Below are 56,160 nucleotides of genomic sequence, written 5' to 3' on the forward strand. Positions count from 1 at the left end.
TCTTCTTCGCCGTTGCGGATAATGATCACTTCTTCATTGGTTGACTCGTTTTCAATCGTCCGTTTTCCGCCTTCCTTGTCGCCTTCCTTCGTTGTTTGCTTCTGGGTCGATCGTTTTTTCTCAAATAATTTCAACTCTGTCGAATCAAGGTTGACAACTACGGTGACATCCTCCACTCCTTCAATGGCTTCGAGTGCGGCTTTTAATTCTTTTTCATACCTTTCCTCATAGGCGGCAATCACTTTCTCTTTCGTCTCTTTGCTTGACAAAAACGCCGGCTCGGATGGAGCATCTGATTGCTCAGCGGAAGGCGTTGCCGGAACATCTTCCCCACTTTTCGTAAAGTGGCTCACTACCATAAGCGCAACGCCGGCCAACAACAGGGCCACAACATAGGAAAACGGCATTTTTTTTCGGACTCCATCCCCGTCCCCTTCTTTCGGCGGCGAGGAGAAGAGCCGTTTTATTTTTATCGACTTCCCACTTGCCGGCGAGAAAGGTGCGCACCTCTTCGGCCAGCGATGCATCGCCCTCAAGCGAAGCCGGTGGTTTCGTCGTATCGATGATGACCGGCTCCACCGTCCCGGCAGGTTGTTGTTTAGAAAGTACGACTTCGATCCTCTCGATGTCATCCGGCATGCGCCAACTTTCTTTGTCATCAGCGTAAATGTTGACATCAGCCTTCAATCCATACTTTTCCATCAACTCCTCATTTACGTCGTTTTCCAACTGGACAGCCATTTGTTCTAAAATATATGCGCGTTGTGAAGCTTGTATTTCTTTTTTCTTTTGCTCGATTTGATTTTTTATCGTTTCATCGCTCGTTTGGCCGTCGGAAAAACGGGCGATTGCCGAAGCGACTAGCTGTTCCGGATCAATCGAGGTGAGCTGGAGCACGGGCCTGAGCATCACGAGCAACAGCATGAGTCCGATGGCCATTTTGACATATTTTTGCATCGTTCCGGACGGCAGCAAAAAGTCGATGACGATGGCAAACAGCAAAAACAAAATGATGTTCGTAACCCATTCAATGACAAACTGCATACCGTTCCTCCTAGCGGACCATCATCGTAATGTTCCCTGCCATGACCATAACCGTAAGACTGAGGAAAAACATCAGCGATACGATGAGCAGCGCCGCTAACACATAGCCGATGCTTTTGCTGATGATGTTGAGGCATGAAAGCACCGGCCCGCCGCCGAGCGGCTGCAATAAGGCGGCTGATAGTTTGTAGACGATGACAATCGCGAAAATTTTCACCGCTGGAAAGAGAGCGATCATTAATAAAATCGCTACCCCAACTAACCCAACAGCGTTTTTCAGCAGCATGGAAGCAGCGACAACTGTATCGGCGGCATCAGTAAACAGTTTGCCGACGACTGGAATGAAGTTGCCGGTGACAAACTTCGCCGCCCTTAAAGCGACGCCATCCGCCACCGCCGTTGTTGCCCCACGCACTGACATCACCCCAAGAAAAACCGTTAAAATGATGCCGAGCAAACCGAGGGCGACTTTGTTCAACAAATCGGCAAGCTGGGTCGCCTTATACCGGTCGCTGAGCGTGCTGACAATAGCAAGTAGCGCCGCCAGCAACAAAAGGGGCAATGTGACATATTCAACGACCGTCCCTGTTGTGTTCATCAAAAACAAAATGATCGGGTGAAAAAACGCTGCCGATACAACCCCGCCAGAAGAAGCAAGCAGCGCGAGCAGCAGCGGGATGAGAGCGATGATGAAATGGCTCATCGTCTGCACTGCCCCAAGTGCATAGTCAGCAGCGAGGCGAAAGCTATTTAGAGCAATCAACAACAGCACCATATAGATGACCGCTTGGGCAATTTTGCTCACCTCCTGCTGAGCGAACGCGTTTTGCAACGATTGCAGCACCGTGCTGAATACAGCGAGCAAAATGAGCGTGCCGAGCAACTTCCCGTTTACTTGCAATTCGTAAAATAAGTAACGGGTGAGCGCTTTCAGCCATTCAGCAGGCGACCATTGCCGCTCACCGCTTAAAAAATCGGCAAGTGATCCTTTTTCGCTTTCCGGCAAAAAGCCGCCGTATTCGTTGACGATCGTTTCCCAATAGCGGCGAATATCGCTCACATCAAGCCGGGCGAGCTGCTCACTGATAGACGGCTCGTTGCTTTCAGCTTGTACAACTAGCGGACAAAAAAAGAGAAAAAGCAGTCCGGCCATAAGGAACGCTGTCCGTTTCAATTCGTTCCCTCCTTATCGTGCCGTCGGAATGAGGCTAACGACCGCTTCAATAATGGCGGTCAAAATCGGAACAGCAAGCGCCAAAATGACAATTTTGCCGCCGAGCTCAATTTTGGCGGCAATCGCCCCTTGACCAGCGTCCTTGGAAATTTGTGCGGCAAATTCGGCAATGTAGGCAATGCCGATAATCTTCAACATCGTTTCTAAGTACACCATTTGGATATGGGCGCCCTCCGCCATTTCCCGCAGCATCAGCAAAATTTCACTAATTTGGTCAACAAGCAGCAAGAAAATCGTGCAGCCAACAAAAACCGTTAATAAAAAGGCGAGGTTTGATTTTTGTTCCTTTAACAATGCAACTAAAAACGTCGCAATCAACCCGAGGCTGACAATTTGCAAAATATCAATGGCCAATCCCCCCTACCCGTGAAACAAAAAGACGTCTTTAATTTTTTGGAACAAATCGCTCACAATCGAGGCGACCATAAACAAAATATAAATAAAGCCGAGCAGCGTCACCCATTGGGCGTATTCTTTCCGTCCCATCTGATCGAGCACCGTATGCAAAAACGCGATGACGATGCCGACGCCGGCGATTTTTAAAATGATATCGACATCGATGCCCATTCATTCCTGCCTCCTGTCTACATGAGTAAAATAACGAGCAGCAGCCCGGCCAACACACCTAAACTTTTCGCCATTTTGGCATAGCGAGCTTGATTGTCGATCGCTTCCTCTTCCTCCCGCTCTAAATGGGCGAGCGCCAACGCGATTTGCTTTTGCTGCGTCAGCCGGTCATACTGGCCGAGCGTGGCACCAAATTGCTTCATCACTTCCAATTCCCCTTGTTTCAGCGCTGTTTTCCCCCATGAGGCTTGTAAACTTTTCTCCCATGCCTCCACCACGCTCGTCTCTTCGTTGCGCAACGTCTCGGCAAACCGAAAAAACAACTCGCATACTGGGGTAGCCGTTTGCCGAGCGATATGGGCAGACGCTTCAGCGAGCGGCGTATGCCCGTACATCACTTCAGCCTCAAGCGCCCTGAGCGCTGCTTTCAGTTGGCGGAGCTGGCGCGGTCTCTCATACAAAGCATGGGCGGCCGCGAATCCTAGCCATGTCGATGCGGCAATGATGAGCAATGCACCAAACCATTTCATCGGCTTACCACCGTCCGTTGTTCATACAACACCGTCCCACTGGCATCGAGAATGCGCCGGATCGCGCCAGGATGGGGGATGTTCGTCAGTTCAATAAACCGTTCAAATACCTTTTGCTCCATCACCGAACCTAGCGTCGGCCGCTGTTGAACGTCTTTGATGCTGCGACCATGCACGGTCGTCCATACAGAGACGCCGGCGTTCGCTGCCTCGAGCACCGCTTCACTATCTTCCTCACGCCCAATTTCATCGACGATAATGACATCCGGGCTCATCGAGCGGATCATCATCATCATTCCTTCCGCTTTCGGACAGGCATCCAACACATCGAGACGCGGGCCGAAAGAAAATTGCGGAATCCCTTTCACACAGCCGGCGATTTCCGAGCGCTCATCAACGATCGCCACCTTTTGCGCTGGGATGCGCTCTGTTCCGCTGCTGATAAGGCGCGCTACGTCGCGCAGCAACGTCGTTTTTCCAGTTTGCGGTGAACCGATGATCATCGTGTGGCACCAACGTCCATCATACACATACGGAATCAGTGGATCGGCGATGCCGACTTGTTCTTTGGCGATGCGGATATTAAAAGAGGCAACGTCACGAATGGCCTTCACCTTGCCGCCTTCTGTGATGACCTTGCCGGCGAGCCCGACGCGATGCCCCCCTTCGATCGTCATAAACCCGCGCTTTAGCTCTTCTTCGACAGCATAAATTGAATAACGGCTCAATTTGTTCAGTAACTGCACGCCATCCTCTTTCGTTACCTCATATGGCAATAAGCGGGCCGTTCCGTTGGCAATCACCTCAAGCGGCCGGGAGACGCGGATACGGATTTCTTCAATTCCGTCACGCCATGAAGGGAGCTGCTGCACCGCCATAGCGATCGTTTTCGGCAAAATTCCCCATACCGCTTCCATGGCCCTCCTCCTTTTCTCGTGGACTAGTTCATATGTATGGGCGGAATATGCCGTTTATTCCTTACTTGTAAATAGCAAACAAAATGAGTGCCACCCCAAGCGCGACAAGTCCAAGACGGGAAAACGAAAGCTCGTCCGCCAGTGAAAGCAGCCCGATCGTCATCGTCACGATCATCACAGTCGGGCCGACGACGGCGAGTCCAGCGTTGATGGCGAGCGCTTTTTTGACATCGTTGAACGCCAACATCAATAACGCTGCGCAGAGTTCAATGAACGCCGATAACATCCGCATACTGGCCATCGCCAACACGGACGGATCGAACGATCGCAGCCAATGTTTCATAGGCCCCTCCTGTTTCGAAAAATGGGATTGATTAGTACAAACGTATGCGGGAACAAGCCATTTCAGAAGAAGTTTTTGGCGGTGAAAACAGAGATGAACATCAAAGCGGCATGAAAACCAGCCAATCTGCTTTCATGCATAAAAAAACAGCACCAGTCCGGAATTTTCCGGACTGGTGCTGTCCCTTTTTGGCTGCTTATGCCCGCGAAACGTACGTACCGTCAGCCGTGTTAATGATGAGCGTGTCGCCTTCATTGACGAAAAACGGCACTTGAACGACAAGACCGGTTTCGAGCTTGGCCGGCTTCGAACCGCCGGAAGCCGTGTCACCTTTGATGCCCGGCTCTGTTTCAACGACTTTCAACTCGACGGTGTTCGGCAGCTCAACACCGATCGTTTCGCCTTGATACATCATGATAAATACTTCCATGTTTTCTTTTAAGAACTTCAGCTCATACTCAATTTGTTTCGCTGGCAGCTCGATTTGTTCGTATGTTTCCATATCCATAAAGACATGCAAGTCGCCGTTAGCGTATAAATATTGCATTTTGCGCGTATCAATTTGTGCCCGGTTTACTTTTTCGCCAGCGCGGAACGTCCGCTCTTGAATGGCGCCGGTACGCAAGTTGCGCAGCTTCGAACGGACGAACGCCGCCCCTTTGCCCGGCTTAACATGCTGGAACTCAAGGACGCGCCAAATCTCGCCGTCGACCTCAATCGTAAGCCCTGTGCGAAAATCGTTCACTGAAATCATTGACTGAAATTCCTCCTCACGCAATCCGTTATAAAATGATTAGTTCTTTCGGCGAATGAGTGAGCGCTTCGTTCCCGTCGCCAGTAATGACTGTGTCGTCTTCAATGCGCACCCCGCCAAGTCCCGGGATATAAATGCCCGGCTCGACGGTGACGACCATGCCCGGCTCGAGCACCACATCAGAACGGAACGAAAGCGTCGGCCCTTCGTGAATCTCAAGACCAATGCCATGGCCCGTCGAATGGCCGAAATAGTCGCCGTACCCTTTTTCGCGGATATAATCGCGCGTTAACGCATCAGCCTCTTTGCCGGTCATGCCTGCCTTAAGACCGTCCATACCGCGCCGCTGCGCCTCAAGGACGATATCATAAATCGTTTTCAGTTCGTCGTTGATTTCGCCGACGGCAACCGTCCTTGTGATATCGGAACAATATCCTTTGTAGTAAGCCCCGAAATCAAGCGTGACAAGCTCGCCGCGCTCAATCGTTTTCTCTGACGCCACCCCGTGCGGCAACGCCGAACGGTAACCGGACGCGACGATCGTCTCAAAGGAAGAAGAAGACGCTCCTTGCTTGCGCATAAAAAACTCGAGCTCATTCGCTACTTCGATTTCTTTGACACCCGGACGGATGAACGACAAAATATGGGCAAATGCTGCATCGGCGATTTCCGCTGCTTCCTTTAATATCTTAATCTCTGCTTCCGACTTAATCAAGCGCAACTTTTCCACTACATGAGCCGTGGGCACAAGCTCGGCGCTGATCGCTTCCTCATACGCTTTATATGCCGCATACGTTACATGTTCCTGCTCGAAGCCAAGCTTTCCGATACCAAGCCGCTTTACTTGCTTCGCAATTTCCTCAATGATCGGCCCGCTATGTTGAACAATCTCAAAGCCTTCGACTTGTTTGGATGCTTGTTCGACATAGCGGAAATCTGTAATAAAAACCGCCCCTTCACGGCTGACAATCGCGACGCCGGCCGTGCCGGTGAACCCAGTGATGTAACGTCGATTGTAGCCGTTTGTCACTAAAAGCCCATCAATATGCTGCTCCTCAAGAAGCGCCCGAAGTTTTTCCAGCTTTTCCATCCTTCATTCTCCTCTTCCCGTGAATTTGCCCTCTCCCCCACGCGTCAGTAGACCATGAAATGGGGGCTTTTCAGCTACGATCATGCCAAAGGAGGCGCCATTCATCGGCTTGACACGACCGTTCGTCACCAGCTATAACGCGATGCCAAATCGCACGAAAACCTTCTTTATTTTACCATAAGAGGAGAAGTTTCCGCTATACATCGGTTTTACAGAAGGGGCATCATTTTTGTTAAGTTAAATGAAGGAGCTCTTCGTCAACTTCCTTCCTTCGCTGCCTCTTTCCCGGCGCTTTGAGATCCCCGATTCATTTCCTGTGTCTCAAAGGAAATCGAATATCCGACGAACACCCCGTATAAAATGTATAAACAAAGTGTCGTAATGACTGTATTCATGTTCAAATCAGCGACCGGTTGGACGTTTGGAAATAACGGATTGAATAAATAAAAGATCACAACCCACAACGCAGCACCGTATAAAATGCCTGGCCACATACCACGAATTTTTCGCAGCAACGCATAGTAAAGAAGCGCCGCGGCAATGGAAATGACACCGATCAACACGATTGCCACATAGTTGCCCACTTTTCCGTGTTTCCATTCACCGGCGACCCAAGGAGTCAAAATCATGTTTGGGCTGATTTCGCTAAAGTTGAAAAAGTGGGCTAAATAGCCGATTAGACTCCAAAACACCCCGCCGACAAATCCGATAATGATCGTTTTTTGCAGGAGTGTCATGGGCCGCTCTGTTTTCTCCTGCTCGAGCTTTCCTTGTTGTTCCGCCATCATGCTGCACCTCCTTGTCCGTTAGTATGACCTACAGCTTGTCGCACCATGAATCAAGCGAAAAAAATGATTGGCGTTGTGTAAATAATGGATTTTTTGGCAATCATAACAATAACATCAACCTAGAGGTTTCCGAACGTTTCCTGTAGAATAAAATAATAAACATAAAAATAGGTTGGTGTTTGCTTGATGAAACAAATGGATAAACCGTTATACGGCGGCCAAGCGGTCATCGAAGGAGTGATGTTTGCCGGCAAAACGCACTCTGTCACCGCTGTTCGCCGCAATGATGGAACGATTGAATACTTTTCCTTGCCGCGCCGCGCCAATCCGACGCTGGCCGCCTTTAAGAAAATTCCGTTCGTTCGCGGCATCATCGCCATTATCGAAGCGAGTGCGAACGGAGCCAAACATTTACAGTTTGCGAGTGAGCGGTATGAGGTGGCTCCAGGGGAGGAACAGGAGGCGGTTGAGGAAAGCAGCTCCAAACTGACGCTCATTCTCGGCGCTGCGGCCATCGGTGTACTGTCGTTTCTATTCGCCAAAACGATTTTTACACTCATCCCGGCGCTCGCCGCTGCTTCTTTCAAACCGCTTGTCCCCGGGAAGACAGGACAGATTTTGCTTGAAGGGGTTTTTAAACTTGCTCTGCTGCTTGGCTATATTTACTTTATTTCGTTAACGCCGCTTGTGAAGCGCGTCTTCCAATACCACGGCGCGGAACATAAAGTCATCAACGCCTATGAAGCGGGCTGGCCGCTAACCGTTGAGCATGTTCAGCGCGCCTCGCGCCTTCACTATCGGTGCGGCAGCAGCTTTATTTTATTTACGGTCATCGTCGGCTTATTCCTTTATTTGTTCGTGCCGACCGATCCGCTTTGGCTGCGGATTGTTAACCGACTTGCCTTAATTCCTGTTGTACTTGGCGTTTCGTTTGAAGTATTGCAGTTTACAAATAAATTGAGAGATGTTCCGCTGCTGCGTTGGCTCGGCTACCCTGGGCTATGGCTGCAGCGGCTGACGACAAAAGAACCAGACGATGCTCAAGTGGAAGTGGCCATCGCCTCGTTTCAGCAGCTTCTTCAGTTGGAAGCGGAAGCTGAAGCGAAAAAAGCGGCACAGTAATTGACTAAAGGGGGTGGATTCATTGCGGCGCAGGGCCATTCACCCACTCGTCGGTCTCATGATCTTGCTTGGAACGCTTGGTATTGTCTATACCCTTTTTGCCCATCCGACGGTGCTGTTCCGCCAGCTGTTGTTTGTTGCAATGTTTGTAGCCGCAATTTATCTCTTTTATCGTTTCGTGTATCAACGTCGATTCGATAAAGAACGGTTGTCGTATTTAAAAGCGGTGCGGCAGTCGAAAAAGCTCCATCCCCGTTCCGGGCGCAAGCAGCCAAAGCCGGCGAAACTGAAACGGCCGCTGAAAAAGCGGACAGCAACCCCGCATTTAACCGTGATCGATGGAAAAAAAGGCAAAAAAAAGAATCGAGCTTCGTTTTAGCTTGATTCTTTTTTTGTCTACCGCTGTCCGCGAGAGAAGGGTGATGCTCCTTGGCGCGTGATTATCCGATTTTCTTCATCGAGGGTGTCGCAATCACACCGTTCCTTACCTAGTATGCCCATTGCTGCAAAAATTGCCGCGTCCGCTCGCGCCCGTAATCGATAAGATTTCGCCGCACCTCCGGATCGACAGAAAACTCGGTCGAAATGACGTTTTTTACTGGTAAAAAGACGATATTTTTTTCATGGCGGCGGGAAATGTAGCGGGCGTCATGCGCCTCTTTCATCGCTTCAAACAGCGCCTCATACAAATGTAAAGCATTGGAGATTTTTTGTCTTGGTCGCTCGCCTGGCTTAGCGCTCAGCTGGATGCCAAGCACCGGTCGCTTTTTCGTCCGCTTTTCCTCATCAAAGAGAAAAAGCGGAAAGTTGCTCAACACCCCCCCATCGACGATGAGAGCCGTACCGTTTTTCCCTTGGAGGCGAACCGGCTCGAAAAAATAAGGAATGCTAACGCTCATCCGCACCGCTTTGGCGACGGAAAACGAGCTCGGGTCAATGCCATATTCGTTTAAATCGTCCGGCAGCACGACGATGCGACCGTTTGTGACATCAGAGGCGACGATATACAAACTGCCGGCCGGCACATCTTGAAACGTCCGCACCCCGCGGGCGGCAAGCACCGACTCAAGCCACTGTTCAAGCACTTTTCCTTCATAAAGACCGAGATGCCAATAGAGACGCACCCACTTCCAGATGGAAAAGGGAAGCCATGACGCCGATTCATCCAAAAACTGCTTAAGTTCCAACTCCCCAAGCAAGTCTGCGATCTCGCGAGCACTGTAGCCTGCCGCTAGCAGCGCGGCCAACATCGCCCCCGCACTCGTCCCGGCAAGCCGTTTCCAGCGCAGCCCTTTTTCCTCAATGGCCTCATACGCTCCAATCAAGGCAAATCCTTTCACTCCACCCCCAGAAAAAACGATATCGATGTCCACTGCTGCCTCCCCCTTCTCACCGTTTTATACAATATGTAAGAAAAAGGAGAGGCGTTTAGTACGGAAAACAAAAAAAGAGCAAGCAACGGCTTACTCTCCTTGTTCATTGCGCTTTTGGATATTGCGAAGCGCTTCTATGCGGCGTTCGTCCTCTTGAAAATATTGCACTAAATCGCCAATTCGGTCGATGGCGTTCCAGCTCAAATGATGTTCAATCCCTTCCACGTCGTGGTAAATGTTTTCCTCGTTGACACCAATCAAACGAAGAAACTGCTCAAGCAGCTCATGACGATAAACGAGCCGCTGGCCAATTTTCTTCCCTTTCGGCGTCAAAACGAGACCACGGTATTTTTCATACACTAAATATTCATCCTTATCGAGCTTTTGCACCATTTTCGTCACCGAGGAGGGATGGACGGACAACGCCTCCGCGATATCAGAGACGCGGGCATAGCCCTTCTCTTCAATCAAAATATAAATTTGTTCAATATAATCTTCCATGCTCGGTGTCGGCAACGTTTGTCCCCTCCTGCCATGTTCACCTGCCATAGCATAACGAAGCCATTCCATCCATGACGATTCGTATCCCCTGGACTTCCTGACAGGCAAAAAAATAGCAATCAATACCATTATATCATACAGAGGGGATTACGTAAAATATTGCACATAAGCGCCCGGAAAAAACTGTTCAATATAGCGGCGCATTGTGTCTTCGAGCTCCTTCGCTTCCTCGTCACGATACACATACTTGCCGATCCCATATCTCCCCCATTTGTACTTCCGCTTCGTCTCATCAAGGTCAAGTCTCGTTTTCGGATATCGTTGCTCAATCACTCGTTTCGCCGGCTTGGTAAACCGGTGTTGAATAAGCTCAAACGTCAAATCCGACAAGTCCATCCCTTCCAATTGCCGAGCGAGCTCCTGAAACAATTCGAAATACCCTCGTTCCCAACCTTCATGCCGGTAAATCGGCGCGACGACAAAGCCAAGTTTATAGCCGGCGCCGGCCACTTTGCGCGCCGCTGCAAGCCGCCCGTCAAAGGAGGACGTTCCCGGCTCGAAATGGTTGATGACATAGCGGGAGTTGATGCTGAAGCGAAACCGCGTCTTACCGTTATGCCGGGCATCCAATAAATGGTCAACATGCTCATATTTCGTCACAAACCGGAGCCGGCCGTAGTCGGTCGCACCAATAAACTCGATCGCTTTTTTCAGCGAATGGGTCAAATGATCAATCCCGACAATGTCGGACGTGCACGCCGCCTCGAAACGGGTGATCTCGGGCGCGCGCTCGTTAATATATTTTTGTGCCTGCGCGAAAATGTCGTCCAAATTGACATACACGCGAATGTACGGCTTGCTTCCTAATGTCGTTTGCAAATAACAATAATGACAATGGCCCATGCATCCGGTCGCCAATGGAATCGCATACTCCGCGGACGGCTTCGAGGAATCGAATTTCAGCGTCCGCCGTACACCAACAACGAGCGTCGATTTCGCGTTTCGATACCGCGCCAGCTCCGTCTCTCCAGGAATGCCGCGCACTTGGTTGTGTGACGTCGTCTCCCGAATCTCAATTCCCATTTGCGTAAATTTCTCATACAGTTCTTTCCCGAGCGGATACGACAACGCCTCCGGCTCGAAATACACAAGTTTGGGCACAAACGGTTTCATTCATTTCCCTCCATGTTCTCCGTATTTGATGTTAGTATGATTCAAGGATGGAGGGAAATCGCGTGCTTCTTTTGCTTGGCATCATTTTTCATGGAAGGCTCATTACCCCCAATTTGATATGTTCATCTCCCAGCGAAACCAACGACCATGCCCATCGGTTTCAGCCACGATTTTCCGATATTCTCGGCCGTCAATCATGCCATCCAGATGCAATTTCCGATCCCACATGTTGTTATACACATGGAACAAATCCCGCTGACAGCCGATTTCGTGAATCTGTTCCATCAACATATGTTTTGCCTCCTCGGACATTTGGTTTGCGACATGCGTATGGAAAATGCAAACAACAGTATCCGACGGAACTTGTGCCACGATCTCAGCAAGAAGTTTGACCCCGTCCCCCTCGATCAGGCGCACCGGCATTTGTTCAAGTCGACGGGCCGCTTGTGCAAACAGTTGGCGCCGATCATGATGTTCAGGCCAAATGAGCGCCTCCATCCATCGTCGATCATCCTCTTTTTTCAAGTCAATCACATGCAAATCGATACCGATCCGTTCGGCAACCGGCGGGCTTTCCAGTAATAAAAAAGGCGACCTGTCTCCATGAATGTTTGAGGTAATAAGAACATCAGAATATACATTTCCATAGGAACCTTGCTGTCCATAATTGTACCGGTACTGATCCCACACCAGTTGCAAACCGGCGCTTGTGCCAATTTCAATGAGTGACAAAGGCTTTTTCACTTGTTCGTAAATCCAGCAAAAAACAGGATATAAATACGAACAGCGCCGGACTTCATTTGTTTGCACGAGCCGATAAGCCAATATGTCTTTCAGATCTTCCCAGTAACAAAGGCAAAAATCACGGAAATAAGGAAAAGCAGTTGCCGGCGGCCGTGGCTTCTTAACGATACTTCCGTAAAACTCTCGCAACTCATGTTCATACCCTTTCAACAGCAAATCATGTACTGCCCCAAACAACAAGTTGGGAACTGGCTGGCCGCTGCGAGCGTGCGAAGCAAGACAGAGAAGCTTCTCATCTGCAGCGATGTGAAAAGAGAGATGTTCATACAACGGACTAGATCCTCGGCATTCATGGACGGCAAAACGCCGAAACCGTTCGGCAATCCATGCGAAATTCAAGTTGATCCCCTCGTTTCTTCAACCTTTCACAAACTTCTTTGCGTCTCGATCGGAATCCAACGAACCAATTCGATCCTTTCGCTCACTATTTCGTTGCCACCGACTCGTTTTCCTCTCAAGCATTTATCCGACTTTGCGATACACCATGATAAGCGCGCAACCGCAAAAAAACTAAACGGACGAGAGAGAGTTACGCTGTCTCGCGAGCTGATTGATCGCTTCGTGCAGTGTTGAAGGAAAAACGGCAACCGATTCATAAACGAGTTGACCGCCTCGGGGAACGGCAAATCCATCGTGAGGACAAGCTGGATCATTTCATCATCGAGGTGCGGAGCCACTTCAAAAAAATCGAAGACGAACTGGCCGACCATCGCCGTATGTTTGAACGATTGTCGAATGATTGATGCAACACGAACATCGTCATCGAATACGTGAACGGCAAAGTTAGTCAACATGACACCAAATTTTATCCGCTCAAAAGCAGTTCGAACGTCAAACTACAAAGGAAAAGCGCATACGCTCTAGCCCCTGGCTTATCGGAAGTTGTCTTCTAACTTTCATAGAACTTTCGATGCTATCCTCCCTAGATTCGATACTATATAAATTGAAATAAAGGTTTTCTCCCGTTCCACGGCGAATAAATACAAAGAGAAAATAGGGGAACGGAGAGAAAATATGATGCCAAATCACAAAGACGAGATCGAAAAGTTGTCCACTGCCATGAAAGAAGCAAAAAGTAAACGAGCATATGAACGCTACCAAGCGATTTATCTTCATTTGCAGGGATATACCAAAGGAGAAATCGCAACGATTATTGGTCGATCCAAGAAAACTATTTATAACTATATTCATGCCTACGCCCAGCGCGGTCTTGATGGACTGGAGATGAAATACTCACCTGGCGCCCCACGTCGATTGACCCCTGAGCAGGAAAAAGAGCTGGCTTTGATCATTGAACATCAGCTCCCCGTAGATGTGGGATTCGAAGCAAAATATAATTGGACGCTTGCGATAATCGCTGAACTCATTCAACAAAAGTGGGGGCCAACATACACGCTTCGCGGAACAAGTGACATTCTGCATCGGTTAGGGCTAAGCTATACGAAACCGACCTATACACTAGCCAATGCCGATGAAGAGAAACAAAAAGAATTCGTCGAAATCACCTTCCCTGAAGTAAAAAAAAACTGGTAGATGGGAACATCGCCCATGTCCTCTTTCAAGATGAGTCGATGATTCGTGATTACCAAGCGATTCAAAAAACATGGTTTGTCAAAGGAAAACAACGAATCATTCCGACGTTTGGAAAACATCAAGGGCTGAAGCTGATTGGCACGTTGAACTACGAAACAGGGGGAAGTGTTTTGCATCGAAGAAGAATGCTATGACGCGGAAACATTTCTTCGATTTCTTCAACTTGTGTTAGAACGCTATCCCACAGGCAAAATAGTGATGATTTTAGATAACGCTCGAATTCACCATGCCAAACTCATTCAGCCATTTTTAAAAGAACACGAAGATCGGTTAGAGCTCGTCTTTTTGCCACCATACAGTCCGCAATTGAACTTGATTGAAGGGCTATGGAAATGGCTGAAATCAGACGTGATTTACAACGTGTTCTATTCGAGTGTGCAAGAAATTAGAAAGAATGTCCAAGCCTTTATTCAGCGAATCAACCAGAAACCAGAACAAACGATCGATCGTTTGTGTGTTCAGTTGTAAATCTTTAATTCAACTTATATAGTATGGTTTAGGGAGGAAGGAAAATCGCTCTCTTCTTTCATTTGACATCATTTTTCGACCGCGTCTAGATCACCTGCACCTTAAAAATTATTCTAACTAAACAAAAAATTTTTTGTTTCTACCTTGTTAAGGCACGAAATGTAAGATACAATAACATTACATTTTGTTAAAAGAATTGGAGGGATTGTATGAAGTTATCGTTAAAAATCATTATCGCACTCGTACTTGGATCCATCGTCGGACTGGCCTTCAACCTTCTTTTCCCCCAATCATTTGATATAGTCAACACATATGTGTTTACGCCTCTCGGTAAACTCTTTTTAAATTTAATTAATATGATCGTCGTACCTATCGTCTTTTTTTCCATCGTATTAGGGACAGCCGGACTAGGAGATCCAAAAAAACTCGGACGAATCGGAATCAAAACCATTTCGTATTTCCTCATCACTACAGCCATCGCCATTGTTATCGGCATTTCATTAGCGTTAGTAACCAAACCTGGGAGCGTCGGCGACTTTAACATCAGCCAGGCTCAATTTGAACCAAAAGAGGCACCACCTGTGTCAGAAACTTTATTAAACATTATTCCAAAAAACCCTGTTCAAGCGTTTGCAGAAGGAAACATGCTGCAAATTATCGCTTTTTCCATCTTTGTCGGGTTTGCGCTTTCGATGTTGCGAGAAAAAACAGCTGGCTTGTTCAAACTCATGGAGCAAGGCAATGAAGTGATGATGTATTTAGTCACTGTCATTATGCGGTTTGCCCCGTATGGTGCATTCGGCTTAATCGCCTCCGCCGTCGGCAGCCAAGGAATGGACGCCATCCGCTCGATGGGAATGTACATGTTTGTCGTTCTTTTCAGTTTGATCCTTCATATGCTGTTCACATACGGCTCATCGCTCTACCTGTTTGCCAAGCGCAATCCGTTCTCCTTTTTCAAACAGTTCGCTCCGGCGATGGGAGTGGCGTTCAGCACATCGAGCAGTAACGCGACACTGCCGATTTCAATGAACGTGGCCCAAACAAAACTCGGTGTGCCTAAACACATTAGCAGTTTCGTGCAGCCATTAGGAGCAACCATCAATATGGATGGCACGGCCATTATGCAAGGGGTCGCCACTATATTTATCGCTCAAGCTTACGGTATTGACCTTACTATCTCGCAATTAGCAACGGTTGTATTAACGGCTGTATTGGCCAGCATTGGAACGGCGGGTGTGCCCGGTGTCGGATTAGTGATGCTGGCGATGGTGCTGAATTCCGTCAACCTCCCTGTCGAAGGGATCGCATTGATCATCGGCATCGACCGGCTTTTAGACATGGCCCGCACTGCTGTCAATACTACCGGTGATGCCGTTTGTGCCGTAATCGTTGCTGAAACAGAGAAGAAGTACGCAGAAGTTGGTACAAAAGCGTCCTAATTAGGACGCTTTTTTTCTTCCTTCGTTCACACTGTGAATCCATAGGGAAAAGACGCGAAGCCATTTTAAAAAACAAGAACGAGCGAACCGGCGAGCATTGCATATTAACACAATGCAAACATTGAATACGTGAGTAGCAAAATCGGCCAGCATGACCACCGAAATCTACCAATTGAAAAAGCAGCTCGAACTTCAAAACGTAAGGGAAAAGCATATGCCCTATGACTAGCACATACACGCTAACTACTTGACTTATCCGCGCTTGCGGACGCGGAAATTGTCTTCTAACAGCACCCAGTTTTCCGGATACGGATACCCGAGCACCCAGTAGCTGATTCCACGCAACCTGTATTCTTTCACCAGCTCAAACTTCGCCAACGCGCTGCGAGCATCCTCAAACCATACTTCGTGACGGCGTCCTTGCTCATCCGTGTAGCGATAAAACGGCGAGGCGGCCACAGGGTCGTACTGAATGGATGCTCCGTAGCGAATGGCGCGCTCCACAGCTTTTTGCGGGCTGAACGTTTCTGCCTCTTGTCCTTGCACGTGCGGCAACACCCAATCACGGGCATAAATTTGAAACCCCATCATGATTTTCTCTCGCGGGATCGCCGTCACGGCATAATCAAGTACGCGCCGAATTTGATTCACCGGAGAAATCGCTTGCGGCGGTCCAAACCGATAGCCCCACTCATACGTCATGAGCACGACGAAATCGGCGATGCGCCCGTGAGCTGGATAATCGTGCGCTTCATACAGCAATCCTTTTTGTTCCGCGCTGACTTTGGGCGCGAGCGATGTCGATAGCAAATATCCTTCCGCGTGAAGCCGAGCTGCCGCCCGCCGCAAAAACGCATTGTACCGCTCACGGTCGGACGGGTAGACATTTTCAAAATTAACATTCAACGCCCGGTACCCTTTCGCTCGCATCACTTGAATGATATTGTCAAGCAACCGCGTTTGCAGTGCAACGTCAGCTAAAATCGTTTGCGCTAGCCGCGAGCCTGGGTCTTCGTACGTAAAATTCGTGATCGTCATCATCGGCACGATGCGCGCAGCAGAGGCGGCCTGAATGATCGCCACATCATTGATGGGATTCAGCCCACCATCAGCGCGCATCGTATAGGCAAACGGGGCGGCATATGTCAAATGGCGGCCAACTTCACGCACTTGTTCCGCCCCTTTCTCCCCCTGGTCGATCGTAAATGCATTCACGTCAATGATCGGTTTGGCTGGTGGAATGACAAGCCGCTGTCCGGGAACGATCATATTCGGATCGGCAATCGGATTAAACTCAATGATTTGCTGGACGCTGACCTGGTAGGCGGCGGCAATTTGCCCTAACGTTTCCCCCGCGCGCACCGTATGAATGCGAGCCGGGATCAACAATGCTGTGCCTGGATAAATGAGCGCCGGGTTGGCGATTCGGTTCGCCTGTACGATCGCTTCGACCGTCACTCCATACGAATGGGCGATCTGCCATAACGTTTCCCCTGCACGAACGGTATGATAGCGATACGGCACCGGAATGACAACCGCTTGCCCGGTAGCAAGCCGATTCGGATCGCTCAGCTCATTGGCAGCAATGAGCCGCTCGAACGGGACACCGTAGCGGCGGGCCAGCTGCCAAAGCGCTTCCCCGCGCTGGACGACATGAATAATCATCGCCACTCCCCCCTTCGTTTCTCCTCTCCTTTTATCACTATATTTTTCCTCCTCTTTTTTATGTAAAAAAAAGAGGATGTCCCAAAAGTGTTCGCATAGCGTTCGCTTTTGGGGCACTTTTTTGGGCAAAAAAAGAAGAAAACCGTTCCTTTTTTGGTATAATAGAGTCACCACAACCCTACCAAGAAAGGACGGTTTTCTTATGTACATTTATTATAACCGAGATCAACTCATTTTGCCAATGGATCTTGAAATTCTCATTCCCAAACATCATCTTTGCCGGATCGTGGATCTAGCCGTGGAAAAAATGGATCCAGCTCTGCTCGTTTCCCTCTATCCCGGCGGAGGCCGCCCAGCCTATCATCCGAAAATGATGTTGAAAGTCATCCTGTATGCCTACGCCAATCGGATCTATTCCTCTCGCCAAATCGCCAAGCAATTGAAAGAAAACATTTATTTTATGTGGCTATCCGGCCATCAAACACCGGATTTCCGCACCATCAACCGATTTCGGTCGGAACGGATGAAGGACATCATTTACGAAACGTTTTTCTCCATTGTCGATCTTCTGCGTCAAGAAGGGTTGGTCAAACTAGAGGATTACTTTCTGGATGGAACGAAAATCGAGGCCAGCGCCAACAAGTACACGTTCGTTTGGCGCAAATCAACGGAAAAGTACGATCAGAAGTTGGAGGAGAAATTCCGGAAAATCGTAGCCTCGATCGAACAGGTGGTAAAAGAGGATGAAGAGTCGGAACAAGAAGGAGATTTTCAAGAAAAGCTGGAAGCTTCACCGATCACGTCTGAAAAGATCGAAGCCGTGATCGAACAAGTGGAAGAACATCTAAAGAAAGAGCCGAAGAATCGCACGTTAAAGAAAGCAAAACAGCAATTGGAACAAGACATTCTCCCCCGTAAGAAAAAATATGAAGAATACAAAAAAGTGTTAGGCGAACGAAACAGTTTTTCGAAAACGGACCCCGATGCGACGTTTATGCGGATGAAAGACGACCATATGAAAAACGGCCAGCTCAAACCGGGATATAATGTGCAGATAGGGACAGAGAACCAATTCATCACTGGATTTAGCGTGCATCAACGGGCGGGGGATGCCGGATGCTTCATTCCACATTTGGAGCAATTGGCCGCCTATGGGCGTCCCATGCCTAAACGAGCGATTGCGGATTCCGCCTATGGGAGTGAGGAGAACTACACGTACTGCGAGAAAAAAGCAGATCGTCGCGCTGATCAAGTACAACACATTGGACCGGGAACAAACGAAAGCGTGGGCGAAAGAGATCGGCCGAATCGAGAACATGACGTACGATGAGGAATTGGATGAGTGGATTTGCGCGAAAGGGGAACGGCTGGTGTTTGTGTATAAACGGAAGGAAACGACCGACAACGGGTACGTCATCGTCAAACGGACGTATCGTTGTACAGCATGTGCCGGATGCCCGTTTCAAGCAGCATGTGCCAAAGGCAAAGACACGAAAACCATCCGCGTTTCCTTGAAAAATCAACAACAACGGCAAGAAATCCGGAAACGGCTGTCCACGGAAGAAGGGGCGACGACATATCGAAGACGGCAAATCGAAAACGAGCCGGTGTTTGGGCAAATCAAGCATAATCAGCAATTTCATCGGTTTTCATTGAGAGGCCTCCCAAAAATTACCTTGGAGTGGGGTCTAGTTTGTGCTGCCCACAATTTGAGAAAGTGGGCCACAACGACCGACCCAACAAGGAAAAAATAGGATAAAATTCGGAAATAAGGAGAAATTCCTGCCTCAAAAAAGGAATAAATAACCAAATGGTAAGAAAAAGAAACAGAGGCTACTCTCAAAAGGTCGGTTTAGACGACCTTTTGAGACAGCCTCTTTGTTGCAAGTATATCAGGGTCAAGTCCAAATTATTGTGTAAATTCCCCTTTGATAGACAACATGGACCTGATGACTTGACGTATGGTAGGTAAGACCGGAAAGTCTCCCTGCCGGTCGCCTTCCCGGACAAATGATCATGTTGTCAAGGAACAGGCGTGTCAAGGAGCTTTCGCGGCATATCCTCACTTCGCTCCGGTATTCCACGTTCTCCTTGACACGGCGTAGAGGTTATCCCACTCTCTTGATCGCCGGAGCCTCCTGATTCACCGATCGGACTCCTTGCTCTTTCGTTTTCCGCCACTGCCAATATTCAGCCATATCCAAGTATTTGCGCCCTGACATCCATTTTTCATCGATTTCGATCAACACGGCACCAACGAGGCGATACACCGATTCCCGGTTCGGAAAGATGCGGATGACCCGTTCTCTGCGACGAATTTCTTCGTTCAGCCGTTCCACTCCGTTGGTCGTGCGCAGACGCCGACGATAACGGTCCGGATAGTCCAATACGGCGGTGGCGTCTTCGAATCCCTCTTCGAGGATTTGCATGGCTTTTGGGGCTTTTTCTTCCCATTTGGCCAGCACTTGTTCCAATAACAGCCGGGCCGTTTGCTTATTTGGAGCATGAAGAATCCCACGAATCTCCTCGAGCAAGGCATCCTGCATATACTTTGGTGCGGCATCGAGGATATTGCGAATAAAATGTGTCTGGCATCGTTGCCATGTAGCGCCTTGGAAATGCTTTTCAATGGCTTGCACCAGCCCACCGTGCTGATCCGAGATGATCAAGTCCACTCCCCGGAGTCCCCGGTCTTTCAGCCATCCGAAGAACTCGCTCCAGCTGGACTCCGATTCACTGTTTCCGATTTGCAGGCCAAGAATTTCTCGATATCCTTCCTCATTCACTCCTGTAGCGATCAACACGGCTCTGGAGCGTACTCGTCCATCCTCCCGGACTTTCGTATAAATAGCATCTACTAGCACAAACGGATACACGTGTTCATGAAGGGAACGATAATTCCAGTCTTGGATAATCGGATCCAGTCCCTTGCACAGTGAGGAGACCGTGGATTTGGAAAACGAAGTGCCGCATAATTCCTCCGTGATTTGAGTGATTTTTCGGGTAGACACCCCGTTTACCACCATTTCCATTAGTGCCAGTACCAGTGCTTGTTCGCTCCGTTGATACCGTTGGAACAGTTCCGTAGAGAACTCCCCATCTCTTGTCCGTGGAACGCGCAAGGTCAACCGTCCTACCCGGGTCGTCAGCTGGCGTGGATACGAACCGTTTCGATAGCCTTTTCGTTCTTCCGTTCGTTCATAACGGCGAGCTCCCAGCTGTTCTTCTACTTGTGCCTCGAGGATTTGATTGAGGACTTGTTCCAATAGCTTAGCTAATCCCTCATCTCTGGTGAATAACCCGTGCAAAAGTTCATCATTTAGGGTAATATGATATTGAGCCATGGTTGCATTCCTCCTTATGTTTGGTGTTTTTGGTCCACTGTTTATTCTACCAAAGGGGAAGCAACATGGCTCTTTTTCTATTTCCCTTTTTACACAATTATATGGACTTAACTGTATATCAGTTCTGAAAATGGCTAATTTGTTTAAATTTCTTTTGAATATATACGTAAATGTTTATTTCTATTTCAAGTCGAGAGTTTTCATTTTATCTAATTCATTTTTTCTTTTCTTATATAGATATTTTCGGCCACTTTGCCATTCAGCAATAAGAAAAAAGCAAACCGAGCAATAAATAAAGGACATACGCAATAGCATTTTCCATTCGCTCGGATATTAACATCCATGTTAACACCACAATATAAGCAACTGGCAGAATTGCCCCCCAATATGCACGATTCCTCGTCGAAAGGAAGAATTGAACTGCTAAAACACCAGCAACAATAAACACTCCGTAAGCTCCAAGGTCCATTATCTCTCCCCCTTTTCCTGTTTATATTTTTCAATAATTAATTTAGCTACTTCTACGCTTATTTGATCATCAATGGATAGACGCTTGATAAACTTAATAAACTCCTCATTTTCTAATGAATCATTCACTTTTATTTTTTCGATTAAACGATCAAGCCTAAGTCTTACGGTTGGATACGATACTTCATACATCTTCGCCATTTCTTTTAAAGAACCTGAGCTCAAAACAAAATTTTTAATAAATTCCAAATCCTCGTTTTCCAAGGATAAAACCCAATTTGGGATATGATTTATATCCATATTCTCCCTCCTCTCTTTTATATTATCAATTTAACTTTAACATACTTATTAAATAAATTAAAGTGTTTTTTTATTTTTTTAAATATATTATTAATGTGTTTTTTAAATAAAAAAGATTCAAACTGTATTACATTCAAAAGGACTCTTTTTAAAACAAAACTTCTCATTTTTGTTCAATAATAAAAAAACAACCTCTTATGTTTCACAATACATAAGAGGTTGTTTTATCGGACTTTATGATCAATGATCCAACACTTTAAATTTACATACTCAACCGATTACAGCCCGCATTTTAGCTGAGCGCCGCAGCTCGTGCATGTATTGCAGCCACCGATTTCTTCGATCGTCCCTTCGCGGCAAATCGGGCAAATGTTGCCAATTTCCGAGCCGATCGTCACATCAGTGGAGCGCACATCTTGAATCGTATCGACAAGAACGACAGTGCGTTTCTTCGCTTGTTCTTCTGTCTCTTCCGGAATGAGCTCCAGCTGCTCTTCGACCGTATTTTCTTCCGCTTTCAGCGTCAACACTTGCGCATCACGGCTGCCGTCAACATAGACGGTACCGCCTTTCGCGCCGCAGCGCCACAGCCGCTCATACACTTTTTGTACTTGCTCGACCGTGTAACCTTTTGGCGCATTGACCGTTTTCGACAAGCTCGAGTCGACCCAGCGCTGAATGATGCATTGCACATCAGCATGCGCTTCCGGTGACAAGTCCATCGCCGTCACAAACCAATGCGGTAAATGGTTCGGGTCGGCTTCCGGATGCTTGTCTAAATATTCTTGGACGATATCGGCCTTCACTTCGATAAATTTGCCGAGGCGGCCGCTCCGGTAGTATGCGAACGAGAAGTACGGCTCAAGCCCGGTCGAGACGCCGACCATCGTTCCGGTCGATCCCGTTGGCGCCACCGTCAGCAAGTGCGAGTTGCGAATGCCGTATTGTAAAATATCTTGGCGAATGTCTTCTGGCATCCGTTTCATGTAGCCGGTGTTGATGAACGCTTCGCGCAGTTGACGCGTTTCTTCTTCCGTCTCGCCGACAAGGAACGGGAAGCTGCCTTTTTCTTTCGCCAGTTCGATCGACGCTCGGTAAGCGGTTGTGGCGATCGTTTGGAACAATTCATCCACGAGTTGATTTCCTTCTTCAGAACCGTACTCTTTTTCACAGTAAATGAGCAAGTCAGCCAATCCCATAACGCCAAGGCCGATGCGGCGCTCACCAAGCGCTTGTTTTTTATTTTCCTCAAGGAAATACGGCGTTGCGTCAATAACGTTGTCTTGCATTCGCACGCCAATCTCGACGGTGCGTTTCAGTTTTTCATAGTCGACGACTTTCCGCTCTTTATCGACCATGTTCGCCAAGTTGATGGCGGCAAGGTTGCAGACAGAATATGGTGCTAAAGGTTGTTCCCCACATGGGTTAGTTGCAACAACTTTTTGTCCGTACGCACGGGCGTTCGTCATATCATTCGCATTGTCGATGAAGAAAATGCCTGGCTCGGCGGAGTACGTCGCGCAAATGTTGATCAGCTTCCATAGCTCACGGGCGCGGATTTTCCGGTAGACGCGGACACGGTATCCCATTTTTTCCCATTCGCGCACATCGCCAACTTCATGCCATTTTTCGTTATAAATGCGCATTTCTTCTTCGGAATAGGTTTCTACATCCGGGAAGCGCAGTGCATATTCATCGTCGTTTTCGACCGCCTCCATGAACTCTTTTGTTAAGCAGACCGAAATATTCGCACCGGTTAAAAAGTCGGGGTTATGGACGGTATATGTACCGCCGGTGCGCAGTTTTTCTTCGGCGTCTTTAATGATTTCTTCGGTAAATCCACCGTAGTCAGGCTCGTTTTTGTACCGGACAATCGCTTCGTACATCACTCGTTCCCGATCGGTAAGCGGCGTAAATTTCAGCTTATCGCGCGCCGCTTTTTGAATGGCTTCATCTTCGGTATTTTCGAGCAGGTAGCGCAAGATGCGTGGGTTTTGCATTTTCGAGACGATAAATTCGATAATGTCCGGGTGCCAGTCGGCAAGCATGATCATTTGGGCGCCGCGCACATTGTTACTCGCTCGCTTCTACGAGCGGGCTAGGTCATTTCTGCCTAGCTCTCCGCCTTTCGGTCGGAGATCAGACTATATCATCAGGGAAGAGAATATCTCGTATTTACGGTTTAACCTAAGGATAAGCCTGATTCGGGGTTTTGATATTAGAAAAACAGTTCTCGTTATAACGATATTTTTTACTGCTAACTTACCAGCCTCTCCAGGTGCTCTAGTTTGGAATACTCCTTGCTCTTTATTCCATCTCATTAAGGTTCCCCTAGAAATCCCCAACATCATGGCGATTTTAACGTGACGATATCCCTCTTCATGTAGATACTTCGCTTTTTTCATTATCTCTTCCCTGTCTCGCGCCTCGTATCCCCGTTGCCGCGGGATACGATTTACTCCTTCCATAGCCCTCCCCCACGAAACCGTGTTCGTTATCCTGAGTGTACCGAGGGCTGTAGGAAGTTTCAATAGTCGTTGAACCTTCATCTCCGTTTCCAGAGATGCTCGGCTGCTGGTTGCCCATTGTTGCATCCAACTTGTTTTCCAACCGTCACGTCTGCTGTCACCAGCTCCGTTGTGGTCAAGTTGGCTTTAGGGTGTTCCAGCAATTCGCGAGATTTTACTCCCGCCGTTTTGCGCCCTAGTCAACGGGAGCCACCTTGCTCAACAAGGTGGGTCAGTTTGGCAATATCATCAAGCCAAGAAACCGATCCAGATGATTTACCGTTTACCCCGCGCGCGAGCGTATGGCGTGGCCGCAATGTCGAACCGTTCGTGCCAACCCCGCCGCCGCGGCTCATAATTTCCATTACCTGCTTTCGGTGTTCGGAAATGCCTTCCCGCGAATCTTTCACAAACGGCATCACATAGCAGTTAAAATACGTCACTTCCTTGCCCGAACCCGCTCCGTACAACACGCGCCCGGCCGGGACAAAGTTCATGCTCGAGAGTTCCTCATAAAATTTTTGGAACCACTCGTTGCGCTTTTCCTCTGTTTTCTCTACAGCAGCCAGCCCAGTTGCGTTCCGTTTCGCGATTTGTTCATAAAAAATTTCCAGCGGCTTGTCGATAATGTCAAGCGAGCGGAGCACAATGCCCGTTTCTGCCTCCTCGCCTTCAAGCACATGCCGGTATTCATCATCAATCAACACGCGCGCTTTTTTCGCGTCCCAGTCGATATCGACAATAAAGCCGAGACCACGGGCTGGAAATTTCGGATCCTCCTTGATCGTCAATACGACAAAATCGCCCGGCGCCAACGTCAGCTTTTCCGTATCCTTAAACGAATACCGGTCAAGCATTACTAGACGGGACACGCCTTTATGAGTGATGTGCATGTCCGGCGTAATCGGATGCACTTGCGGAAACAAACGAATATCCTCGTTTAGCTTCTCAATATTAATTTTCATTTTTTCGGACGACGCCACCGTCATTCTCCTATCTCTCCTCTTTTATATAATCTCTCACGTTTTGGCAAAGTTGTCCTGTCTTCTCTACCTTACCATACAAAACAGAAAAAAACAATATATAGTATGATTTTTAAAGAAAATCATACTATATATTGTGATTTAGAACAAATGATTTCATTTTTGTCAAGCAGAAAAAAAGGCAAAAAACGGCGAAAAGCGGAGAAAACCAGATGGATGATGCCGTTTTTGCCGGAAAATGAATGATTTTCCACATTGCTGCTTAGCGCTTAAAGTTCCATTCATCGCTTTCGTACTTTGTCCGCGCCAGCTCCTCGACATACGCCAACTCTTCAGCCGTCAGCGTATATGGCTCCAACAAGATGTCCAAACCTTTTTCAAACCCTTTGTAAAACGCCTCTTTCGCTTCCTCAATCGTTACCGTTCGCTCCGTCAGCTCGTTGATCGCGACCGCCTTGTTTTTAAAATTGCGCTGCAGCCGCTCTTTCACCCGCTCATTCGGATATTTAAACAAGCTGAACAGCAAGTCTTCGTCCAAATCAAGCAAAATCGAGCCGTGCTGCAAGATGACGCCTTTTTGACGCGTTTGTGCACTACCGGCCACTTTTCGTCCTTCGACAACGAGTTCGTACCATGATGGTGCGTCAAAGCAAACGGCTGAACGCGGGCTGCGCAAATCCGCTTTTTCTTCTTCGGTTTTTGGCACGGCAAAATACGCGTCAAGCCCAAGGAAGCGAAATCCTTCCAAAATGCCTTGGGAAATGACACGGTACGCTTCCGTCACTGTCTGCGGCATGTCCGGGTGCGATTCTGACACGATCACGCTGTACGTTAATTCTTTGTCATGCAAGACACCGCGCCCCCCGGTCGGACGGCGGACAAAGCCAAGGCCGTGCCTTTTCACCGCCTCTAAATCAATTTCTTTCTCCACTTTTTGAAAATAGCCGATTGACAATGTCGGCGGATTCCAACCGTAAAAGCGGACCGTCGGCGGAATTTTCCCCGCGCTGTGCCAATCCAAGAGCGCCTCATCAAGCGCCATATTAAACGACGGCGAACAGTCGCCGGAATCGATAAAGCGCCACACTTCTTTTGCCATCGTTTCACCTTCTCTACGATTTCGAGCATGCGATATAGGGCGTTACAGCGGCTTGTCCGCAAGGCGGATTAGGCCGCCTTCTCTGTCACCTTTACTAGTTTAGCAAACAACGCCGGCTAAGGGAAGAAAAATGACATTATGAAAACACTTTGCTTCTAGGAGACAACTCTATATAATAGGAATAGTGGACGAAGGGAAAGGAGGCCTAACGGGTGGAAGCATTGCTTATTATTCTTGGCGCAATCCTCGTATATTCCGTCATCACCTATTTGTGGCAACGGAGAATTGTCAAAGCATTGACGGAAGAAGAGTTCCGCGCCGGCTATCGAAAAGCGCAATTAATCGATGTCCGTGAACCGGATGAATTCGCGGGTGGACATATTTTAGGGGCGCGCAACATTCCGCTCACTCAGCTGCGTATGCGTATGAAAGAACTCCGCAAAGACCAGCCCATTTATTTATATTGCCAAAACGGGCTGCGCAGCGGGCGGGCCGCACAAATGCTTTACCGAAAAGGATACCGCAATTTGTACCATTTAAAAGGCGGATTTAAAAAATGGACGGGGAAAGTAAAGAAAAATTCCTAGCTATTGCAAAAAAAGAGGCGCTCTGCTAGAAAAAAGCAGAACGCCTCTTTTCGCTTGCAGCGATTAAAGCGACGATTCAAATTCCGGCGGCAGAACGACCGCCTCTAATACCGATGCGGCTGCGCCAATGGCGCAACTTTTTTCTTTCAGCTCCGAGACAATCATGTACGGCTCATTTTCATTTTTAACGAGAATGCGCTCTTCCACTTCTTTGCGCGCTGCTCGGAGTATATAATCACCGGCGCTGGCGAGCGGACCGCCGATAATGACTGCCTCTGGGTTGTACGCATAAATCACCTGCAGCAGCCCGATACCGAGATAGCGGCCCGTTTCTTCCAAAATACGCGCCAGCTGGTCATCGCTTTCGGCCGCCAACGCCATCGCGGCGATGGAAAAGCGGTCGTCAAGCCACTCTACACGTCCCTCTTCCGCCAAACGGCGTTCAATATATTTTTGCGACGCGTACATTTCCCAGCAGCCGATGTTGCCGCAGTTGCAGCGGACACCGTTTAAGTCGATCGTATGATGGCCGATTTCACCCGCCAGCCCGTTCACCCCTCGATACAGCTGATGATGAAGGACGACACCGGCGCCGATGCCAATGCCGGCGCTAATATAAACAAAATGGGCAAACTCCTTGCCGGCGCCGAACCATTTTTCTCCGAGCGCCGCCAGCTTTGCCTCATTTTCGACGATGACCGGATATTGCGGCCACTGTTTTTGCAAAGCCGAGGCAAGTGACACATCGCCCCAGCGCAAGTTCGGCGCGAAAATGACCGTCCCGCTTTCTGTGTGAACGATGCCAGGGACACCGATCCCGATCCCCATCACACCGTACGGCGTTGCTGGCGCTCGACGGATAGCCGCCTCAATCAGTTCGACCATCTCACTCACAATCGCCTCCTGCCCCTCCTCTGGGCGGAACGAACGCCGCTGCTCCCAAATGATTTCGGCATTTAAGTTCGTCAAAACAGCATATAAATAATTGACGCCAAGCTCAACGCCGATGAGCGAGCCGGCGTCGGCGTTAAAGCGAAGCATCAGCGGGCGTCGGCCGCCAGTCGAAACGCCGATTCCACTTTCGTGGACCAAATGCTCGTCAATGAGTTCATCGACGAGAGCGGAAACGGTCGCTTTGTTCAATCCGGTTATTTTCGCAATGTCGGCGCGTGAAATCGGATGTTGGTCGCGAATCAATTTCAACACAAGCTGTTTATTCATTTTTTTGACAAGAGTAATGTTTCCTGTCCGCACGTGACTAGTCATCCTTTTTTCGTTTAGTATGCCCCGCGAATGTGCGGATGCACTTCAGTCTCGTAAAACTGGCGAAGCCGCGCCATTTCTTCTTCACTGAACGATGGCACCGCCAACGCCGCCAAGTTTTCTTCGACTTGTTTCACCGTTTTAAATCCTGGAATGGCGCACGTCACTTCTTCATGGTCAATGACCCATCGGAGCGCCGCTTTCGCCATGCTGCCGCGCCCATCGGCAATCCAACGCAGCTTGTCGGCGAGCTCCACCCCTTTTTCAAACTCCAAGCCGCCGAACGTTTCCCCTACATTAAACTGTTCACCGTTGCGGTTGAAATGGCGGTGATCATCCTCAGCAAACGTCGTTTGCTTCGTGAACTTACCAGTCAGCAGTCCGCTGGCGAGCGGAAGGCGGACCAAAATGCCGACGCCGCGCCGTTTCGCTTCCGGAAGCAGACGCTCGAGCGGCTTTTGCCGCAAAATGTTGAAGATGACTTGCAGCGCGCTTGCCTGCGAATGCTCGATGACGTACAGCCCTTCTTCTATCGTTTCAACGCTGACGCCGTAATAGCGGATTTTTCCTTCCTGCTTTAACTTCTCTAACACTTCAAACACGGCGCCTTGCTTTAAAATGGAAAACGGCGGGCAATGAATTTGATACAAATCAATCGTCTCGCGGCCGAGCCGTTTTAAGCTTGCCTCACAATATGCGCGCACGGACGCTTCGGAATAGTTGTTTGGGTCATGGATATCGCCGGCGCGACAAAACTTCGTTGCTATGTAGATGCGGTCTTCCTTCCCTTTTGTCGCCTTCGCCAACAGCTCCTCGCTATGGCCGTTGCCGTACACATCAGCCGTATCAAAAAAGTTAACCCCCTGCTCAATGGCGTAGGCGAGGGCGCGCAACGATTCTTGATCGTCGACTTTCCCCCATGAGCCGCCGATCGCCCACGTACCGAAGCTGAGTTCGCTCACTCGAAGGTCGGTACTTCCTAACTGCCGGTATTGCATGTCTCACTCCCCCTTATTCATGGATCACCGCCATTAGTTTATATGATAAACTAACTAAACTTTTCTGTCAACGCTGCAATAGCGGCGCAGCCGGGCTAAACGAAACGGCCCGCCCATTTTTGGACGAGCCGCTTATCGGTATTAGTTTTTCGTTTTTTGATAGCGCAAAATCGGCTTGCGGGCCGCAGTCGTTTCATCGAGCCGTTTAACAACAGTCGTATGCGGCGCTTCTTGGACGATTTCCGGAGTTTCTTCCGCTTCCTTGGCAATTTGAATCATCGCATCGATAAACGCGTCAAGCGTTTCTTTCGATTCGGTCTCAGTCGGTTCGATCATCATGCACTCTTCAACGATGAGCGGGAAGTAAATCGTCGGCGGATGGAAGCCAAAATCCAGCAGCCGCTTTGCTATATCCAACGTTCTGACTCCAAGCTTCTTTTGCCGTTTGCCGGAGAGAACGAACTCGTGCTTGCAATGGCGGTTATACGGCAAATCGTAATAGTCGGCAAGTCGACGCATCATATAGTTGGCGTTTAAGACGGCGTATTCGCTCACCGCTTTTAAGCCGTCCGGCCCCATCGAGCGGATGTACGTGTACGCCCGGACATTGATCCCGAAGTTGCCGTAAAACGGCTTGACACGTCCGATCGATTGCGGGCGATCGTCATCGAGATAATAGCCGTTTTCTCCTTTGGCAATGACCGGCTTCGGCAAAAACGGGATGAGGTCAGCTTTCACCCCGACCGGACCAGAACCTGGGCCCCCGCCGCCGTGCGGGCCGGTAAACGTTTTATGCAAGTTCAAATGGACGACGTCAAAGCCCATATCACCTGGTCGCGCCTTACCAAGAATGGCGTTTAAGTTCGCGCCGTCATAATACAGCTTGCCGCCCGCCTCATGGACGATTTCTGCCATTTCGACGATCTGCTCTTCAAACAGCCCGAGTGTGTTCGGGTTTGTGAGCATAAGCGCCGCTGTATCCGGGCCGACAACGCGCTTTAAGTCCTCTAAGTCAACAAGTCCATCAGCAGTCGAGCGAACCGTAACTGTTTCAAAGCCGGCAACCGTTGCCGACGCCGGATTCGTGCCGTGCGCCGAGTCAGGAACGATCACTTTCGTCCGTCCGAAATCGCCGTTTGCTTCGTGATAGGCACGGATCATCATCAGCCCGGTCCACTCGCCGTGAGCGCCAGCCGCCGGTTGCAGCGTAACTGCATCCATTCCGGTAATTTCTTTTAAGTGCTCTTGCAAGTCGTACATGAGTTCAAGCGCCCCTTGCACCGTTTCCTCCGGCTGCAGCGGATGGATGTGAGCAAACCCGGCGAGACGGGCGACATTTTCATTGATTTTCGGATTGTATTTCATCGTGCACGACCCGAGCGGGTAAAATCCTGAATCGACGCCGTGGTTCCGCTTGGAGAGCGCGGTATAATGGCGCATTAAGTCCAATTCTGACACTTCCGGCAGCTCCGGCTCCTCAGTGCGAAGATAATCAGCCGGCACAAGCTCGCTTACATCAACAGCAGGAACGTCAAGTGTCGGTAAGCTGTAGGCAATTCGTCCTGGCTTGCTTCGTTCGAAAATGAGCGGTTGATCGTTATGCATGGCCATCCCCCAATTCGTTTACAAACCGATCGATTTCTTCCTTCGTCCGCAGTTCTGTGACAGCAACGAGCATATGGTTGGCAAGCTCCGGATAATCGAAGCCGAGATTATAGCCGCCGATGATCCCTTTTTGCCGCAGGCGGGCGTTGACATCATCGACCGGCTGGTTGAGCCGGATGACAAACTCGTTAAAAAACGGGCCGGCAAATGGCGATAATAAGCCGCGTTTTTGGAGCTCGCTTTTCGCATAATGCGCCTTTTGCATGTTCATCGTCGCCATCTCTTTCACCCCCCGCTTGCCGAGCGCCGAGAGCGCCACTGAAGCAGCCAAGGCGTTTAACGCTTGGTTTGAACAAATGTTCGATGTCGCTTTATCGCGACGTATATGCTGTTCACGTGCCTGCAACGTCAACACAAATCCACGGCGACCTTCCTCGTCGGTCGTCTGCCCGACAAGACGCCCCGGAATCTTCCGCATGAGCGGCGCTTTGACGGCAAAATAACCGCAGTGTGGACCTCCAAATTGCATCGGGATACCAAACGGCTGCATATCACCGACGACGATGTCGGCCCCAAACTCCCCAGGCGGGGTCAAAACACCAAGGGCGAGCGGATTGCTAGCAACAACAAATAAACTCTTCTTTTCATGGACGAGCGGCTCAATCGCTTTAAGCGGCTCAATCTGGCCGAAAAAGTTTGGATATTGGATTACAACGCACGCCACATCGTCTCCCATTTCGGCTGCAAGCACCTCAAGATCAATGACACCGCCGTTATACGGAATTTCTTTCACCTCAAGCCGCTGTCCGTTCGCATACGTGCGCACGACTTCACGATATTGCGGATGGACGGCGTTAGAGATAAGCACTTTGCGGCGCTTCGTATGGGCCGCGCTCAGCAGCACTGCTTCTGCAAGCGCCGTGCCGCCGTCATACATCGACGAGTTGGCGACGTCCATGCCGGTCAGCTCGCACACCATCGTTTGGAATTCGAAAATGGCCTGCAGCTCGCCTTGCGAAATTTCCGGCTGGTACGGCGTATACGCCGTGTAAAACTCGGAACGCATTAAAACATGGTCGACGACGGCTGGAATATAATGATCGTACACCCCAGCACCTAAAAAAGAAACATATTGTCTCGCATTAGCGTTTTTGTCCGCCAGCGCACTTAACTCTTTCCACAGTTCCGGTTCCGATTTTGCCCGTTTCACATTCAGTTCACCGCGGAAGCGGACTTGTTCCGGAATGTCAGCGAACAGCTCATCGATCGAGGCAACACCGATCGTCTTCAACATCTCTTGTTTGTCTTCTTCCGTCATCGGCAAATAACGGTGGAGCACAGTTTTCCTTCCCCCTTACTTATGACTTGGCCCGCTTGTAAAACGGGGTCGGTACAATGGTTGCTTTCAATCGTTTGCCACGGATGTCCACTTCTACTTCTTGGCCAATCGCAGCCACTTCCGCTTTGACAAGAGCTAGACCGATGTTTTTTTTCAACGTCGGCGACTGCGTGCCGGTTGTGACGAAGCCAGCTTCTTCGCCGGCGGCAAACACGCGGTAACCGTGGCGCGGAATGCCTTTATCGATCATCTCGATGCCGACAAGCCGACGCGGCGGCCCAGCTTCTTTTTGCTGCTTCAGCACGGCTTGGCCGATAAATGGCGGCTCTTTTTCCGTTTTGACGGCAAAGCCGAGCCCGGCTTCAAGCGGCGAGATCGTTGCTGAGAGTTCTTGGCCGTAAAGCGGCAAACACGCTTCAAAGCGGAGCGTGTCACGCGCCCCTAACCCGCACGGGAGGACGCCGTCCTCAGCTCCAGCTGTCAAGATAGCCTCCCATAAAGTAATGGCATCTTCCGCTTGACAGTATAGTTCAAACCCGTCCTCACCGGTATAGCCGGTACGGGAAACGAGCGTCTTTACGCTGGCCACTTCCACACCATCTTGGAACGAAAACGGACGCAGCGCCGACAAATCCATATCGGTCAATTTTTGCAGCACGCGTTCGGCAGCTGGCCCTTGCAAAGCAAGCAACGCCGTTTCCGCCGACACATCCTCGAGTTCGACGTCACCATCTGCGTGCTCGCTTAGCCACGCAAAATCTTTTTCCGTATTTGCAGCGTTGACGACAAGCAAATAGTCGTCTTCCCCTTTTTGATAAATCAACAAGTCATCAACGGTGCCAGCGCTTTCATCACACATGAGCGTATATTGCACCCGTCCCGGCCGCAGCTTAGCGACATCGTTCGTCATCAGTTTTTGCAAAAAAGGGAGACTGCCACCGCCGCGGACGATGATTTCCCCCATATGGGAAACATCAAACAGCCCGGCGCGCGTTCTTACAGCATTGTGTTCTTCCTTGATGCTTGAAAATTGCACCGGCATTTCCCAGCCGCCAAATTCAACTGTCTTGGCGCCGTAACGGGCATATACCGGAAAAAGTGGCGTGCGCTTCAGCATCCGATTCCCTCCTTTTTAATCTGTGACGCAAAAAAAGGACAGACTCCACCCTTTATATAAAAGGGGGCTCTGTCCTGGCACCTGAAAGTTTCCCGTCGACCATCGATCGACACAGCCATTAGCCGTTGACGCTGGCCGAGCGGTTTCCTCTTGGGTGGTCCGCCTATGGGCAGACGCTCTCCAGAGCTGCGTCAAGCAAGAGTCTTTTTGCCTGAGAGATTCGCGTTTCCGCTTGCTCCTTCGGCGCTACATTCCGTAGTCTCTCCCCTTGCCGTCATCCGCCGATTCATAAATTTTTCCAAAGCGGGCATACTAAAAACGCCCTTATCAATCATTCATAAGAATGTTCTAAATTTATACTACCATTAACCACATAAAAAGGGCAATAGAAAATAATCGAACTTTCATAGGAATTAAATACAAAATTGTTCTTATTTTGTTTAACATATAACCTATCATCCACACAAATATTCGTAACAAGGGAAGGGGATGGCCATGGACATCGAGATAAAAATGGACGAAACATGGAAGGAGGAGTTTCTTGAGCGCGTCGAAAAAGACGGTCCATGGGCGAGCTGGGAAATGTACGAGTTAGCGTTAGAGGCCGCCCATCATTTAAGCGTGCCGGAATTTAACGGCTTGCAGGCACCGAAACATTTGCCGCATTTAACGATTCTGCCGCACCAGCTTGAAGTGGCGCGCCGCGTCGTCGAAGAGATGAATGGCAAAGCGATTTTGGCCGATGAAGTGGGTCTTGGCAAAACGATTGAAGCGGGGCTCGTCCTCAAAGAATACATGATTCGCGGTCTTGTCAAAAAAGCGCTCATTCTCGTTCCCGCCTCCCTTGTTTCACAATGGGTGAAAGAGCTGAACGAAAAGTTTTTCATCCCGGCCGTCCAGCAAAAAAAGAGCTATGTATGGGAACAATGCGACATCGTCGTCTCATCGATCGATACAGCGAAAAAACCGCCGCACCGCGACATCATTTACGAGCAGCCGTATGATATGATCATCATCGATGAGGCGCACAAATTAAAAAACAACAAAACGAAAAACTACGAGTTTGTGCAAAATTTAAAAAAGAAGTTTTGTTTGCTGCTGACAGCAACGCCAATCCAAAACCGGATCGAAGAAATTTTCAACCTTGTCTCGCTCCTAAAACCTGGCCATTTAGGCAACGCCGAACAGTTTGCGAAAACGTATGGCAAAACGCGAGCGGTGCAAACAAACGATCATTTAAAAGCGCTCGTCAACAAAGTGATGATCCGCAACCGTCGTGCCGACACACCGATCGAATGGTCAAAACGCCACGTCGAGCCGGTGTTGATCGAGTTTACAGACGAAGAACGCGAACTGTATGAGGCAGTAAAGGCGCTCCGCCATGAATCGTTCGCCGGTTCGTTTTCGCTTATCACGCTCCTTCGCGAAGCGTGCAGCAGTCGTGAAGCGTTGTTTTTAACGATTAAAAACATGATCGATAAGTGTGAAGGGGCAGTTCCGGAAGCGCTTGAACATGTGCTTGAAAAAATCAACGCTGTCACAACGAACTCAAAGGCGGAAAAAGCGCTCGAGCTCATCCGCTCCATTAATGACAAAGTGATTATTTTCACCGAATATCGGGCGACACAGCTCTATTTGCAATGGTTTTTAAAGCAGCACGGCATTTCGTCCGTCCCGTTCCGCGGCGGCTTCCGGCGCGGCAAAAAAGACTGGATGCAAGAGCTGTTTAAAAACCATGCTCAAGTGTTTATCGCCACCGAAGCGGGCGGTGAAGGGATCAACTTGCAATTTTGCCGCTACGTCATCAACTACGACCTGCCGTGGAATCCGATGCGCCTCGAGCAACGGATCGGCCGCGTCCACCGGCTCGGCCAAACGGATGATGTCCACATTTACAATTTCGCCGTCAAACAGACGGTTGAAGAACATATTTTAACGCTTCTGTACGAAAAAATCCGCTTATTCGAGCGAGTCGTTGGTGAACTGGATGACATTTTGGCAAAAATGAACCTCGCCAACCTCGAGCATTATTTTGAAGACGCCCTCGTCCATTCGCGGAGCGAAGGGGAAATGAAAATTAAAATGGAAAATATTATGGCCATGATCGAGCTGGCGGAGCAACTCGGAAAAAAAGGGGGCGAACGGCATGCAGCAACATGAAATCCGCCGTTTTGTCGAGCGTTACTTTACGGCGAACGGCTGCACCTTTTTAGAAGCAAACGACAACTATATGACGATCCAGCTGACGGCAGAAATGGATAAAGAACTGATGAATCGGCCGTTCTATTGGCATTACATCGAACGGACGGGCGGCGTTCCGCAACCGATGCAGCTGACACTGATCACCCGTCCAAACGAGCAGACGAACAAGCTAAAAGGAGAACGGCTTCATTTCGGAGCGCCACGGCTGCACCAGCTGTTCCGCTCGGCCCAAAAACGCGGCAGCTTTATCCGGCTGTACGAAGAACCAGAGTCCCCGCTCAATGGAAATGCTGCCCTTCATCCGTGGCTTGGCATGAACGTTGTCATTTCGTATGAATGCGACCGAAAAAAAGATGATCTCGTTTCACTTGGTCTTCATCTAATCAGTGGAACAATCATCGAATCGTTTCATGAACGGCTGCGTGAGCGGCGGTTGACGCCGAAAATCCCGGATTATTGCTTCACCATTTCTCCGCTCATTAAGCCACGAAGCGGCATCAGCCGCCTTGAACAATATATTCGCGGCCGCATCGCCGCTGACGACCACACATGGGCCGACGAAGCGCGCCAACGCTGGGCCGATGATTTGGCGCTGCTTGATGAGTTTTACAAAGATACAGAAGAAAAGCCAGAATGCTATTATATCGAAAAAGAAGCGCTTGAAAAGCAGTATAAACCGCGCATCACCGTTTCTATCATTAACGGCGGCCTGTTCTATTTAATGCCCCGCTCCTCATGACACCCCTATAACCGGGCAATCTGGCGCCGTTTCAACCAAAAAACACCCGCCAGCCGACAAGGCCAGCGGGTGTCCGTCATGAGCGGCGCCGAAACAACAAGCGGAACGAAAGCGGCATCAGCCCGAACAGGCGGTAAGAGAGCGGAGGCTTCTCTTGTTTCCGCTCACTTCGCCGCCGTGTCCGTTCCTCTTTCGGCATATCCATGTATGCGACAAACTGCTGGGTGACAAATTTGACATAATCATTGACCGCCATCAAAGTCCCCCCTTTTCCTTTTAGTTTTTCCGTCTCTTTCCTTTTTTAATCGTTTTGCTCGCTCCACTCGGTGATATGGAGCGCTGGAAGCATGACCGTAAACACGACACTTCTTCTAAATCCGGATGACGAGCGGACAGACAAGGCGACACGGACGCTCGTTTCCCCTTCTTTTTCCCAACGGTAGACAGCCGTCCCGCGCGGGTACGTCCATTCCCCTTCGCGCACGGTCATCGTTGGATCCGACAGTGCGATTTGTTCTTTCACGTCAAACACGGCCATCTGCACGAGCTCATCGGCTTCGGCCGCCTGTCGATCGGCATGCGCCGCCTGTTGTTCCACTTCATACAAAAGCACGATGTGCGTGACGGAAAAAGCGAGCAGCAAAGCAACAACCGCTACAAGCGGAAAAACGACGCCGTCCTGACGTCCCATCTCTCCCCTTCTACTCCTTTCTTTGTTCCTCCGTCCTTTCCTCTCAAAAGTCAATGCAGCTCGTCGCCCAAGCGAGCGAAAGGAGGTATAACGGCTGCTAAGAGCCGCTAGCCATTCAGTAAAAAATCCTCCCACTAAAACGCCCGCGCCACAAACGCTTCATAAACTATTCCATCGGTAGCTGTCACTTGCACAAACAGACCACGGATGCCCGTACTGTATGAAACAGCACGCACATGACGAAGTGCTGTTTCGTTGCCAGTGCCGTCCACTTGGCGGATGATGTTGGATTTTACTAACGAAAAGCTCACCTTGTCGCCATTCCATTTTTGCAAATAAAGCGTCGCCCCGTCCGTCGACCATCGTTCCGTTTCATGCAATTCGATTTGCAGTTGCTGCAAAAACAAACGCCACTCAAGGTGCGTAAACCCATCAACTGACACATCAGCACCAAGCGGGCGGACGGATAGCAGCGCCGGGATGACCGCAGCAACGGTCAACGCAGCCGCCAGCGCCAACAGCGCTTCCAAAAGCGTAAATCCCGACTCTCTCCCTGCTACCGCTTGCCGTACCCGCACCGTTCCACCTCGCGGCCGACGTAGTCGTTCCAACGCACGCATACTTTCCACATCTGCCCTCCTTCGTTGCGCGCCTGCAAACGAAACACCGTTCGTCCATCTGCCACCGCCGTTTCGCCGACAAGCGGCTCTTCATACAAAGCGATCGTTAACAGCCGGTGCGCTTTTTCCTCGAGCACGAGATTGTTTCGCTCAAGTGTGATTTGCATATACAAGGGAAGGAGGACAACAACCGCCGTCCATAACAATGCTAGGGCAAACAACGCCTCAACGAGCAAAAATCCGCCGCTACATTTTTTGTACATAAAACCGCCCTTTTCCGAGCAAAAACGTCACTTTATAACTGTTTTCGCTACTTTTTACCCAAACAGTCCCGCCTTGTTCAATATTGCCGTTATCAGTAAAGACGACCGGATTGCGCAGCGTGCCAATCTGAAACCGCCATGGCGCCGGGAGCGTGCGGACGACGATCTGCTGACCACTCTCCGCATCAACCACCCGATACTCACCGCGTCCTTCGGTGAAAAACACGGATACTTTCCCTCGCTTGGCGATGGCATGCTGCTGAGCGCCATACAAATCGGCTCGCAGCAGCGCCAGCATATACGCTTCCTCACGCTGCTGCATGATCCCACCAAGCTCTGGGACGGCCAGTGCCGCCAACAGAAGCACGATCGACAAAACGACTAGCATTTCAAGCAGCGTAAACCCACCGTTACGAGCCAATTTCGCTCACATCGCCATTCTCGTTAATTTTGATCGCATGACCGTTCGGGCATTTGTCCGATTTAATATAACGGCCATCAAGCAATTGTTGAACGGTTGGAATTTTGTTATGCTCCATCTCATATGCCTTCACTTGCGCCTGTACCGTGCTCAAAAACGCCTCACATCCTTTGTCGTTAATCATGCCGTTATGCTTTGTGATGTTTGGAATCGCAACTAACAGCAACACAGAAATGACCATTAACACAATGAGCATTTCAATAAGTGTAAACCCTTTTTCGTTCATGGCAACTCCTCCTTCATATCGTCAGTCTCACCTCTCATCTTTAGCCGCCGCATATTCCTATGCAGCTTTACAGCCCGTTCAACATCGAAAACATCGGCAGCAAAATAGCCAAATACATGCCGACGACAAGCACCCCGACTGCTGACAACAAGAGTGGCTGCACAAGCTTCAACGCTGTTTCAAGCTTCTTTTCGATCACTTGCAGCAAAAACTCACCGTAATGTTCGAGCTCTTTGCCAAGTTCGCCGTTCGACTGGCCGTGGCGGATGACAAGCGCCAGCTCCGGTTCATAATAGCGGACAACGCTGACGAGATGATCAAGCGGCATCCCTTTGACCAACCCATCACGAATTCGTTTACCTTCCATTTGTAGAAACGGCCAAGAGAAAGGCTCACTGAAAACCCCGAGGGCTTCGTAGACAGACAACCCCGCTTGCAGAAGACGGCCGAGCTGGCGGGCCATAACATACGTAACCAACAGTTTCACAACCGAAGCGCACCACGGAATGGACAAGGAGAGCTGAAGCTGGCGGGCAATCGGCCAGCGGCGGAAGAAAACAGCGTAAAACAGCCAGGAGAATATGGCGAAGGAAGCGATGACGACCAACGCCATCGGAGCGTGAGCGATGAGCGCAATAAGTAGAGAAGTTTGTTCATTTTCAGGTGAAAGCGCCGCGGCGGTTCGCTCAAATTGCGGAAGCAGCCATCGTTCCATCAATAGTAGCATGACGATGAGCAAAGCGAAAAGAAAAAGAGGGTAGCGCCCAAAGCGGCGCAGCTGTTCACCGAAACGCGCTTTTTGTGCGAGCGCCGCCCCCGCCTCCGCCATGCCGCGCGGCAAATCGCCATGCCTTTCGGCAAAAAAGAGCAGGCTGACAGCAAGACGGTCGACAGGCAGCTCCTCGATGGCGGCAAACAACGGCAAACCGGCCCGCAGCTGCTGCAAGCAACGTTCAAGCTCCAACCGGCGCTTCATTGGGGCTTGGATGGCTAAAAATTCGAGCGCTTGTCCGAGCGGATAGCCGCGCTCAAGCAGCCGGCCAAGTCGAGCAAAAAACAATGCTTGTTCAGCAAGCGGCCACGTTTTCTTCTTCATCGTTCTCCCCCTCCGACAAGTTCAAGCGCGCGAGTCGGCAAATACCCGAGCGCGATTCCTTTGCGGATAAGGCGTGCTAATGTCAGATGCGGGCGGAGCCGTTGCTCGCCTTCCCCCGACAGCGAACGGATGACATCAAGGAGCGCTGAGCCGTAAAGCAGCTCATGAACGGCAGCACGCCGTCTTCGTTGAAGCCGACGACAAGCCGGATGGCAATTGTCACCGCATAGCGGGCAGCGAAGCTCAACAAGACGCTGCGCCGAAACAGCAAGCAACGTCTCAGCCAAGTCGCCGGGAGACACCCCGAACTCATGGAGCCGATACACTGCGCCGACTGCATCAGCAGCATGCATGGTCGATACCACCAAGTGCCCTGTCAACGCTGATCGTACGGCGATCGCTGCCGTATCATGGTCGCGGATCTCGCCGACCATTAACACATCCGGGTCATGGCGCAAAGCGGCTTTCAAGCTGGCTGCATACGTGATACCTGCTTTTTCATTGATCTGCACTTGCAAAAACCGATCATTCCGTTTTTCAATCGGATCTTCCAACGTGATAATGTTACGTTGTCTTTCCGCTTGGCAAACGTCGAGAAGCGTATACAATGTCGTCGTCTTTCCCGACCCGGTTGGGCCGGTCAGCAACACGAGTCCTTGTGGCTGCTGCATAAAGGAAAACAATCGTGCGGTGGAGTGGGAAAATAAGGATAGTTCACGAAGCGGCAGCGAAAAGCGCTGCGGTAGAAGGCGGATGACGAGGCTTTCATCATAAAGCGTCGGCAGCGTGGATAAGCGCAAATACACCGTTTCCCCGGACTCATTCACTTCCATCGCGCCGCTTTGCGGACGACGGCGTTCGCCAATATCCATGCCAGCCAAAAATTTGAAATGGACGATGACGCGTTCAGCGGTTTCTTTCGAGATTGTACCAACATCGATGAGCATACCGTCAAGGCGGAGGCGAATGATCGCATCATGTCGGCGCGGGACGAGATGAAGGTCAGAGGCGCGGCGTTGCACCGCTTCGGCGAGGAGACGGTTCGCTACTTGTTCGATATCATCCAGAACATATTCCCTCCTTTCGACAGATTGCTTTGTATTTCGACAGATATTGCTCGTTTTCCTGCTGCTTGTCGAAAAAATTTTTCGTGAACATTTTTTGAATTTTGTCCGACTCGCCGCCAATAGTGACAAAAATCATTCCTTGCTTTGACCCATTTCATTATAATAACCGTATCAATGATTTATTTAGGAGGGAAACCCGATGGAACAAACGTTAAAAATTACAAACGTGCTATCTGACCCAACAAGGTTTCATATTTACGAATACATGGCTAAAATACACCGCGAAGTTTCGGTTCAAGAGATCGCCGAAAAATTCCACATCCATCCGAACGTTGCCCGTCTTCACTTAACAAAACTTGAAGATGTTCGCATGGTCGTATCGGATACGCAAAAAACGGGAAAAGGCGGACGTCCGAGTCGATTGTACCGATTGTCGGACGAAGTAGTCGGGCTGTACTTTCCGTTCCGTGATTACAAGCTTTTGGCCCGCATCGCCATTCAAACGATGGCCAAACTCGGTCCGATCGGGCTTGAAGCATTGCGTGAAACGGGAAAACAGTTTGGCTATGAACTCGTTGCCAACCGCCTGCCGCATAACAGATCAACAAGTGCGCTTACCTTGGAGGAAAAAATCCGCATCATGGAAGAAGCAGCTGAAGCGGCCGGATTTCTTCCGCAAATTCACTATGAAGAAGACGAACAAATGCTTTACCTCGACATTTTCAACTGTCCATTCAAAGAAATCGCCGTACAGCAACCGGATACCGTTTGCGGAATGCACCATGCTTTTTTAGAAGGAATGGTGGAAGCGCTGTTTGCCGATGCCAAAGTGAATGAAACAGAAAATATGATGAACGGCAGCCGCCGTTGCGCCTACCGCATCGCCATCCGCCCGTAGCAGCGGTCCTTCTCCCCTTTTTTTCTTCATACGAGGGTGGCTGTTTGACGGCAGGCGCCCAATCTTTTTCTTACAGCCTGTCCGAAAGCGTTATTTACATTCCCAACTATTGTACATTATAATAAGTAAGGACAACTGGATTGCATAAAAGGAGGGATACATAATGGATCGCATGTTCCGCGTGCTTGCCTTTTGGACTGGCATTTTCGCCGTCATGTTTTACCTCGGCCATATGCATACAACCTCGCTCATCTTCTTTGGCCAAACGGTGTTTTTCCTGTTCCTTGGCTTTTTAAAGCTGACCGAAAGAATGTACATTTATATTTTCGGGGCATATTTAACGATTTTCTTTGCTGCGTTCACGTATTGGACAACATTTATGATGGTACCCGGCATGGGCGAATAAAAACAGGCAGATCCCTCTGCCTGTTTTTCTTTACGGCAAAAACTCCGGCGCCGCCCAAATATCCACGGCGGAAAGCCTTACTCCTTTTTGATGAATGAGCACATCAAAAAAGCGGCTGATGCCGTCATCGGTAATAAGCGTGCGGATCATTCGGTTTTGTCGACTCGCCGATGAAAACAACTCCGCGCTTTCGGAAACGACCCATTCGTTTAAGAGACCAGCCGCTAACAAAAACCGATCTTGGCGGACGAACGCCACTTCCTCCCACCCGGCCCGCCGGGCGTATAAACGAAGTGCATCCCATTGCACATGGGACGTCAAGTCCATCTCTCCCGGATGACAGAGCGGGTCTGAAATGAGCTGATGGCGGAAATAGCCGCGTAAACTCCCGTGCCGACGCGTTGGTGCCCCCAGCTGTTCATCCGTGTAACCGTAATCGATTGTTACCATCACTGCTTGACGGAACAGCGGGCTGATTTCGAGCCAAAACTGTTTCATCGCCAACGGCACTTCCAACCGCTGACCTTCGGAGAGAGCCAAACCGCGCTCATCCAAATAATGAATAATGTCCGGATTTCGAAGCGGTGCTTTTTCCTCAACGAGCCGACCGTTGCGGGCGGCGACAAAACATTCGTACAAAACACCCTGTTCCTTTGTGATGACATGGACTGGAAATGCATCAAAAAATTCGTTGCTAAACACAATGCCGGAAAACGGCCCGCACTCATCAAGCCAACGAGAAATAGCGTCATATTGTCTCACTCGTTCCGCAACCGGACGCAGCGTTTCCTGTTGGCGCCGGCGGTGAAACGGACTTTGGTCGATGATCGTATACGACAAATTTTTATATGTATGCGGGCTTTTTTTCTTCCATTCTTCCAATACGACCAGTGCTAGACGCCCGTCTCCGCCCCCCCATTCGCAAACAGCCGGCGGCAGCCCTCCCTGTTCTACAAGTCGGATCAAAAACGAAGCAAGCGCTTTTCCAAACGCCGGCGCCAAAGAGCCGTTCGTGAAAAAATCGCCTTCCTTTCCTATTTTCTCCCGTTCACGCGTGTAATAGCCGAAGCGTTCATCATAAAGGGCCATTTGCATATAATCCGCATATGACACTCGTCCGTCCGGCGCTGCGGCAATTTCCTTGTACAGTCGCTCCATCATTCATTCCTTCCTCAAGGTTTCTTGTTTTTTACTATTGACATAGTAAAAACAATCGTATATCGTTATATTAGTAGCTCAACTATATCCCCTCCCATGATGGTGAATAGAACATCCCCCGAAAACCCTTCTTGGCACGACTAAGGAGGGTTTTTTCTGTTTTTACAGGCAGACGGTCGTCTGCCTGTTTTTCATGATGCGAACATCGGTTAACTCCATGCATTGCTTTTCTTATGAAAACCCATGCAAAAACGGATTTGTGTCCATTTCTGCGCCAATCGTCGTCTCCGGCCCATGGCCAGAGAGGACAATCGTCTCCTCAGGCAGCGTGAGCAACTCGTCATGAATGCTGTTTAGCAGCTGTTGATGATTGCCGCCTGGCAAATCGGTACGCCCAATGCTGCCGGCAAACAGCGCATCACCGGAAAATACAATTTGCGCTGCTTCGCAATAATACGAGACACTGCCCGGTGAGTGGCCCGGCGTTTCGCGGACGTCAAACACAAACGGGCCAATCGTCAGCGTCGTCCGCCCTGCGATGCATGTCGGTTCGCAGCGGACAACGACCGGAGCCCCAAAATAAAGCGAGCTATTTAACGCTGGATCTTGTAGCCATTGTTTTTCGTTTTCATGCAAATAGACTGGAACATCCCAGCGGGCGAGCACATCTGGAATGCCGCCGATATGGTCAAAATGGGCGTGCGTCAATAAAATTGCCAACGGCGTCAGCTGTTTTTCCTCCATTCGGCGAACGAGCGCTGCTCCTTCCGCTCCGGGGTCAACGATGACGCATGAGCCGTCTTCGGCTGACAAAAGGTAAGCATTCGCCTGAATTGGGCCGACAGGAATGCGCGTCCATTCCATAACCGTTTCCTCCTTTATTTGGCATGGCCAATGCATGTTTAGCTTTATTTTACTGTTTTTTCCCACACGATGAAAGGAAAAAATAAAAAGGGAATGGACCTCGACAAATGGAAGAAAAAAGATTACAATGAAAAAGAATGGACTCGTTTGTACATACTGTTTCATGAGGAGGGAAAACGATGGGTACAGTGATTATTTTCGCGCTCATCTCGTTGCTTGCCCTTTATGGAATGCTTCGGACGTTGCGCGAGAAAAACGTGCTCGGGTTTTTGTTCGGACTTGGAACGGCGGCTGTATTCGGCTGGTTTACGATCATGACAATTTTGCATAACGGAATTCCGACCGGCACACATTAAAAAGGCAAGAGGCAAATCGAGCCTCTTGCGTTTTTTTACGCCATTTTGAGCGTTGCTAAGAACAGGCCAAGGGCCTCTTGGTAAATTTGCGCAAATTGTGAGAGCGGCAGCGGATTGACGCCCTCTCCGAGCTCGACCGTATAGCCACGCCGCTTCCACATCTGAATGAACCAATCGCGATAGCCAGCATGGCTGTCAATGTAGCGGATAGCCTTGTATCCGCTTGCTTCCGCCATCGCCTTGACGGTCGCTTCCGCTTCGAATGGTTCCAATCCTTCATATCCCCAGTAAATTTCTTTTCCTTGTGTATGAAACGCGACAACCATGGCAAAATCGCTTGTTTCCGCCAACGCTGCCATCGCCTTCGCCTCCGGCTCAGTGAGGGGGGCAAAGCCTGGAAAATCACGCGGTGCCGGTGCTTTTGGTGGTTTGCGAGCCTGTTCAATTTCCCAGCGAGCCGGAAATTGATTGTTTAAATCAACGCCGCGAATATTCGCTTTCCATTGTGAAAAATCGAGCGAACCGCCGTTGATGCGGACGACGTCGTTTCGGTATGTCTCCTCTTCGGGCGGGCCGTTAAGCACGAGGTTGACACCATCCGGGTTGACCATCGGCACGATCGAAAGGGTAACTTTATGGTAATATTCAAGCACCCGATGGCCAGCAAGCACGGCATCATCGACAAGCGCTCGTAAATAATCATCAATGAGCGCCATTAACACCGCCGTTGTAATCCACTCATTAGCATGGAATGATCCGTTCATATGGATGCGCACGGGCCCACGGCCAATTTGCAGCTCGACAAGCGGCAAGCCGAGCACACTATGACCGATCGTCCGTCGGCGCACAAATGGATAGCAGCGAATAATCGCTTCAATATCTTCGGCAAGAGCGGCAAAATCATAAGGCTGGGCGCGACGGACAACAGGGGAAATGATCCGCTTCGGCAACGGTACTGTTCCGTTGATGACCGCCATCGCCCCCGGCAGCCGCTGCAGCGCCTCGACCGGCAGCGACAGGCAGCTAGCGAGCGCTTCCCACGTATCCATCATGTCATATCCTGGAATAGCAACCGTCTGTCCCGGGCATAGCCTTCCCTTTTCAACGTGCAAATTGGCGTCCATGATTAACTCGGTCGGCACACCAAACCATCGCCCATACTTCTCAAACGTATCTCCTGGCCATGCTTGAATGTGCATGCGCCGTCTCTCCTTCCTATTCTTCTATCTCCAACATATGTCAATGGACGCCAAAAAATGAAAACAACGGCTTGCCGCCATATGGCAGCCAGCCGTTGTTGTTTTAGGCACCGGCAAGCGCTTTGGCCAGCCAGGCGCCGCCGATGACACCCGCATCATTGCCGAGCGTCGCCAAGGCGATCTCAGCTCCAGCAGCGACGCGTGGAAAAGCGAAACGACGGAAATGGGTGGTCACATGCTCAACGAGTATATCGCCTGCTTTCGAGACACCGCCGCCGATGACGATTTTCTCCGGATTGGTTACATTGGCGGCGTTCGCCAACGCCAAACCGAGGTAGTGCGTCACTTCGTCAACGATTTGTAGCGCGAGCGGATCACCTGCTTTGGCGGCATCAAACACAGCTTTGGCGGTGACCTCTCCGCCGCGCAGCACGCTTGGCTGCTCGTCAGCGGCCAGTTTTTCGTTAGTGATCCGCACGATTCCGGTCGCCGACGCAATCGTTTCAAGACAACCGGTTTTTCCGCAATTACATGGCGCGCCTCCATCGACGACCATCGTCATATGGCCGAGCTCCCCACCGGCACCGTTCGTCCCGCGCACGATGGTGCCATTGGAGATCACACCGCCGCCCACGCCGGTGCCGAGCGTGACAAACAGCAAATGGCGTGCACCGCCCCCAGCTCCTTTCCACATTTCACCGAGCGCAGCGATATTGGCGTCGTTATCCACAGCCACCGGCAACATTGTTGCCGCTTCCAATTGCTGTTTCAAAGGATAATTCGTCCACCCTAAGTTGATGGCCTCATACAGTGTCCCCGTTTCCTCTTGCACCGGCCCCGGGGCGCCGATGCCGATTGCGAGCAATTGCTCTTTCGTCGCATTAAGCTTGACGAGCGTCTCATCAAGCGACCGGGCAATATCAGCGACAATATGCTCCCCGCGATTCGAAATATTGGTTGGGATCTCCCATTTATGCACGATATCGCCGCTAGTTGTCACAAACGCCATTTTGATCGTTGTACCGCCAAGATCAATACCTACCAACCATTGTTGCATTTCGTCCTCATCCTTTTGTCATTCGTTTTTCTCGCTCGATTTGCGCTTCATGCCGCAAAATGAATAGTGCGGCCTGCAACTGTTTGGCATCGATCAGCTGGGACTCGTACAGTTCTTTCACTTCCTCTTCCATCAACTCTAAATCGGCAAGCCGGTCGCCGACATAAATAATCGTGCCAAACTGTTTAAGTAACTGTTGCACATCATATACTGTCTTCATCGTCTTCTAAGCTCCTTTTCTCTCTTTTTAATGTAGCGGCAAACCACCGTGACAGTCAAGGCAAAAAAATGCAGGCGCTGCTTCTATCAGCGCCTGCGCTAACGATCGGGGTCGCGCGGATGGAGAATAGCCGGCCGCCGGTTTTTCAACGGCATCGGCGAACGGATGAGCACATCACGCATCCCCCGGTAAGAAAACGGGATAAACGGCCATAAGTATGGAATGCCAAATGACGACATTCTGGCCAATGCAATGATCCAAACAGCAATGCCGAGCACATAGCCAAACAGGCCGAACAAGCCCGACAAAATGAGCAAAGCAATACGGACGAGCCGGTTTGCCAAACTCATTTCATAGCTCGGCGTTGCAAATGTGCCGATCGCAGCAACCGAAAAATATAAAATGACCTCATTGGAAAAGAGACCAACTTCTACCGCAATGCCGCCGATCATGAGCGCGGCGACAAGGCCAAGCGCAGTGGCCAGCGATGACGGTGTATGAATGGCGGCCATCCGCAACATATCCATCCCCACTTCAATCATAAGAAGTTGGGCAAAAAGTGGAATATCACCTAAATTCGCCTTTCCTAAAAATTGCAACGCCCCCGGCAACAGCTCCGGCTCTGTCATGAACAAGTACCAAAGCGGCAACAAAAACACCGACGCCCAGACAGCTAAAAAACGGACAAGCCGCAAATACGCTCCGACGATCGGCTTGTTCCGATATTCTTCGGCATGCTGCAAATGATGCCAAAACGTCGCCGGAGTAATCATGACGCTTGGCGATCCGTCAACAATGACAAGCACATGCCCTTCATACAAATGGGCGGCCGCCGTATCGGGACGTTCCGTATAGCGGACAACGGGATATGGATTCCAATGCCGCCCAGAAACAAACTCCTCGACCGTTTTTTCCGCCATTACGAGTCCGTCCGTGTCAATGGCGGCGATCGATTCACGAACACGGCGAACCAGCTCCGGATCGGCAATTTCCTCGATGTAGCAAATACAAATATCGGTTTTTGAACGACGCGCCACCTGCACATATTCCATGCGCAGCGACGGGTCGCGGACGCGGCGGCGGATGAGGGCCGTATTAAAGACGATCGTTTCCACGAAGCCATCGCGCGCCCCGCGCACCACCCGCTCGGTATCCGGTTCTTCCGGTCCGCGCACCGGATAAGTGCGGGCATCAATCAAAATGATATGTTCAACCCCATCAACGACGAGTGCTGTCGGTCCTGCAAGCACCGCGGCGGCTGCTTCTTCGAGATCGTCTGTTTGCCCGATTTCAACGTAAGGAAGATGTGTCTTTAACAACTTCTCGAGCGGATGGTTTTTAAGTTCATGTTCTTCAAGACCAGATAAATATTCCATTAAATAGTGCAACATATCGTCTTTGACAAATCCATCAATCATAAACAACGCCATGGCCCGGCCGCCATACTCAACGTCAAGGCGAATGACATCAAAACTTTTGTCGACCCCAAGCCGCTCCGATAAGTAAGCAGCATTGTCATGAAGGCGGCGGGAGGCTGGTTGTTTTGGCACTCGTTTTTCCATCATCATCCCCTGCAGATCGTTCACTATATACTCCTCATCATAGACAATGAAAAGGAAATTCATACATAAATGTTCCTTGCGATGCATATATTGGTGACAACCTTGTCCAATCCAGGAGGATGTCATGAAAAGATGGGTGATCGTTGCCGCGCTGCTTGTCGTCATTATGGCCGTCGCGGCTCCTCTCTTCTCGTGGTGGGAGCGCCATCGCATCGTGGAAACGATCAAATTTTTCCCGCTCGACCGTGAAGCGGTATTCACCGAAGCGAAAACAACGCTTGTGCTCGGCGCCAAAAAAGAGCGCGAACGCTATACGTTGCGCTGGTCAACCACCTCGACGTTAAATCGCCGCGCTTATTTGCGACAAGATATCTCCTTGCTGTTTGCCGATGGCCGATTAATTGATGTGTTATCCAAATGGGAAACGGATGTGGATACGATCCGGATGGAGAAGACGGTGATGACGCATGACAGCCGTTTCTTCCAAGCGATTACGTTCCATCATGGCGAACTGCATAAAGGGGAAGTCATTACGAGCAGCCAGACGATGTCAAGTACGTACTTATATGTCATCGACTCGCCGTACTATCCGCTCACATCGTTCCGGCGGCCGAAAACAGACGACGAGCGCGAATGGCAGCGCGTCTTAAACAAAGCGGCCAACGAGTTTCTCCGTCATAAAGCAGACGAGTTGCTAGATTATTTTTCCTTATCCAAAGACGACTATTACGCTCTTTATTTGCCAGAGTTGGTTGCCTATACGGAACAGCCGCTGCCCGGCTTATCGACAGCAAAAACGCAAACGATGATCGGCCGTCTATGGGAAGGGTTATACAAGTCGTATGTGCTAGGCATAAAAAAAGAGGATGGTTCCATCCTCTCGCCAATCGGCAGCACGATGCCACTCATTTTGATTCAAAAAGATTATCGTAGAATCCTCATCTTGCTAGAGGCGAAAAACGACGAAAAAGTGATGCTTATCCAAGTCCCTTAGCGAAAACCAAGCCATAAACCGGCGGCGGCCAACAACGCGGCAACAACCAACGCCTTCATCTGTCTTCCCCAAGCGGCACGCTTCGGTAAATGGACAGCGCCCGCGGCCAAAAAGCCACCGACTAGTCCACCGATATGGCCGGCGTTATCAATGCCAGGGACAAGCAGACCAAACAGTAAGTTCACAACAATTAAGCTGATTACGTTCATCCCCATTGTGCGAAAAAACAAGTGCCGATATACCGTACCGAAATAAAGAAGCGCCCCAAACAATCCAAAAATGGCGCCAGACGCCCCGGCAGAGATAGAAGGGGTAAACAAAAAACTCGCTAACGTCCCAAAAAAGCCGGCTGTTGTATAAATGAGCAAAAATCGAAGCGAACCATACAGCCGTTCAACCGTTATTCCTAAATAATATAAAGCGAACGTGTTGGTCAGCAAATGCAAAAACCCGATATGTAAAAACATCGGCGTTAAAAAGCGCCACCATTCCCCCATTTCAATGAGCGGGTTAAACTTAGCGCCATAACGGATTAAGACGCTCGGGTCCGTGCTGCCGCCGCTCCATTCGAGAATGAGAAACATCACCACTTGCACGACGATCAACAGCCTTGTGAACAAGGGCTTGCCGTATTCAAAAATGCGGCGTTCTTCTTCCTGCTCACGGCGCCATTCCGTTAGCACTTCATATTTCAAACGCTCGGCGGTGGCAAACGGGTCGGCTCCCTCCGTGAGCGGCTCCGGTCGGATCGTGGCGCCGGTCATGTCCGCAAGGCGCGGCAACATCTCAGCTGTGTTGCTGCTATGAATGAGAAGCGTATGAAACGCGCCATCCGCTGGCTCGGAAAGTGGAAGCGGTTCATCTACAAGAAATTCCCAATCGTCGACCGGCGGATACGCCATCACATATACATTGACGACATGGCCTCCTTTGCCGATTTTTCGTCCATTCATTTGCCGGACAAATTGCCATGTATACTCGATATCGAGGCGCAGCGACCGGCTCCAATCAAAATCGGCGCGCACAAGACGGACAATCGTCGGACGCCGCCAGTGGCCCGATTCAAGCCATATTTCATCGCCGCGCTCAGACATCTGTGCGATGCGGTAGCCGCTATGGATTAAAAGACGAACAAGCTGCCAAAACAATACATCCATCGTTCCGATCACGTTCTCCTCTCCCTTTCTCCGACGAGGCCAAGCCCATTGAGCAGCAAGGCGGTCAATTCGCCGACCGTCCGGCACACTGGGACGGACGAGCCGGTGGGAGCCGGTTGCCGCGGTCGAAAATACACAGCCTCCCAACCGGCGCCAAGCGCTCCCTCTACATCCAATTTCCACGAGTCGCCGACATATACCGGCTGCTTGGACGGTTGCTTGTTTCTAGCATAGTGAAAAATCGCCGCCTCCGGTTTTTTATACCCAACTTCTTCAGAAATAATCACGGCATCGCCGCGGAAAAAGTTATGAAGACCGCAGGAGGCCAGTTTCCCGCGCTGAATGGCACCGCTGCCGTTCGTAATAACCCCCAGAGGCACGTTGGCTGCGCGCAATTGGCAAAGCAAATCGGTTATGCCCGGCAAGGCGACAGCAAACCGGCTGACTACCCCGTCAAAATACGTGTGAAACCGGTCGGCCATCTCCTCGTCCGCTTCGATTTGGCAGGCGCGCGCCGCATCGAGAAAGCGGAGCCGACGGTAAGCACGACGCGTCAACGCTCCGGCTTCGTAGTCGGCCCAATATCGGTCGCACGCCTCTTTGAAAATGGGAAACCAAACGGAAAACGAAACGGGAGCAGCCGGAAAAAAGCGATGAAAACAATGGCGGATGGCGGCGCAAAACGTCTGCTCATAGTCAATGAGCGTCTCATCCACATCAAACCAAACGGCTTCCCACCGTTTCATCGCTGCCTCACGGGCGCAACATTTGCGAGACAAGAGCACCGCGTACCGCAGGAATGTTGAGCGCAAACCGGATGAGCTGTTTTCGCAGCGACGGAATGCGCAATGCCCAGTCGGCCATCCGGTAACGGTAACGGTAGGCAAGCCATCCGACAGCAACAACCAATAGTGAATACGCCCATTTGTTCATTGGTGCTCCCCCTTCATCATATGATACGTTCGTTATTCTTTTTCCCTTTTTCTCCTTAATTATGAAGCGCATTCATCAGCGCACGAACACGAACGCAGCGGCGAGCACCGCGCCAATGATCGACAACGCGTTGACTGCATCGTTGTCAAGCCAACGCCATCCTTTCACATGGATCGTCCTTTGCCCACAATGCCATTTCCGTTCTGTGGCTGCCCCACATACCAGGCAGCGGTAGGCGGACTGCCAAGCGGCACCAAGCCATGTGTCCAGCCAGCTGCCGAACCAGCCGAACAACGCAATCGTTAAAAATGGCGTAGTATGCAGGAAATGTGCACCGGCAGCAGCGATGAACAGCGCCCCAGCGAGGGAAGCAACCGTGCCAAGGAGCGTCACCGCTCCCGAAGTGCCAGCTTCCACCGGCTGAAAGCTCGGCCATGCCCGCGGCGGCCGTCGGCTCAAGGCGCCGATTTCCGATGCCCACGTGTCAGCGTTCGCTGCTGCGACGGCAACAACGAACAGCTCATTCCATACCGGATCAGGACGTAACAGCGCCAACAGCGCCAAAACAGCTGGCACTCCGCCGTTGGCAAGCACCTGGACAGCATCACGCCGCCCACCTTTGGCCAATTTTCCAGCCATCTTTGCTTTTTTCCTCTTCCCGGCGTTGCTAAAGAAGCTGGAGCTGGCAAAAAAGAGCCCTAACAACCATAATCCGCCCCAAGAAAAGCCGCATCCGACCAGCGTGCCGACGACAACGGTCGCCGCTGCCCCTGAGACAGACAGCGACCGCAATAGCCATCCGCCACCAGCTGCGATGACAGAGGCAGCCGCATACCACCATTCATGGCTCACAATGAATAACCCCTTGATCAGTAATCATAAACTCGACCGGCACATCGTGATCCTCGACAGGAATGTCTTCAACCACTTGAAACGAATAGGCGAGCGCCGCGGTCGTCGCCGTTATCCCCTGCAAATACCGGTCGTAATACCCGCCCCCATAGCCGATTCGGTAGCCGGTTTTCGTGAAACATACGCCCGGAACGATGATGAGATCAAACTCATCGCGGCCGAGCGCCGTTGTTTGTTCTTCGATCGGCTCGAGCAATCCGGCATACGCCTTCTCAAGTTGGGCGAACGATGCAATTTGCCGGAACGTCATCGTTTTTGTCATTGGATTGCATTTTGGCACACCGACCGTTTTTCCTTCTTGCCAAGCTCGTTCGATGATCGGCACAGTGTCCACTTCCGTCTCTTTTGCTATCGTGATGGCAACGACTTTGGCCTCTTGCCATTGCCGCCACCGGTATAAATAAGCAGCAATTTGCCGATCATATGCCTGTTTCTCGGCGGGTGAAAGCTGCCGAAGGCGATCAACCATCCGGCGGCGCAGTTCCCGTTTGCAATCCATCGTCTTCCCCCTTTTCAGCATAAAGATAAAAGCAGCAGGAATGATCTTCCTACTGCTTACTTCGTTTCACGGTGCAACGTGACTTTGCGATCCCGCGGGCAATATTTTTTCAGCTCAAGACGCTCTGGATTGTTGCGTTTATTTTTGGACGAAATGTAATTGCGTTCGCCGCATTCTGTGCATGCTAATGTAATGTTCACGCGCATCTTTTTCCCTCCAAACGTGCTTTATATAATCAGACCTTTCTATGATAGCATTTTTTTGTGGTGATTTCCACCTCTAAATTTTATCTTTTTCAATAAGACTGGCCACAAACAAAGATTGATATGATATAGTGAAAAAAGGAGGGATGGACAATGGTAGAATACGCAGTCATCGCTTTAGCGGTCTTATCGATTCTTTTGCTCATCATCTCGTTTTTTGCCAAAGACGAATTAAAACCGCTCGAAGAACAAATCGAGCAGTTGACCGTTTCGCTCGCCCAAGAAACGTACCAAATGAAAAAGCGACTGCAAGTCATTGAAGAAGAGCTGCTTATCCCCGAGCGCCGGCGTTCAGCTTCACCTCGCCGTGGCGGAGCATTATCGGCGACCGATCGACGCGTCTTGCTTTTACATAAACAAGGGTTTCCTCTCGATGAGATCGCGCAAGAAACCGGCTTGACTGTTCCTGAAGTCGAGCGGACGATAAGGAGATTGCAGCGATGAGAAAGCGGACGATACGTTCTTTCGCCTTTGGCTTGCTTGTTTCGACGTCGATTATCGGCGCCGCATATTACACTTCCCCTCCGCCTGAGTCGACCGATGTGGACGTCAAGGCGTACCTTCAACAACATGAGCTCGTCGCTGTTACGAAGGACGAATACGACAAGCTCTTAAGCACCCAATCGAAGGCGTCGGTCGAGCAGCCGCCGAAACAATCGGTGCAAACCGTTTATGTGTACCGCCTTGTGATTGAAAAAGGGGATACGCCGGAAACGTTCGCCAAAGAGCTTGAGGCTGCCCACATCATCGACAGCGCTCGCTCGTTCAATGACTATTTGCAGAAGCGTGGGCTGGCGCATTTGATCCGCCCCGGCGCCTACAATGTGCGCAGCGATATGGATTATGCGGCGATCAGCCGCCTCATTACCAGCCCATAATTCAGCCAAAAGGAGGCGCCTACCAGGACGCCTCCTTACATTTATACTGTCAGTCATTCAAGTCGTAATGCTTCCCTTTGACAAGGTAAATGAGATGTTCAGCAATATTGGTCGCATGATCCGCCGTCCGCTCCATATATCGAGCGACGAGGGCAAGCACGTTCATTTGCGCCAGCGCCTCTTTGTCCGTTTTCTCCATCTCAAGCAACGACTTCATCAGTTCTCCGTACTGTTCATCGACTTGATGGTCCATATCGGCAATTTGTGCAGCCAACGACACATCTTCCTGATCGTACGCAGCAATCACCGTCGATACCATGTCTGTGGCCAGGCGATGCATCAACACGAACGGGCGAATATCAATCACAAACGGCTGGCCGCCGATGCGGATGCATGCCTTAGCGATATTCACAGCAAAATCGGCGATTCGTTCGATATCGCTCGCGATTTTGATTGCGGCGACGATACGGCGCAAATCAGTCGCGACCGGCTGCTGTTTCGCAATGAGCCATAATGCGAAATCATTCACTTCCTCCTCGAACTTATCAATTGAACCGTCTCCGTCAATAACCGCCATCGCCAACTTTTTGTTTTGCGTTTGAAACGATTCAATCGCCTGTTGCAGTGCCACTTCTGTTAACCGTCCCATTTCGATCAGCTTGTTATGCAACGCCCGTAAATCATCAGCAAACGTTTCACGCATTTCTTTGCTTGCCTCCTTTGTTTTTACCCGAAACGGCCGGTAATGTAATCTTCCGTACGCCGGTCGGCAGGATTCGAAAACAGCTTGCTCGTCTCTGCGTACTCAATCACTTCCCCGTTCAAGAAAAATGCTGTTTTGTCTGAAATGCGCGCCGCCTGCTGCATGTTATGGGTCACAATAATAATGCTGTATTGTTTTTTCAATTCTTGGATAAGTTCTTCGATTTTTAGCGTCGAAATCGGGTCGAGCGCCGAAGTCGGCTCATCCATTAAAATGACGTCCGGTTCGATTGCCAAACAGCGGGCGATGCACAGGCGTTGCTGCTGCCCTCCAGATAAACCGTAAGCATGATCGCGAAGCCGGTCTTTTACCTCATCCCAAAGCGCCGCCCCGCGCAAGCTTTTTTCGACAATTTCATCGAGCACTTTTTTATTGCGGATGCCGTGAATACGAGGACCGTAAGCAATATTGTCGTAAATCGATTTCGGAAACGGGTTTGGCTTTTGAAACACCATGCCGATTTGTGTCCGCAGCTGTTCGACTGGATAGGACGGATCAAAAATATTGCGCCCGCGGTAGGCAAGATGGCCGGCGATGCGGACGTTCGGCACGAGTTCAACCATTCGGTTCAACGTTTTAATATAGGTCGATTTTCCGCATCCCGATGGCCCGATAATCGCTGTCACTTTATTTTCGTAAATCGTTAAATGAATATGTTTTAGCGCATGGTGCTCTCCATACCATAAATTCAAATCTTTCGTCTCGTACACGACTCCTTTCGCTTCGCCACTCTCGGCCGTCGGCATCGCCGCGGTTGATCCGACAGTCAGGGGAGCAACCTTTGTTTCTTTTGTTTTTGTTGCCATCATCTTATCGGTCTCCTTTCGCTCATTTCCCGTTCATGAAATTAAAATCGCTTTTGAAATTTGTTGCGAATCAACACTGCGACCGAATTCATCATAATGAGAAAGCCGAGCAAGACGACAATTCCTGCGGCTGCCACATGTTGAAATTCTTCCTGCGGCCGCCCTGTCCAGTTATAAATTTGCAGCGGCATAACGGTAAACGTGTCTAACACGCCGCTCGGCAGGTAGGCGATAAACGTCGGAATTCCGAGCACCACAAGCGGTGCGGTTTCCCCGACAGCACGGGAAAGCGCCAAAATAGCCCCCGTCAGCATCCCTGGCAGCGCCGCTGGCAGCACAACCCGGCAAATCGTTTGCCATTTCGTCGCTCCCATGGCATATGAAGCTTCCCGCAACTGCTGAGGAACCGCACGGATCGCCTCTTGGGCAGCGACGACGATCACTGGGAAAACGAGTAAACTCATGGTCAATCCGGCAGCGAGAACACTGCGCCCAAGCCCGAGCTCACGGACGAAAATCGTCAATCCGAGCAAACCAAATACAATCGACGGTACACCGGTCAGATTGGAAATATTCGTTTGAATAAAAGCGGTAAATCGGTTTTTGAGCGCGTATTCTTCCAAGTAAATGGCGGTTCCGACTCCTAAAATAAACGAAACCGGTGCAACGATCATCATCAGCCAAAGAGAGCCGATCAGTCCGGACTTCATCCCAGCCTCTTCCGGCCGACGTGAAGGAAAGTTGTTTAAAAAATCACCATCCAGCCAGCCAATCGCCTGCATAACGACATGGGATAATAACAACATAAGAGCAATTAACCCCAAAACGGTTG

General features: G+C 50.1%; 62 protein-coding genes, 4 pseudogenes and 1 riboswitch (2 of these 67 running past the window's edge). Of the genes and pseudogenes, 15 read left to right on the top strand and 51 right to left on the bottom strand.

Annotated features, from left to right (window positions below; translation table 11 throughout):
• From spoIIIAG to IC804_RS03915, 11 genes and pseudogenes are all read right to left on the bottom strand, one after another.
• Positions 1–527, bottom strand: partial view of a stage III sporulation protein AG gene (spoIIIAG, locus tag IC804_RS03865; protein WP_190300692.1) — the 5' portion only. 160 nt of this gene lie to the left of the window's left edge; 527 of the gene's 687 nt are visible here — the first part of the coding sequence; the start codon lies at positions 525–527; its stop codon lies beyond the left edge, outside the window.
• Positions 463–1,044 (bottom strand): annotated as a pseudogene (gene spoIIIAF, locus IC804_RS03870) (stage III sporulation protein AF); the annotation flags it as partial. The pseudogene spoIIIAF and the gene spoIIIAG, both read right to left, overlap by 65 nt.
• A 10-nt stretch (positions 1,045–1,054) precedes the next feature.
• Positions 1,055–2,218, bottom strand: a complete 1,164-nt coding sequence (gene spoIIIAE / locus IC804_RS03875) for a stage III sporulation protein AE (RefSeq protein ID WP_008879814.1) — start codon at positions 2,216–2,218, stop codon at positions 1,055–1,057.
• A gap of 12 nt (positions 2,219–2,230) precedes the next feature.
• Complete coding sequence (spoIIIAD, locus tag IC804_RS03880) at positions 2,231–2,632, bottom strand: stage III sporulation protein AD (RefSeq protein WP_008879815.1); 402 nt, start codon at positions 2,630–2,632, stop codon at positions 2,231–2,233.
• A gap of 6 nt (positions 2,633–2,638) precedes the next feature.
• Positions 2,639–2,845, bottom strand: coding sequence for a stage III sporulation protein AC (gene spoIIIAC, locus IC804_RS03885; RefSeq protein ID WP_008879816.1), 207 nt, complete (start codon positions 2,843–2,845; stop codon positions 2,639–2,641).
• Between the two features lie 17 nt (positions 2,846–2,862).
• The gene (spoIIIAB, locus tag IC804_RS03890) at positions 2,863–3,375 is read right to left on the bottom strand and encodes a stage III sporulation protein SpoIIIAB (protein WP_008879817.1); all 513 of its coding nucleotides are present in this window, start codon (positions 3,373–3,375) and stop codon (positions 2,863–2,865) included.
• Positions 3,372–4,292, bottom strand: a complete 921-nt coding sequence (gene spoIIIAA, locus IC804_RS03895) for a stage III sporulation protein AA (protein WP_008879818.1) — start codon at positions 4,290–4,292, stop codon at positions 3,372–3,374. The genes spoIIIAB and spoIIIAA overlap by 4 nt, the downstream gene beginning before the upstream one ends.
• Positions 4,293–4,353: 61 nt before the next feature.
• A complete protein-coding gene (locus tag IC804_RS03900; RefSeq protein ID WP_008879819.1) occupies positions 4,354–4,635 on the bottom strand; it encodes a YqhV family protein in 282 nt (93 codons plus the stop codon).
• 196 nt (positions 4,636–4,831) lie between these two features.
• Positions 4,832–5,389, bottom strand: coding sequence for an elongation factor P (efp, locus tag IC804_RS03905; protein WP_008879820.1), 558 nt, complete (start codon positions 5,387–5,389; stop codon positions 4,832–4,834).
• Positions 5,390–5,417: 28 nt separating this feature from the next.
• A complete protein-coding gene (locus tag IC804_RS03910; RefSeq protein WP_008879821.1) occupies positions 5,418–6,479 on the bottom strand; it encodes a M24 family metallopeptidase in 1,062 nt (353 codons plus the stop codon).
• Positions 6,480–6,736: 257 nt separating this feature from the next.
• A complete protein-coding gene (locus IC804_RS03915; RefSeq protein ID WP_008879822.1) occupies positions 6,737–7,267 on the bottom strand; it encodes a YqhR family membrane protein in 531 nt (176 codons plus the stop codon).
• Positions 7,268–7,462: 195 nt separating this feature from the next.
• On the opposite strand from IC804_RS03915, the gene IC804_RS03920 reads away from it, so the two are divergent.
• On the top strand, positions 7,463–8,389 hold the full coding sequence (locus IC804_RS03920; RefSeq protein WP_171355469.1) for a DUF1385 domain-containing protein: 927 nt from the start codon (positions 7,463–7,465) through the stop codon (positions 8,387–8,389).
• Positions 8,390–8,411: 22 nt separating this feature from the next.
• Positions 8,412–8,768 (top strand): SA1362 family protein, encoded by a 357-nt coding sequence (locus tag IC804_RS03925; protein WP_008879824.1) that lies wholly within the window; start codon positions 8,412–8,414, stop codon positions 8,766–8,768.
• Positions 8,769–8,877: 109 nt separating this feature from the next.
• On the opposite strand, the gene IC804_RS03930 is transcribed toward IC804_RS03925, so the two are convergent.
• From IC804_RS03930 to IC804_RS03945, 4 genes are all read right to left on the bottom strand, one after another.
• Positions 8,878–9,762 carry a patatin-like phospholipase family protein gene (locus IC804_RS03930; RefSeq protein ID WP_008879825.1) on the bottom strand — a complete coding sequence of 295 codons (885 nt, stop codon included), beginning with the start codon at positions 9,760–9,762 and terminating at the stop codon, positions 8,878–8,880.
• Positions 9,763–9,852: 90 nt separating this feature from the next.
• On the bottom strand, positions 9,853–10,278 hold the full coding sequence (mntR, locus tag IC804_RS03935; protein WP_008879826.1) for a transcriptional regulator MntR: 426 nt from the start codon (positions 10,276–10,278) through the stop codon (positions 9,853–9,855).
• Positions 10,279–10,410: 132 nt separating this feature from the next.
• Positions 10,411–11,436: a spore photoproduct lyase gene (gene splB, locus IC804_RS03940; RefSeq protein WP_029761062.1), complete on the bottom strand. Its 1,026-nt coding sequence runs from the start codon at positions 11,434–11,436 to the stop codon at positions 10,411–10,413.
• A 102-nt stretch (positions 11,437–11,538) separates the two neighbouring features.
• Positions 11,539–12,579: a DUF2332 domain-containing protein gene (locus IC804_RS03945; protein ID WP_011887789.1), complete on the bottom strand. Its 1,041-nt coding sequence runs from the start codon at positions 12,577–12,579 to the stop codon at positions 11,539–11,541.
• Positions 12,580–12,809: 230 nt separating this feature from the next.
• On the opposite strand from IC804_RS03945, the gene IC804_RS18455 reads away from it, so the two are divergent.
• From IC804_RS18455 to IC804_RS03960, 3 genes and pseudogenes are all read left to right on the top strand, one after another.
• Positions 12,810–12,983 (top strand): hypothetical protein, encoded by a 174-nt coding sequence (locus tag IC804_RS18455; protein ID WP_223812889.1) that lies wholly within the window; start codon positions 12,810–12,812, stop codon positions 12,981–12,983.
• Positions 12,984–13,254: 271 nt separating this feature from the next.
• Positions 13,255–14,301: pseudogene (locus IC804_RS03955) on the top strand (IS630-like element ISBs2 family transposase).
• 209 nt (positions 14,302–14,510) lie between these two features.
• The gene (locus IC804_RS03960) at positions 14,511–15,743 is read left to right on the top strand and encodes a dicarboxylate/amino acid:cation symporter (protein ID WP_081157641.1); all 1,233 of its coding nucleotides are present in this window, start codon (positions 14,511–14,513) and stop codon (positions 15,741–15,743) included.
• A gap of 252 nt (positions 15,744–15,995) precedes the next feature.
• Here IC804_RS03960 and IC804_RS03965 read toward each other — a convergent pair whose 3' ends face one another.
• Positions 15,996–17,408: a glycoside hydrolase family 18 protein gene (locus IC804_RS03965; RefSeq protein WP_081157640.1), complete on the bottom strand. Its 1,413-nt coding sequence runs from the start codon at positions 17,406–17,408 to the stop codon at positions 15,996–15,998.
• A gap of 202 nt (positions 17,409–17,610) precedes the next feature.
• Here IC804_RS03965 and IC804_RS03970 point away from each other — a divergent pair.
• Positions 17,611–19,162, top strand: a pseudogene (locus IC804_RS03970) (IS1182 family transposase).
• Between the two features lie 354 nt (positions 19,163–19,516).
• Here the strand turns inward: IC804_RS03970 and IC804_RS03975 are convergent.
• The 7 genes and pseudogenes from IC804_RS03975 to IC804_RS04000 form a co-directional block, all read right to left on the bottom strand.
• Positions 19,517–20,752: an IS256 family transposase gene (locus IC804_RS03975; RefSeq protein ID WP_031406929.1), complete on the bottom strand. Its 1,236-nt coding sequence runs from the start codon at positions 20,750–20,752 to the stop codon at positions 19,517–19,519.
• Between the two features lie 259 nt (positions 20,753–21,011).
• Positions 21,012–21,221: a hypothetical protein gene (locus IC804_RS03980; protein ID WP_223812890.1), complete on the bottom strand. Its 210-nt coding sequence runs from the start codon at positions 21,219–21,221 to the stop codon at positions 21,012–21,014.
• Positions 21,221–21,520 carry a DUF2089 family protein gene (locus IC804_RS03985; RefSeq protein WP_008879832.1) on the bottom strand — a complete coding sequence of 100 codons (300 nt, stop codon included), beginning with the start codon at positions 21,518–21,520 and terminating at the stop codon, positions 21,221–21,223. The genes IC804_RS03980 and IC804_RS03985 overlap by 1 nt, the downstream gene beginning before the upstream one ends.
• Before the next feature lie 278 nt (positions 21,521–21,798).
• A pseudogene (locus tag IC804_RS03990) lies at positions 21,799–23,586 on the bottom strand (vitamin B12-dependent ribonucleotide reductase); the annotation flags it as partial.
• 78 nt (positions 23,587–23,664) lie between these two features.
• The gene (locus tag IC804_RS19010) at positions 23,665–24,114 is read right to left on the bottom strand and encodes a terminase gpP N-terminus-related DNA-binding protein (RefSeq protein ID WP_011887792.1); all 450 of its coding nucleotides are present in this window, start codon (positions 24,112–24,114) and stop codon (positions 23,665–23,667) included.
• 113 nt (positions 24,115–24,227) lie between these two features.
• On the bottom strand, positions 24,228–25,010 hold the full coding sequence (locus tag IC804_RS03995; protein ID WP_369802837.1) for a ribonucleotide reductase N-terminal alpha domain-containing protein: 783 nt from the start codon (positions 25,008–25,010) through the stop codon (positions 24,228–24,230).
• 262 nt (positions 25,011–25,272) lie between these two features.
• Positions 25,273–26,109 carry a lipoate--protein ligase family protein gene (locus IC804_RS04000; RefSeq protein WP_008879836.1) on the bottom strand — a complete coding sequence of 279 codons (837 nt, stop codon included), beginning with the start codon at positions 26,107–26,109 and terminating at the stop codon, positions 25,273–25,275.
• A 212-nt stretch (positions 26,110–26,321) separates the two neighbouring features.
• Here IC804_RS04000 and IC804_RS04005 point away from each other — a divergent pair, with 212 nt between their 5' ends.
• Positions 26,322–26,696: a rhodanese-like domain-containing protein gene (locus IC804_RS04005; protein WP_008879837.1), complete on the top strand. Its 375-nt coding sequence runs from the start codon at positions 26,322–26,324 to the stop codon at positions 26,694–26,696.
• A gap of 63 nt (positions 26,697–26,759) precedes the next feature.
• Here the strand turns inward: IC804_RS04005 and IC804_RS04010 are convergent, their stop codons facing one another.
• The 5 genes from IC804_RS04010 to gcvT form a co-directional block, all read right to left on the bottom strand.
• Entirely contained in the window at positions 26,760–27,950 is a 1,191-nt protein-coding gene (locus IC804_RS04010) for an ROK family transcriptional regulator (protein ID WP_008879838.1), read from the bottom strand.
• Positions 27,951–27,973: 23 nt separating this feature from the next.
• Complete coding sequence (locus tag IC804_RS04015; protein ID WP_008879839.1) at positions 27,974–28,957, bottom strand: aldo/keto reductase; 984 nt, start codon at positions 28,955–28,957, stop codon at positions 27,974–27,976.
• Between the two features lie 141 nt (positions 28,958–29,098).
• Entirely contained in the window at positions 29,099–30,562 is a 1,464-nt protein-coding gene (gene gcvPB / locus IC804_RS04020; RefSeq protein WP_008879840.1) for an aminomethyl-transferring glycine dehydrogenase subunit GcvPB, read from the bottom strand.
• Positions 30,555–31,901, bottom strand: a complete 1,347-nt coding sequence (gene gcvPA, locus IC804_RS04025; protein ID WP_081157229.1) for an aminomethyl-transferring glycine dehydrogenase subunit GcvPA — start codon at positions 31,899–31,901, stop codon at positions 30,555–30,557. The genes gcvPB and gcvPA overlap by 8 nt, the downstream gene beginning before the upstream one ends.
• Before the next feature lie 19 nt (positions 31,902–31,920).
• Entirely contained in the window at positions 31,921–33,018 is a 1,098-nt protein-coding gene (gene gcvT / locus IC804_RS04030; protein ID WP_008879842.1) for a glycine cleavage system aminomethyltransferase GcvT, read from the bottom strand.
• Between the two features lie 189 nt (positions 33,019–33,207).
• Positions 33,208–33,296, bottom strand: a riboswitch (glycine riboswitch).
• Positions 33,297–33,513: 217 nt separating this feature from the next.
• Between gcvT and IC804_RS04035 the strand changes: the two genes are divergently transcribed.
• Positions 33,514–35,178, top strand: a complete 1,665-nt coding sequence (locus IC804_RS04035) for a DEAD/DEAH box helicase (protein ID WP_011887795.1) — start codon at positions 33,514–33,516, stop codon at positions 35,176–35,178.
• Positions 35,165–35,959, top strand: a complete 795-nt coding sequence (locus tag IC804_RS04040) for a YqhG family protein (protein WP_008879844.1) — start codon at positions 35,165–35,167, stop codon at positions 35,957–35,959. Before IC804_RS04035 ends, IC804_RS04040 begins: the two co-directional genes overlap by 14 nt.
• A gap of 76 nt (positions 35,960–36,035) precedes the next feature.
• Here IC804_RS04040 and IC804_RS04045 read toward each other — a convergent pair whose 3' ends face one another.
• The 8 genes from IC804_RS04045 to comGA form a co-directional block, all read right to left on the bottom strand.
• Entirely contained in the window at positions 36,036–36,215 is a 180-nt protein-coding gene (locus IC804_RS04045) for a YqzE family protein (protein ID WP_008879845.1), read from the bottom strand.
• Positions 36,216–36,260: 45 nt separating this feature from the next.
• Complete coding sequence (comGG, locus tag IC804_RS04050; protein ID WP_008879846.1) at positions 36,261–36,650, bottom strand: competence type IV pilus minor pilin ComGG; 390 nt, start codon at positions 36,648–36,650, stop codon at positions 36,261–36,263.
• Positions 36,651–36,784: 134 nt separating this feature from the next.
• Complete coding sequence (gene comGF / locus IC804_RS04055) at positions 36,785–37,228, bottom strand: competence type IV pilus minor pilin ComGF (RefSeq protein ID WP_008879847.1); 444 nt, start codon at positions 37,226–37,228, stop codon at positions 36,785–36,787.
• Positions 37,207–37,533, bottom strand: a complete 327-nt coding sequence (locus IC804_RS04060) for a competence protein ComG (RefSeq protein WP_081157230.1) — start codon at positions 37,531–37,533, stop codon at positions 37,207–37,209. Before IC804_RS04060 ends, comGF begins: the two co-directional genes overlap by 22 nt.
• Positions 37,517–37,954 (bottom strand): competence type IV pilus minor pilin ComGD, encoded by a 438-nt coding sequence (comGD, locus tag IC804_RS04065; protein WP_008879849.1) that lies wholly within the window; start codon positions 37,952–37,954, stop codon positions 37,517–37,519. The genes IC804_RS04060 and comGD overlap by 17 nt, the downstream gene beginning before the upstream one ends.
• Positions 37,944–38,240 carry a competence type IV pilus major pilin ComGC gene (gene comGC / locus IC804_RS04070; protein WP_008879850.1) on the bottom strand — a complete coding sequence of 99 codons (297 nt, stop codon included), beginning with the start codon at positions 38,238–38,240 and terminating at the stop codon, positions 37,944–37,946. Before comGC ends, comGD begins: the two co-directional genes overlap by 11 nt.
• A 67-nt stretch (positions 38,241–38,307) precedes the next feature.
• The gene (gene comGB, locus IC804_RS04075) at positions 38,308–39,336 is read right to left on the bottom strand and encodes a competence type IV pilus assembly protein ComGB (RefSeq protein ID WP_081157231.1); all 1,029 of its coding nucleotides are present in this window, start codon (positions 39,334–39,336) and stop codon (positions 38,308–38,310) included.
• A complete protein-coding gene (gene comGA / locus IC804_RS04080; RefSeq protein ID WP_035499249.1) occupies positions 39,333–40,403 on the bottom strand; it encodes a competence type IV pilus ATPase ComGA in 1,071 nt (356 codons plus the stop codon). Before comGA ends, comGB begins: the two co-directional genes overlap by 4 nt.
• Positions 40,404–40,602: 199 nt before the next feature.
• Here comGA and IC804_RS04085 point away from each other — a divergent pair, with 199 nt between their 5' ends.
• Both IC804_RS04085 and IC804_RS04090 read left to right on the top strand, forming a co-directional pair.
• Positions 40,603–41,301, top strand: a complete 699-nt coding sequence (locus IC804_RS04085; RefSeq protein ID WP_011887803.1) for a helix-turn-helix transcriptional regulator — start codon at positions 40,603–40,605, stop codon at positions 41,299–41,301.
• A 163-nt stretch (positions 41,302–41,464) separates the two neighbouring features.
• Positions 41,465–41,707, top strand: coding sequence for a DUF2626 family protein (locus IC804_RS04090; protein ID WP_008879854.1), 243 nt, complete (start codon positions 41,465–41,467; stop codon positions 41,705–41,707).
• Between the two features lie 30 nt (positions 41,708–41,737).
• Here the strand turns inward: IC804_RS04090 and IC804_RS04095 are convergent, their stop codons facing one another.
• Complete coding sequence (locus tag IC804_RS04095; RefSeq protein ID WP_081157232.1) at positions 41,738–42,865, bottom strand: class I SAM-dependent methyltransferase; 1,128 nt, start codon at positions 42,863–42,865, stop codon at positions 41,738–41,740.
• A 231-nt stretch (positions 42,866–43,096) separates the two neighbouring features.
• Positions 43,097–43,729 (bottom strand): MBL fold metallo-hydrolase, encoded by a 633-nt coding sequence (locus tag IC804_RS04100; protein WP_041264569.1) that lies wholly within the window; start codon positions 43,727–43,729, stop codon positions 43,097–43,099.
• Positions 43,730–43,908: 179 nt separating this feature from the next.
• Between IC804_RS04100 and IC804_RS04105 the strand changes: the two genes are divergently transcribed.
• Positions 43,909–44,085 (top strand): DUF2759 domain-containing protein, encoded by a 177-nt coding sequence (locus IC804_RS04105; protein ID WP_008879857.1) that lies wholly within the window; start codon positions 43,909–43,911, stop codon positions 44,083–44,085.
• Between the two features lie 35 nt (positions 44,086–44,120).
• On the opposite strand, the gene IC804_RS04110 is transcribed toward IC804_RS04105, so the two are convergent.
• The 4 genes from IC804_RS04110 to IC804_RS04125 all read right to left on the bottom strand — a co-directional run bounded on the left by IC804_RS04110 (position 44,121) and on the right by IC804_RS04125 (position 48,123).
• Positions 44,121–45,284 (bottom strand): M14 family metallopeptidase, encoded by a 1,164-nt coding sequence (locus IC804_RS04110; RefSeq protein ID WP_011887806.1) that lies wholly within the window; start codon positions 45,282–45,284, stop codon positions 44,121–44,123.
• A 103-nt stretch (positions 45,285–45,387) separates the two neighbouring features.
• The gene (locus IC804_RS04115) at positions 45,388–46,341 is read right to left on the bottom strand and encodes an ROK family glucokinase (protein WP_008879859.1); all 954 of its coding nucleotides are present in this window, start codon (positions 46,339–46,341) and stop codon (positions 45,388–45,390) included.
• Between the two features lie 7 nt (positions 46,342–46,348).
• Positions 46,349–46,561 (bottom strand): YqgQ family protein, encoded by a 213-nt coding sequence (locus IC804_RS04120; RefSeq protein ID WP_008879860.1) that lies wholly within the window; start codon positions 46,559–46,561, stop codon positions 46,349–46,351.
• A 98-nt stretch (positions 46,562–46,659) separates the two neighbouring features.
• Positions 46,660–48,123: a spore germination protein gene (locus tag IC804_RS04125; RefSeq protein WP_029760722.1), complete on the bottom strand. Its 1,464-nt coding sequence runs from the start codon at positions 48,121–48,123 to the stop codon at positions 46,660–46,662.
• Between the two features lie 124 nt (positions 48,124–48,247).
• Between IC804_RS04125 and IC804_RS04130 the strand changes: the two genes are divergently transcribed.
• On the top strand, positions 48,248–49,117 hold the full coding sequence (locus IC804_RS04130) for a hypothetical protein (protein ID WP_011887809.1): 870 nt from the start codon (positions 48,248–48,250) through the stop codon (positions 49,115–49,117).
• On the opposite strand, the gene IC804_RS04135 is transcribed toward IC804_RS04130, so the two are convergent.
• The 6 genes from IC804_RS04135 to rpmG all read right to left on the bottom strand — a co-directional run bounded on the left by IC804_RS04135 (position 49,114) and on the right by rpmG (position 52,824).
• The gene (locus IC804_RS04135; RefSeq protein ID WP_029760720.1) at positions 49,114–50,274 is read right to left on the bottom strand and encodes a rhomboid family intramembrane serine protease; all 1,161 of its coding nucleotides are present in this window, start codon (positions 50,272–50,274) and stop codon (positions 49,114–49,116) included. The genes IC804_RS04130 and IC804_RS04135 overlap by 4 nt on opposite strands.
• A gap of 8 nt (positions 50,275–50,282) precedes the next feature.
• Complete coding sequence (locus IC804_RS04140) at positions 50,283–51,020, bottom strand: HAD family hydrolase (protein WP_008879864.1); 738 nt, start codon at positions 51,018–51,020, stop codon at positions 50,283–50,285.
• Between the two features lie 7 nt (positions 51,021–51,027).
• Positions 51,028–51,207: a hypothetical protein gene (locus IC804_RS04145; protein ID WP_008879865.1), complete on the bottom strand. Its 180-nt coding sequence runs from the start codon at positions 51,205–51,207 to the stop codon at positions 51,028–51,030.
• 75 nt (positions 51,208–51,282) lie between these two features.
• Complete coding sequence (locus IC804_RS04150; protein ID WP_081157233.1) at positions 51,283–52,059, bottom strand: DUF92 domain-containing protein; 777 nt, start codon at positions 52,057–52,059, stop codon at positions 51,283–51,285.
• Positions 52,049–52,618, bottom strand: coding sequence for a 5-formyltetrahydrofolate cyclo-ligase (locus tag IC804_RS04155; protein ID WP_081157234.1), 570 nt, complete (start codon positions 52,616–52,618; stop codon positions 52,049–52,051). The genes IC804_RS04150 and IC804_RS04155 overlap by 11 nt, the downstream gene beginning before the upstream one ends.
• A 56-nt stretch (positions 52,619–52,674) precedes the next feature.
• On the bottom strand, positions 52,675–52,824 hold the full coding sequence (gene rpmG, locus IC804_RS04160; protein ID WP_008879868.1) for a 50S ribosomal protein L33: 150 nt from the start codon (positions 52,822–52,824) through the stop codon (positions 52,675–52,677).
• Positions 52,825–52,974: 150 nt separating this feature from the next.
• On the opposite strand from rpmG, the gene IC804_RS04165 reads away from it, so the two are divergent.
• Both IC804_RS04165 and IC804_RS04170 read left to right on the top strand, forming a co-directional pair.
• A complete protein-coding gene (locus tag IC804_RS04165; RefSeq protein ID WP_011887815.1) occupies positions 52,975–53,325 on the top strand; it encodes a sigma factor-like helix-turn-helix DNA-binding protein in 351 nt (116 codons plus the stop codon).
• Positions 53,322–53,759, top strand: coding sequence for an aminodeoxychorismate lyase (locus IC804_RS04170; RefSeq protein ID WP_011887816.1), 438 nt, complete (start codon positions 53,322–53,324; stop codon positions 53,757–53,759). Before IC804_RS04165 ends, IC804_RS04170 begins: the two co-directional genes overlap by 4 nt.
• A 49-nt stretch (positions 53,760–53,808) precedes the next feature.
• Here the strand turns inward: IC804_RS04170 and phoU are convergent, their stop codons facing one another.
• The 3 genes from phoU to pstA form a co-directional block, all read right to left on the bottom strand.
• Positions 53,809–54,462 (bottom strand): phosphate signaling complex protein PhoU, encoded by a 654-nt coding sequence (gene phoU, locus IC804_RS04175; RefSeq protein WP_060476066.1) that lies wholly within the window; start codon positions 54,460–54,462, stop codon positions 53,809–53,811.
• Positions 54,463–54,485: 23 nt separating this feature from the next.
• Positions 54,486–55,268, bottom strand: coding sequence for a phosphate ABC transporter ATP-binding protein PstB (pstB, locus tag IC804_RS04180; RefSeq protein WP_049756696.1), 783 nt, complete (start codon positions 55,266–55,268; stop codon positions 54,486–54,488).
• A 101-nt stretch (positions 55,269–55,369) separates the two neighbouring features.
• Positions 55,370–56,160: the 3' portion of a phosphate ABC transporter permease PstA gene (gene pstA / locus IC804_RS04185; RefSeq protein ID WP_008879873.1), read on the bottom strand. 79 nt of this gene lie beyond the right edge of the window; 791 of the gene's 870 nt are visible here — the last part of the coding sequence; its start codon lies beyond the right edge, outside the window — the gene reads right to left on this strand; the stop codon is at positions 55,370–55,372.

Origin of the sequence: Geobacillus sp. 47C-IIb, from assembly GCF_014679705.1 — a bacterium.
Lineage (GTDB): Bacteria > Bacillota > Bacilli > Bacillales > Anoxybacillaceae > Geobacillus > Geobacillus thermodenitrificans.

What these genes read in the sequence shown, in the direction of transcription:
- spoIIIAC (WP_008879816.1), bottom strand. Translation starts at nt 2,845, where the DNA reads ATGGGCATCGATGTCGATATCATTTTAAAAATCGCCGGCGTCGGCATC.
- spoIIIAB (WP_008879817.1), bottom strand. Translation starts at nt 3,375, where the DNA reads ATGAAATGGTTTGGTGCATTGCTCATCATTGCCGCATCGACATGGCTA.
- spoIIIAA (WP_008879818.1), bottom strand. Translation starts at nt 4,292, where the DNA reads ATGGAAGCGGTATGGGGAATTTTGCCGAAAACGATCGCTATGGCGGTG.
- IC804_RS03900 (WP_008879819.1), bottom strand. Translation starts at nt 4,635, where the DNA reads ATGAAACATTGGCTGCGATCGTTCGATCCGTCCGTGTTGGCGATGGCC.
- efp (WP_008879820.1), bottom strand. Translation starts at nt 5,389, where the DNA reads ATGATTTCAGTGAACGATTTTCGCACAGGGCTTACGATTGAGGTCGAC.
- IC804_RS03910 (WP_008879821.1), bottom strand. Translation starts at nt 6,479, where the DNA reads ATGGAAAAGCTGGAAAAACTTCGGGCGCTTCTTGAGGAGCAGCATATT.
- IC804_RS03915 (WP_008879822.1), bottom strand. Translation starts at nt 7,267, where the DNA reads ATGATGGCGGAACAACAAGGAAAGCTCGAGCAGGAGAAAACAGAGCGG.
- IC804_RS03920 (WP_171355469.1), top strand. Translation starts at nt 7,463, where the DNA reads ATGGATAAACCGTTATACGGCGGCCAAGCGGTCATCGAAGGAGTGATG.
- splB (WP_029761062.1), bottom strand. Translation starts at nt 11,436, where the DNA reads ATGAAACCGTTTGTGCCCAAACTTGTGTATTTCGAGCCGGAGGCGTTG.
- IC804_RS03960 (WP_081157641.1), top strand. Translation starts at nt 14,511, where the DNA reads ATGAAGTTATCGTTAAAAATCATTATCGCACTCGTACTTGGATCCATC.
- IC804_RS03965 (WP_081157640.1), bottom strand. Translation starts at nt 17,408, where the DNA reads ATGATTATTCATGTCGTCCAGCGCGGGGAAGCGCTTTGGCAGCTGGCC.
- IC804_RS03975 (WP_031406929.1), bottom strand. Translation starts at nt 20,752, where the DNA reads ATGGCTCAATATCATATTACCCTAAATGATGAACTTTTGCACGGGTTA.
- IC804_RS03980 (WP_223812890.1), bottom strand. Translation starts at nt 21,221, where the DNA reads ATGGACCTTGGAGCTTACGGAGTGTTTATTGTTGCTGGTGTTTTAGCA.
- IC804_RS03985 (WP_008879832.1), bottom strand. Translation starts at nt 21,520, where the DNA reads ATGGATATAAATCATATCCCAAATTGGGTTTTATCCTTGGAAAACGAG.
- IC804_RS19010 (WP_011887792.1), bottom strand. Translation starts at nt 24,114, where the DNA reads ATGCAACAATGGGCAACCAGCAGCCGAGCATCTCTGGAAACGGAGATG.
- IC804_RS04000 (WP_008879836.1), bottom strand. Translation starts at nt 26,109, where the DNA reads ATGGCAAAAGAAGTGTGGCGCTTTATCGATTCCGGCGACTGTTCGCCG.
- IC804_RS04015 (WP_008879839.1), bottom strand. Translation starts at nt 28,957, where the DNA reads ATGCAATACCGGCAGTTAGGAAGTACCGACCTTCGAGTGAGCGAACTC.
- gcvPB (WP_008879840.1), bottom strand. Translation starts at nt 30,562, where the DNA reads ATGCATAACGATCAACCGCTCATTTTCGAACGAAGCAAGCCAGGACGA.
- gcvT (WP_008879842.1), bottom strand. Translation starts at nt 33,018, where the DNA reads ATGCTGAAGCGCACGCCACTTTTTCCGGTATATGCCCGTTACGGCGCC.
- IC804_RS04035 (WP_011887795.1), top strand. Translation starts at nt 33,514, where the DNA reads ATGGACATCGAGATAAAAATGGACGAAACATGGAAGGAGGAGTTTCTT.
- IC804_RS04040 (WP_008879844.1), top strand. Translation starts at nt 35,165, where the DNA reads ATGCAGCAACATGAAATCCGCCGTTTTGTCGAGCGTTACTTTACGGCG.
- IC804_RS04045 (WP_008879845.1), bottom strand. Translation starts at nt 36,215, where the DNA reads ATGGCGGTCAATGATTATGTCAAATTTGTCACCCAGCAGTTTGTCGCA.
- comGG (WP_008879846.1), bottom strand. Translation starts at nt 36,650, where the DNA reads ATGGGACGTCAGGACGGCGTCGTTTTTCCGCTTGTAGCGGTTGTTGCT.
- IC804_RS04060 (WP_081157230.1), bottom strand. Translation starts at nt 37,533, where the DNA reads ATGTACAAAAAATGTAGCGGCGGATTTTTGCTCGTTGAGGCGTTGTTT.
- comGC (WP_008879850.1), bottom strand. Translation starts at nt 38,240, where the DNA reads ATGAACGAAAAAGGGTTTACACTTATTGAAATGCTCATTGTGTTAATG.
- comGB (WP_081157231.1), bottom strand. Translation starts at nt 39,336, where the DNA reads ATGAAGAAGAAAACGTGGCCGCTTGCTGAACAAGCATTGTTTTTTGCT.
- IC804_RS04085 (WP_011887803.1), top strand. Translation starts at nt 40,603, where the DNA reads ATGGAACAAACGTTAAAAATTACAAACGTGCTATCTGACCCAACAAGG.
- IC804_RS04090 (WP_008879854.1), top strand. Translation starts at nt 41,465, where the DNA reads ATGGATCGCATGTTCCGCGTGCTTGCCTTTTGGACTGGCATTTTCGCC.
- IC804_RS04095 (WP_081157232.1), bottom strand. Translation starts at nt 42,865, where the DNA reads ATGGAGCGACTGTACAAGGAAATTGCCGCAGCGCCGGACGGACGAGTG.
- IC804_RS04100 (WP_041264569.1), bottom strand. Translation starts at nt 43,729, where the DNA reads ATGGAATGGACGCGCATTCCTGTCGGCCCAATTCAGGCGAATGCTTAC.
- IC804_RS04105 (WP_008879857.1), top strand. Translation starts at nt 43,909, where the DNA reads ATGGGTACAGTGATTATTTTCGCGCTCATCTCGTTGCTTGCCCTTTAT.
- IC804_RS04110 (WP_011887806.1), bottom strand. Translation starts at nt 45,284, where the DNA reads ATGCACATTCAAGCATGGCCAGGAGATACGTTTGAGAAGTATGGGCGA.
- IC804_RS04115 (WP_008879859.1), bottom strand. Translation starts at nt 46,341, where the DNA reads ATGCAACAATGGTTGGTAGGTATTGATCTTGGCGGTACAACGATCAAA.
- IC804_RS04120 (WP_008879860.1), bottom strand. Translation starts at nt 46,561, where the DNA reads ATGAAGACAGTATATGATGTGCAACAGTTACTTAAACAGTTTGGCACG.
- IC804_RS04125 (WP_029760722.1), bottom strand. Translation starts at nt 48,123, where the DNA reads ATGGAAAAACGAGTGCCAAAACAACCAGCCTCCCGCCGCCTTCATGAC.
- IC804_RS04130 (WP_011887809.1), top strand. Translation starts at nt 48,248, where the DNA reads ATGAAAAGATGGGTGATCGTTGCCGCGCTGCTTGTCGTCATTATGGCC.
- IC804_RS04135 (WP_029760720.1), bottom strand. Translation starts at nt 50,274, where the DNA reads ATGGATGTATTGTTTTGGCAGCTTGTTCGTCTTTTAATCCATAGCGGC.
- IC804_RS04140 (WP_008879864.1), bottom strand. Translation starts at nt 51,020, where the DNA reads ATGAAACGGTGGGAAGCCGTTTGGTTTGATGTGGATGAGACGCTCATT.
- IC804_RS04145 (WP_008879865.1), bottom strand. Translation starts at nt 51,207, where the DNA reads ATGAACAAATGGGCGTATTCACTATTGGTTGTTGCTGTCGGATGGCTT.
- IC804_RS04155 (WP_081157234.1), bottom strand. Translation starts at nt 52,618, where the DNA reads ATGGATTGCAAACGGGAACTGCGCCGCCGGATGGTTGATCGCCTTCGG.
- rpmG (WP_008879868.1), bottom strand. Translation starts at nt 52,824, where the DNA reads ATGCGCGTGAACATTACATTAGCATGCACAGAATGCGGCGAACGCAAT.
- IC804_RS04165 (WP_011887815.1), top strand. Translation starts at nt 52,975, where the DNA reads ATGGTAGAATACGCAGTCATCGCTTTAGCGGTCTTATCGATTCTTTTG.
- IC804_RS04170 (WP_011887816.1), top strand. Translation starts at nt 53,322, where the DNA reads ATGAGAAAGCGGACGATACGTTCTTTCGCCTTTGGCTTGCTTGTTTCG.
- phoU (WP_060476066.1), bottom strand. Translation starts at nt 54,462, where the DNA reads ATGCGTGAAACGTTTGCTGATGATTTACGGGCGTTGCATAACAAGCTG.
- pstB (WP_049756696.1), bottom strand. Translation starts at nt 55,268, where the DNA reads ATGCCGACGGCCGAGAGTGGCGAAGCGAAAGGAGTCGTGTACGAGACG.